Source organism: Exobacillus caeni (assembly GCF_005747095.1).
GTDB lineage: Bacteria > Bacillota > Bacilli > Bacillales > Guptibacillaceae > Exobacillus > Exobacillus caeni.
This window is the reverse complement of the sequence record NZ_SWLG01000015.1, coordinates 1-55,317: the sequence shown is the minus strand read 5'-3', so window position 1 is coordinate 55,317 and position 55,317 is coordinate 1. Positions and strand designations below refer to the sequence as shown.

General features: G+C 40.4%; 66 protein-coding genes, 1 rRNA gene and 3 pseudogenes (1 of these 70 only partly in view). 58 read left to right on the top strand and 12 right to left on the bottom strand.

Annotation, left to right across the window (positions count from 1 at the left end; genetic code table 11):
* The 9 genes from FCL54_RS18100 to FCL54_RS18060 form a co-directional block, all read left to right on the top strand.
* A protein-coding gene (locus FCL54_RS18100; protein WP_138128336.1) for a ReoY family proteolytic degradation factor crosses the window boundary here: on the top strand, positions 1–57 show its final stretch. Its footprint begins 480 nt before the window's first position; only the last 57 of its 537 coding nucleotides appear in the window; its start codon lies off the left edge, out of view; it ends in the stop codon at positions 55–57.
* 76 nt (positions 58–133) lie between these two features.
* Positions 134–1,009 carry a GNAT family N-acetyltransferase gene (locus FCL54_RS18095; RefSeq protein WP_171016914.1) on the top strand — a complete coding sequence of 292 codons (876 nt, stop codon included), beginning with the start codon at positions 134–136 and terminating at the stop codon, positions 1,007–1,009.
* Entirely contained in the window at positions 990–1,457 is a 468-nt protein-coding gene (locus tag FCL54_RS18090; protein ID WP_138128334.1) for a DUF2487 family protein, read from the top strand. The genes FCL54_RS18095 and FCL54_RS18090 overlap by 20 nt, the downstream gene beginning before the upstream one ends.
* Before the next feature lie 135 nt (positions 1,458–1,592).
* Positions 1,593–2,090 (top strand): ubiquinol-cytochrome c reductase iron-sulfur subunit, encoded by a 498-nt coding sequence (locus tag FCL54_RS18085; RefSeq protein ID WP_138128333.1) that lies wholly within the window; start codon positions 1,593–1,595, stop codon positions 2,088–2,090.
* A 14-nt stretch (positions 2,091–2,104) separates the two neighbouring features.
* A complete protein-coding gene (gene qcrB / locus FCL54_RS18080; RefSeq protein WP_138128332.1) occupies positions 2,105–2,776 on the top strand; it encodes a menaquinol-cytochrome c reductase cytochrome b subunit in 672 nt (223 codons plus the stop codon).
* A 75-nt stretch (positions 2,777–2,851) separates the two neighbouring features.
* Positions 2,852–3,622 carry a menaquinol-cytochrome c reductase cytochrome b/c subunit gene (locus FCL54_RS18075; RefSeq protein WP_138128331.1) on the top strand — a complete coding sequence of 257 codons (771 nt, stop codon included), beginning with the start codon at positions 2,852–2,854 and terminating at the stop codon, positions 3,620–3,622.
* A 72-nt stretch (positions 3,623–3,694) separates the two neighbouring features.
* Positions 3,695–4,291, top strand: a complete 597-nt coding sequence (gene lhaT / locus FCL54_RS18070; RefSeq protein WP_138128330.1) for a lipoprotein heptaprenylglyceryl N-acetyltransferase LhaT — start codon at positions 3,695–3,697, stop codon at positions 4,289–4,291.
* A gap of 586 nt (positions 4,292–4,877) precedes the next feature.
* Positions 4,878–5,669, top strand: coding sequence for a sporulation protein YpjB (ypjB, locus tag FCL54_RS18065; protein WP_138128329.1), 792 nt, complete (start codon positions 4,878–4,880; stop codon positions 5,667–5,669).
* A gap of 103 nt (positions 5,670–5,772) precedes the next feature.
* Positions 5,773–6,459 (top strand): zinc metallopeptidase, encoded by a 687-nt coding sequence (locus FCL54_RS18060; RefSeq protein ID WP_171016913.1) that lies wholly within the window; start codon positions 5,773–5,775, stop codon positions 6,457–6,459.
* Positions 6,460–6,491: 32 nt separating this feature from the next.
* Here FCL54_RS18060 and FCL54_RS18055 read toward each other — a convergent pair whose 3' ends face one another.
* Positions 6,492–7,361: a YitT family protein gene (locus FCL54_RS18055; RefSeq protein WP_138128379.1), complete on the bottom strand. Its 870-nt coding sequence runs from the start codon at positions 7,359–7,361 to the stop codon at positions 6,492–6,494.
* A gap of 351 nt (positions 7,362–7,712) precedes the next feature.
* Here FCL54_RS18055 and FCL54_RS18050 point away from each other — a divergent pair, with 351 nt between their 5' ends.
* From FCL54_RS18050 to FCL54_RS17965, 20 genes are all read left to right on the top strand, one after another.
* Positions 7,713–8,039: a nucleotide pyrophosphohydrolase gene (locus FCL54_RS18050; protein ID WP_138128378.1), complete on the top strand. Its 327-nt coding sequence runs from the start codon at positions 7,713–7,715 to the stop codon at positions 8,037–8,039.
* Entirely contained in the window at positions 8,032–8,835 is an 804-nt protein-coding gene (gene dapB / locus FCL54_RS18045) for a 4-hydroxy-tetrahydrodipicolinate reductase (RefSeq protein WP_281281394.1), read from the top strand. The genes FCL54_RS18050 and dapB overlap by 8 nt, the downstream gene beginning before the upstream one ends.
* A gap of 9 nt (positions 8,836–8,844) precedes the next feature.
* On the top strand, positions 8,845–9,249 hold the full coding sequence (gene mgsA, locus FCL54_RS24245; protein WP_181954887.1) for a methylglyoxal synthase: 405 nt from the start codon (positions 8,845–8,847) through the stop codon (positions 9,247–9,249).
* A complete protein-coding gene (bshB1, locus tag FCL54_RS18040; RefSeq protein WP_138128328.1) occupies positions 9,236–9,952 on the top strand; it encodes a bacillithiol biosynthesis deacetylase BshB1 in 717 nt (238 codons plus the stop codon). The genes mgsA and bshB1 overlap by 14 nt, the downstream gene beginning before the upstream one ends.
* Complete coding sequence (gene bshA / locus FCL54_RS18035; RefSeq protein ID WP_138128327.1) at positions 9,949–11,094, top strand: N-acetyl-alpha-D-glucosaminyl L-malate synthase BshA; 1,146 nt, start codon at positions 9,949–9,951, stop codon at positions 11,092–11,094. The genes bshB1 and bshA overlap by 4 nt, the downstream gene beginning before the upstream one ends.
* The gene (locus FCL54_RS18030) at positions 11,087–12,271 is read left to right on the top strand and encodes a CCA tRNA nucleotidyltransferase (RefSeq protein ID WP_138128326.1); all 1,185 of its coding nucleotides are present in this window, start codon (positions 11,087–11,089) and stop codon (positions 12,269–12,271) included. The genes bshA and FCL54_RS18030 overlap by 8 nt, the downstream gene beginning before the upstream one ends.
* Positions 12,253–13,236 carry a biotin--[acetyl-CoA-carboxylase] ligase gene (locus tag FCL54_RS18025; RefSeq protein WP_138128325.1) on the top strand — a complete coding sequence of 328 codons (984 nt, stop codon included), beginning with the start codon at positions 12,253–12,255 and terminating at the stop codon, positions 13,234–13,236. The genes FCL54_RS18030 and FCL54_RS18025 overlap by 19 nt, the downstream gene beginning before the upstream one ends.
* 296 nt (positions 13,237–13,532) lie before the next feature.
* Positions 13,533–14,369, top strand: coding sequence for a 3-methyl-2-oxobutanoate hydroxymethyltransferase (panB, locus tag FCL54_RS18020; protein ID WP_138128324.1), 837 nt, complete (start codon positions 13,533–13,535; stop codon positions 14,367–14,369).
* A gap of 2 nt (positions 14,370–14,371) precedes the next feature.
* Positions 14,372–15,217 carry a pantoate--beta-alanine ligase gene (gene panC / locus FCL54_RS18015; RefSeq protein WP_138128323.1) on the top strand — a complete coding sequence of 282 codons (846 nt, stop codon included), beginning with the start codon at positions 14,372–14,374 and terminating at the stop codon, positions 15,215–15,217.
* 34 nt (positions 15,218–15,251) lie between these two features.
* Complete coding sequence (gene panD / locus FCL54_RS18010; protein ID WP_138128322.1) at positions 15,252–15,635, top strand: aspartate 1-decarboxylase; 384 nt, start codon at positions 15,252–15,254, stop codon at positions 15,633–15,635.
* 278 nt (positions 15,636–15,913) lie between these two features.
* Positions 15,914–18,724, top strand: a complete 2,811-nt coding sequence (gene dinG / locus FCL54_RS18005) for an ATP-dependent DNA helicase DinG (RefSeq protein ID WP_425467147.1) — start codon at positions 15,914–15,916, stop codon at positions 18,722–18,724.
* A 54-nt stretch (positions 18,725–18,778) separates the two neighbouring features.
* The gene (locus FCL54_RS18000; protein WP_138128320.1) at positions 18,779–19,630 is read left to right on the top strand and encodes a ComEC/Rec2 family competence protein; all 852 of its coding nucleotides are present in this window, start codon (positions 18,779–18,781) and stop codon (positions 19,628–19,630) included.
* Between the two features lie 331 nt (positions 19,631–19,961).
* Positions 19,962–20,132 (top strand): YpmA family protein, encoded by a 171-nt coding sequence (locus FCL54_RS17995; protein ID WP_138128319.1) that lies wholly within the window; start codon positions 19,962–19,964, stop codon positions 20,130–20,132.
* 11 nt (positions 20,133–20,143) lie between these two features.
* Positions 20,144–20,638 (top strand): cell wall elongation regulator TseB-like domain-containing protein, encoded by a 495-nt coding sequence (locus FCL54_RS17990; protein WP_138128318.1) that lies wholly within the window; start codon positions 20,144–20,146, stop codon positions 20,636–20,638.
* Between the two features lie 17 nt (positions 20,639–20,655).
* The gene (locus FCL54_RS17985) at positions 20,656–21,843 is read left to right on the top strand and encodes a pyridoxal phosphate-dependent aminotransferase (protein WP_138128317.1); all 1,188 of its coding nucleotides are present in this window, start codon (positions 20,656–20,658) and stop codon (positions 21,841–21,843) included.
* 129 nt (positions 21,844–21,972) lie between these two features.
* Positions 21,973–23,265 (top strand): asparagine--tRNA ligase, encoded by a 1,293-nt coding sequence (gene asnS / locus FCL54_RS17980; protein ID WP_138128316.1) that lies wholly within the window; start codon positions 21,973–21,975, stop codon positions 23,263–23,265.
* 215 nt (positions 23,266–23,480) lie between these two features.
* Complete coding sequence (locus FCL54_RS17975) at positions 23,481–24,194, top strand: DnaD domain-containing protein (RefSeq protein WP_138128315.1); 714 nt, start codon at positions 23,481–23,483, stop codon at positions 24,192–24,194.
* Between the two features lie 110 nt (positions 24,195–24,304).
* Entirely contained in the window at positions 24,305–24,472 is a 168-nt protein-coding gene (locus FCL54_RS24120) for a hypothetical protein (RefSeq protein WP_171016911.1), read from the top strand.
* Positions 24,473–24,532: 60 nt separating this feature from the next.
* Positions 24,533–25,183: an endonuclease III gene (gene nth / locus FCL54_RS17970; protein ID WP_138128314.1), complete on the top strand. Its 651-nt coding sequence runs from the start codon at positions 24,533–24,535 to the stop codon at positions 25,181–25,183.
* A gap of 1 nt (position 25,184) precedes the next feature.
* Positions 25,185–25,697 (top strand): YpoC family protein, encoded by a 513-nt coding sequence (locus tag FCL54_RS17965; RefSeq protein ID WP_138128313.1) that lies wholly within the window; start codon positions 25,185–25,187, stop codon positions 25,695–25,697.
* 28 nt (positions 25,698–25,725) lie between these two features.
* Here FCL54_RS17965 and FCL54_RS17960 read toward each other — a convergent pair whose 3' ends face one another.
* A complete protein-coding gene (locus tag FCL54_RS17960) occupies positions 25,726–28,371 on the bottom strand; it encodes a PBP1A family penicillin-binding protein (protein ID WP_138128312.1) in 2,646 nt (881 codons plus the stop codon).
* A gap of 101 nt (positions 28,372–28,472) precedes the next feature.
* Positions 28,473–29,090 carry a Holliday junction resolvase RecU gene (gene recU, locus FCL54_RS17955; RefSeq protein ID WP_138128311.1) on the bottom strand — a complete coding sequence of 206 codons (618 nt, stop codon included), beginning with the start codon at positions 29,088–29,090 and terminating at the stop codon, positions 28,473–28,475.
* 112 nt (positions 29,091–29,202) lie between these two features.
* Between recU and FCL54_RS17950 the strand changes: the two genes are divergently transcribed.
* Entirely contained in the window at positions 29,203–30,177 is a 975-nt protein-coding gene (locus FCL54_RS17950) for a DUF2515 domain-containing protein (RefSeq protein WP_138128310.1), read from the top strand.
* Positions 30,178–30,263: 86 nt separating this feature from the next.
* Here FCL54_RS17950 and FCL54_RS24675 read toward each other — a convergent pair whose 3' ends face one another.
* On the bottom strand, positions 30,264–30,389 hold the full coding sequence (locus FCL54_RS24675) for a hypothetical protein (RefSeq protein ID WP_281281393.1): 126 nt from the start codon (positions 30,387–30,389) through the stop codon (positions 30,264–30,266).
* Positions 30,390–30,584: 195 nt separating this feature from the next.
* Here FCL54_RS24675 and FCL54_RS17945 point away from each other — a divergent pair, with 195 nt between their 5' ends.
* From FCL54_RS17945 to FCL54_RS17920, 7 genes are all read left to right on the top strand, one after another.
* Positions 30,585–31,094 (top strand): MerR family transcriptional regulator, encoded by a 510-nt coding sequence (locus FCL54_RS17945; RefSeq protein ID WP_138128309.1) that lies wholly within the window; start codon positions 30,585–30,587, stop codon positions 31,092–31,094.
* A 72-nt stretch (positions 31,095–31,166) separates the two neighbouring features.
* Positions 31,167–31,541 (top strand): YppE family protein, encoded by a 375-nt coding sequence (locus FCL54_RS17940; protein WP_425467146.1) that lies wholly within the window; start codon positions 31,167–31,169, stop codon positions 31,539–31,541.
* Between the two features lie 177 nt (positions 31,542–31,718).
* Positions 31,719–31,973, top strand: a complete 255-nt coding sequence (locus tag FCL54_RS17935; protein ID WP_138128308.1) for a DNA alkylation repair protein — start codon at positions 31,719–31,721, stop codon at positions 31,971–31,973.
* 108 nt (positions 31,974–32,081) lie between these two features.
* Complete coding sequence (locus FCL54_RS17930) at positions 32,082–32,600, top strand: hypothetical protein (protein ID WP_138128307.1); 519 nt, start codon at positions 32,082–32,084, stop codon at positions 32,598–32,600.
* Positions 32,601–32,720: 120 nt separating this feature from the next.
* Entirely contained in the window at positions 32,721–32,852 is a 132-nt protein-coding gene (locus tag FCL54_RS17925) for a small, acid-soluble spore protein L (RefSeq protein ID WP_138128306.1), read from the top strand.
* Between the two features lie 119 nt (positions 32,853–32,971).
* The gene (locus FCL54_RS24115; protein ID WP_171016910.1) at positions 32,972–33,133 is read left to right on the top strand and encodes a hypothetical protein; all 162 of its coding nucleotides are present in this window, start codon (positions 32,972–32,974) and stop codon (positions 33,131–33,133) included.
* Between the two features lie 214 nt (positions 33,134–33,347).
* Positions 33,348–34,511 carry a D-alanyl-D-alanine carboxypeptidase family protein gene (locus tag FCL54_RS17920; protein ID WP_138128305.1) on the top strand — a complete coding sequence of 388 codons (1,164 nt, stop codon included), beginning with the start codon at positions 33,348–33,350 and terminating at the stop codon, positions 34,509–34,511.
* 195 nt (positions 34,512–34,706) lie between these two features.
* On the opposite strand, the gene FCL54_RS17915 is transcribed toward FCL54_RS17920, so the two are convergent.
* The 5 genes and pseudogenes from FCL54_RS17915 to budC all read right to left on the bottom strand — a co-directional run bounded on the left by FCL54_RS17915 (position 34,707) and on the right by budC (position 37,718).
* Positions 34,707–35,651: an NAD(P)/FAD-dependent oxidoreductase gene (locus FCL54_RS17915; RefSeq protein WP_138128304.1), complete on the bottom strand. Its 945-nt coding sequence runs from the start codon at positions 35,649–35,651 to the stop codon at positions 34,707–34,709.
* A gap of 10 nt (positions 35,652–35,661) precedes the next feature.
* Positions 35,662–36,198, bottom strand: a complete 537-nt coding sequence (locus FCL54_RS17910) for a 5' nucleotidase, NT5C type (protein ID WP_138128303.1) — start codon at positions 36,196–36,198, stop codon at positions 35,662–35,664.
* A 126-nt stretch (positions 36,199–36,324) separates the two neighbouring features.
* Positions 36,325–36,408: pseudogene (locus tag FCL54_RS24850) on the bottom strand (YjcZ family sporulation protein); the annotation flags it as partial.
* A gap of 201 nt (positions 36,409–36,609) precedes the next feature.
* Positions 36,610–36,864, bottom strand: a complete 255-nt coding sequence (locus FCL54_RS17900) for a sporulation protein (RefSeq protein WP_138128301.1) — start codon at positions 36,862–36,864, stop codon at positions 36,610–36,612.
* A 110-nt stretch (positions 36,865–36,974) separates the two neighbouring features.
* On the bottom strand, positions 36,975–37,718 hold the full coding sequence (budC, locus tag FCL54_RS17895) for a meso-2,3-butanediol dehydrogenase (protein ID WP_138128300.1): 744 nt from the start codon (positions 37,716–37,718) through the stop codon (positions 36,975–36,977).
* Between the two features lie 223 nt (positions 37,719–37,941).
* On the opposite strand from budC, the gene FCL54_RS17890 reads away from it, so the two are divergent.
* The 7 genes from FCL54_RS17890 to FCL54_RS17860 all read left to right on the top strand — a co-directional run bounded on the left by FCL54_RS17890 (position 37,942) and on the right by FCL54_RS17860 (position 44,255).
* Positions 37,942–38,148, top strand: coding sequence for a DUF1657 domain-containing protein (locus FCL54_RS17890; RefSeq protein WP_138128299.1), 207 nt, complete (start codon positions 37,942–37,944; stop codon positions 38,146–38,148).
* 299 nt (positions 38,149–38,447) lie between these two features.
* A complete protein-coding gene (locus tag FCL54_RS17885) occupies positions 38,448–38,948 on the top strand; it encodes a PTS sugar transporter subunit IIA (protein WP_138128298.1) in 501 nt (166 codons plus the stop codon).
* Positions 38,949–38,978: 30 nt separating this feature from the next.
* Positions 38,979–40,388, top strand: a complete 1,410-nt coding sequence (gene treP, locus FCL54_RS17880; RefSeq protein ID WP_138128297.1) for a PTS system trehalose-specific EIIBC component — start codon at positions 38,979–38,981, stop codon at positions 40,386–40,388.
* Between the two features lie 101 nt (positions 40,389–40,489).
* The gene (gene treC / locus FCL54_RS17875) at positions 40,490–42,172 is read left to right on the top strand and encodes an alpha,alpha-phosphotrehalase (protein ID WP_138128296.1); all 1,683 of its coding nucleotides are present in this window, start codon (positions 40,490–40,492) and stop codon (positions 42,170–42,172) included.
* A 26-nt stretch (positions 42,173–42,198) separates the two neighbouring features.
* Positions 42,199–42,915, top strand: coding sequence for a trehalose operon repressor (treR, locus tag FCL54_RS17870; RefSeq protein WP_138128295.1), 717 nt, complete (start codon positions 42,199–42,201; stop codon positions 42,913–42,915).
* 184 nt (positions 42,916–43,099) lie between these two features.
* Positions 43,100–43,294 carry a hypothetical protein gene (locus FCL54_RS17865; RefSeq protein WP_138128294.1) on the top strand — a complete coding sequence of 65 codons (195 nt, stop codon included), beginning with the start codon at positions 43,100–43,102 and terminating at the stop codon, positions 43,292–43,294.
* Between the two features lie 124 nt (positions 43,295–43,418).
* Positions 43,419–44,255, top strand: coding sequence for a DUF4037 domain-containing protein (locus tag FCL54_RS17860; protein ID WP_138128293.1), 837 nt, complete (start codon positions 43,419–43,421; stop codon positions 44,253–44,255).
* Between the two features lie 152 nt (positions 44,256–44,407).
* On the opposite strand, the gene FCL54_RS17855 is transcribed toward FCL54_RS17860, so the two are convergent.
* Positions 44,408–44,848 carry a hypothetical protein gene (locus FCL54_RS17855; protein ID WP_138128292.1) on the bottom strand — a complete coding sequence of 147 codons (441 nt, stop codon included), beginning with the start codon at positions 44,846–44,848 and terminating at the stop codon, positions 44,408–44,410.
* A 566-nt stretch (positions 44,849–45,414) separates the two neighbouring features.
* On the opposite strand from FCL54_RS17855, the gene FCL54_RS24110 reads away from it, so the two are divergent.
* Together FCL54_RS24110 and FCL54_RS17850 are read left to right on the top strand one after the other, a co-directional pair.
* Entirely contained in the window at positions 45,415–45,582 is a 168-nt protein-coding gene (locus tag FCL54_RS24110; protein ID WP_171016909.1) for a hypothetical protein, read from the top strand.
* Positions 45,583–45,791: 209 nt separating this feature from the next.
* Entirely contained in the window at positions 45,792–46,145 is a 354-nt protein-coding gene (locus tag FCL54_RS17850; RefSeq protein ID WP_138128291.1) for a DNA replication initiation control protein YabA, read from the top strand.
* A 110-nt stretch (positions 46,146–46,255) separates the two neighbouring features.
* Here the strand turns inward: FCL54_RS17850 and cspD are convergent, their stop codons facing one another.
* Positions 46,256–46,456 carry a cold-shock protein CspD gene (gene cspD / locus FCL54_RS17845; RefSeq protein WP_138128290.1) on the bottom strand — a complete coding sequence of 67 codons (201 nt, stop codon included), beginning with the start codon at positions 46,454–46,456 and terminating at the stop codon, positions 46,256–46,258.
* Positions 46,457–47,191: 735 nt separating this feature from the next.
* Between cspD and FCL54_RS17840 the strand changes: the two genes are divergently transcribed.
* From FCL54_RS17840 to FCL54_RS24845, 7 genes and pseudogenes are all read left to right on the top strand, one after another.
* Positions 47,192–48,643 (top strand): nicotinate phosphoribosyltransferase, encoded by a 1,452-nt coding sequence (locus tag FCL54_RS17840; RefSeq protein ID WP_138128289.1) that lies wholly within the window; start codon positions 47,192–47,194, stop codon positions 48,641–48,643.
* Positions 48,644–48,821: 178 nt separating this feature from the next.
* A complete protein-coding gene (locus FCL54_RS17835; protein WP_138128288.1) occupies positions 48,822–49,127 on the top strand; it encodes a rhodanese-like domain-containing protein in 306 nt (101 codons plus the stop codon).
* Positions 49,128–49,140: 13 nt separating this feature from the next.
* Complete coding sequence (locus FCL54_RS17830; protein WP_138128287.1) at positions 49,141–49,713, top strand: sulfurtransferase TusA family protein; 573 nt, start codon at positions 49,141–49,143, stop codon at positions 49,711–49,713.
* A 16-nt stretch (positions 49,714–49,729) separates the two neighbouring features.
* Entirely contained in the window at positions 49,730–50,122 is a 393-nt protein-coding gene (locus tag FCL54_RS17825; protein WP_138128286.1) for a DsrE/DsrF/DrsH-like family protein, read from the top strand.
* Positions 50,123–50,162: 40 nt separating this feature from the next.
* The gene (locus FCL54_RS17820; RefSeq protein ID WP_138128285.1) at positions 50,163–51,281 is read left to right on the top strand and encodes an MBL fold metallo-hydrolase; all 1,119 of its coding nucleotides are present in this window, start codon (positions 50,163–50,165) and stop codon (positions 51,279–51,281) included.
* Positions 51,282–51,299: 18 nt separating this feature from the next.
* The gene (locus tag FCL54_RS17815) at positions 51,300–51,533 is read left to right on the top strand and encodes a sulfurtransferase TusA family protein (protein ID WP_138128284.1); all 234 of its coding nucleotides are present in this window, start codon (positions 51,300–51,302) and stop codon (positions 51,531–51,533) included.
* 64 nt (positions 51,534–51,597) lie between these two features.
* Positions 51,598–51,726, top strand: a pseudogene (locus tag FCL54_RS24845) (sulfite exporter TauE/SafE family protein); the annotation flags it as partial.
* Here the strand turns inward: FCL54_RS24845 and FCL54_RS24465 are convergent.
* Positions 51,727–51,831 (bottom strand): annotated as a pseudogene (locus FCL54_RS24465) (sulfite exporter TauE/SafE family protein); the annotation flags it as partial.
* Between the two features lie 327 nt (positions 51,832–52,158).
* Here FCL54_RS24465 and FCL54_RS17800 point away from each other — a divergent pair.
* The 5 genes from FCL54_RS17800 to FCL54_RS17780 form a co-directional block, all read left to right on the top strand.
* Positions 52,159–52,455 (top strand): rhodanese-like domain-containing protein, encoded by a 297-nt coding sequence (locus FCL54_RS17800; protein ID WP_138128283.1) that lies wholly within the window; start codon positions 52,159–52,161, stop codon positions 52,453–52,455.
* A gap of 38 nt (positions 52,456–52,493) precedes the next feature.
* The gene (locus tag FCL54_RS17795; protein ID WP_138128282.1) at positions 52,494–53,630 is read left to right on the top strand and encodes an MBL fold metallo-hydrolase; all 1,137 of its coding nucleotides are present in this window, start codon (positions 52,494–52,496) and stop codon (positions 53,628–53,630) included.
* Positions 53,631–53,720: 90 nt separating this feature from the next.
* Positions 53,721–54,068, top strand: a complete 348-nt coding sequence (locus FCL54_RS17790) for a DsrE/DsrF/DrsH-like family protein (RefSeq protein WP_138128281.1) — start codon at positions 53,721–53,723, stop codon at positions 54,066–54,068.
* A 15-nt stretch (positions 54,069–54,083) separates the two neighbouring features.
* Entirely contained in the window at positions 54,084–54,464 is a 381-nt protein-coding gene (locus FCL54_RS17785) for a peroxiredoxin family protein (RefSeq protein ID WP_138128280.1), read from the top strand.
* A gap of 757 nt (positions 54,465–55,221) precedes the next feature.
* Positions 55,222–55,317 (top strand): 16S ribosomal RNA (locus FCL54_RS17780); the annotation flags it as partial.

The window sequence follows — 55,317 nt, the reverse complement described above, 5'->3', positions numbered from 1 at the left end:
GATGAAAAAAATCAAGAGGTTTTCTTAAGGCTCTCTGAGCAGTTAAATGAGCTTTAACCCTTGAAGTTATTCAAGGGTTTTTTTATGCTTGAAAAGGATGGAAAAGTTGCTAGATGGGGATGGAGTGGAACGAATGGATTTACATATGAGGCGGCTCGGCCTTGGGGATGCCGAACAATTCCGTCAGATGGAAACGGGAATCGAAAACGATTATGTAGTAAGGATTTTTGATAAGCTGGTACAGGAAGATCTTCTATATGGCGCTTTTTATGAAAATGAACTGATTGGAATCGCTGGAATTACAGTTTATGAAATACAATATGCTATTTTGGGAAGGCTCAGGACCAGGGTCCATGACCGGGGGAAAGGCGTTGCAAGAAAGCTATTTCGTTTTTTGGTAAGCCAGCTTAGACAGAACCCGCACATTAAGTGGATTGGTTATGCGACAGAAGAATCTAACATACCTGCGAACAGTATCGCATCTCATTTATCAATGGATTGTATCGCGAAGATTTACTCTTCAAAGTTGAACCGTACAGGAAGCGGTCATTTTGCATCGCTGGATAGCGACACTGATGATTGGCAGGAGATTAAGGGATGTAAAGAGAAAAAACTGTTGTTTAAGCAGGCGATGGAAGAATCGGGGATGAATTTTTTCCCGTATGCTGTTTATTATCCGCTTCCTGCTTATCCCGAAGATATTTCAGATGATTATTTGAGTGGGTGCCGAATGTGGGCAAGGAACGGGCGCTTTTTCTGTTTAATGCCAGAAGAAAAGGGAGAAAGCTATTTCCATTTGAAATATTTTTGGAATGATATTTTCGAACAGACAGGACTCTGGAAAAAAGCGATAAGGCTTGCAGAAAGAGAAGATAGAGTAATCTGGTTCGATATGTCGGAGAGCATGTTTCGTTCGCTCCCTGAAAAGCAATGGTTTGAGACAACTGCATGGCACCTGATCGGGGAGCCGTTAAAGGAGGAGAAAATTGATGAAGTGGATTGCGTCTGATATAGAAACGTATGCGAAAGAAAAAGAATATGTAGACACTATTGTCGTCCCTTTAATTCCGTTTGGACTGGAAAACAATTTGAAAGGAACTGTCTCTGCAGGTGAGTATATTTCGATTATTTCACATGAACTCGAACGCCAGTTAAGAGGCAGGTTGCTGCTTCTTCCCCCGTTCACCTATTTAAATTCTGAACCGATGGAAGAAAAGGTCAAAAGACTTGCAGAATGGCACAATGAGGTAATTGGCAACGGTGCATCCTACGTGGTGTACCTGACTTCGGACGTGGAGTGGAAGAATGCAGAGGACAGGCTGGAGGATACCCTTGTCTGGCTACCTTCGATACCGCTCGAACATATGGACAATGAATATAAGATGGAAACGGTTTCGACACAGGTCAAACAGGTTTTGCAAATTGTAACAAAAAAATGGCAAAACAGCCCAAAATAAGGAATGGATTCTTGGTTTTAGCAAATGATATTATTGACACTGTTTACTGACTACGCTATCATAGGTATGTCCTAGTTATATGTGTGTAAAAATTCTGTCCGGTTGGACTTACTTCATAGGATAGGGGGGAAACCAATGGCGAAGAAAAACGAGGTTACTAGACGCCAATTTCTAAACTATACCCTTACAGGTGTCGGTGGATTTATGGCAGCCGGAATGTTGATGCCGATGGTTCGGTTTGCGATTGATCCGGTTTTAAAAGAAGGTACTGAGCAAGAGATGGTGCCGGTGATGGACGTTAGTGAAATTACGAAAGAACCTCAACGGAAAAAATTCAAAGTGGATCAGGTTGACGGTTGGTATGAATCTGAGGTTGAGCAATCTGCCTGGGTTTATAAAGATGAAAAGGATGAAATCGTCGCCCTTTCTCCGGTTTGTAAGCATCTGGGTTGTACTGTTGACTGGTCTTCAAATGCGGCTTATCCGGATCAGTTCTATTGCCCATGTCACGGCGGTCGATATACGAAGGACGGGGTAAACGTTCCTGGAACACCGCCGTTAGCACCGTTAGATGTATACAAGATGAAAGTTGAAAAAGGAAAACTTTATCTTGGAAAACCAGAACCACGATAGGAGGGGCAAAACCGATGTTACAACGGATCTACGACTGGGTCGATGAGCGCTTGGACATAACTCCATTGTGGCGCGATATCGCAGACCACGAAGTGCCTGAGCACGTTAACCCGGCTCATCATTTTTCAGCATTTGTATATTGCTTTGGTGGGCTAACATTCTTTATTGTAGTTATTCAAATTCTTTCTGGTATGTTCTTAACTATGTATTATGTTCCAGACATCGTCAATGCCTGGGAATCTGTTTACTATCTTCAAAATGAGGTAGCATTTGGCGTCATCGTCAGGGGTATGCACCATTGGGGTGCGAGCCTGGTAATCGTCATGATGTTCCTACATACTTTACGTGTTTTCTTCCAGGGTGCTTACAAAAAACCTCGTGAACTAAACTGGGTAGTAGGAGTTTTAATCTTCTTTGTAATGCTTGGTCTTGGTTTTACCGGTTACCTGTTGCCATGGGACATGAAAGCGTTATTCGCTACAAAAGTAGGACTTCAGATTGCTGTTACGATTCCAGTGATCGGAGAAATGGCAAAAACATTGCTTGCAGGTGGAGAAATTATCGGTGCACAAACACTTGCCCGTTTCTTTGCTATCCATGTTTTCTTCTTGCCAGGAGCATTGCTTGCATTAATGGGTGCTCACTTTATTATGATCCGCAAGCAAGGTATTTCTGGTCCACTGTAAGATCCAGTTATTAGATTTGACTTTGATGTTGCATTTTAAAGCGTTGAAAACAGCTACAGAGAAGGAGGGGGAAGAATGCACCGCGGTAAGGGAATGAAATTTGTGGGCGACTCAAGGGTACCCGCCCAGAAGAAGCCGAACATTCCGAAAGACTATTCTGAATATCCAGGCAAAACAGAGGCGTTTTGGCCAAACTTCTTGTTAAAAGAGTGGATGGTAGGTGCAGTCTTTTTAATCGGATACTTATTATTAACAATTGCGCATCCATCGCCTTTAGAGCGTGTTGCCGATCCAACAGATGCGACTTATACACCGCTTCCGGACTGGTATTTCTTATTTTTATATCAATTGCTTAAGTACAAGTACGCTGCTGGTGACTATACTTTGATTGGTACAATGATTATTCCGGGAATCGCGTTTGGATCACTTTTACTTGCTCCATGGTTGGATCCAGGCCCTGAGCGCCGTCCAAGCAAGCGCCCGATCGCAGTAGGAATGATGCTTTTAGCTGTTATTTCTACGATCTTCCTAACTTGGGAATCAGTCGTAACGCACGACTGGGAAAAGCAAGCAAAACAGGGTGAGATTGTTGAAGCCAATGTTGATAAAGATGCAGAGGGCTACCAGATTTACTCTGGACAATCCTGTATCGGATGTCATGGAGACAGCTTACAGGGTGCTACAGGTCCATCATTGCTTGAGACTGAAAAATCAGCAGAAGAAATTATGGGCATCGCAAAAAACGGTATTCCGCCAGCGATGCCGGCGAACGCATTCGAAGGTTCTGATGAGGAACTTCAAAAGCTTGCTCAATTCATCGTTGAAACTGCTGAAGCGAATAAATAACGAAAAGCTGACTTTTAAGTCAGCTTTTTTTTGCAACCGAGTAGAAATTACCAGAGAGGAAATGGTAATAAGATGGAAAAGTACATATTTTATTTGAAAACGAAGCCGTTTCTGATCATGCTTCTTGTTATTAACGTCCTTGGAACAATATATGGCTATTATTGGTATCAATGGCAGCTTGTTGAAACACCGCTAAAGTTTCTGATTTTTGTTCCAGACAGTCCAACGGCAAGCCTTTTCTTTGTAATTGTACTGGTCGCTTTTATAATGAAAAAAAATGTTCCGCTTATAGAAGCGCTTGCAGCTGTTACGCTTTTCAAGTACGGAGTATGGGCGGTTGTAATGAATGTCTGGGGAATTCAAGTCAGTGGACAGGTCTACTGGGAGAATTACTTATTGATTTTTTCACATGCTGGGATGGCTCTTCAGGGGCTGCTTTATGCACCATATTATAAGATAAAAGCCTGGCATCTTGTCGTCGTAGCAATCTGGACCCTTCATAACGATGTCATCGATTATGTATTCGGGCAGATGCCTCGTTATCCGGTCCTTGCAGATTACTTCCAGCAAATCGGTTATTTTACCTTCTGGTTAAGTATTTTTTCACTTGCATTGATTTATGTTTTAGCTGTAAGAAAAGGCCATTATACTTTATCTATCAAAATATAACCTCTGTTAAATAGGCCGCAAAAGTATTTTAGCCACATGAAGATCCGAACTGTGATTCAAATTTCTTTATTCAGAATTTGAATCAGTTCGGATTTTTCTTTCAGAGCAAGCTTTATTATTCATTATATTTCGGCTACCCATTAACTTTAAAACGATACTTTGGTGCCTGGATTCGCTATGGAAATACACTTCGCTTTCCACGAGTGGCTGGTGGGTCACGTCATGCTAACGTACTGTCTGCTCTGGCTCACAGAGACTAGTGGATTTACCTCACCTCCTTGCCGACGATTAGGAAATATCGACTCTCTTTCATACATCGGTTTTTCTTTTTCACACGCCTCAGTCCAATCCATACATCCCTGGGCGTTAGCCTCCGCCATTGATACACCCGGGTCTCACCGATGCCTTTGATACTTGTTTACCATAATCATCCTTTTTAGACTTAAGCGCCTTCTTTATGCAACTGGGAAATATAGTGGCTGGCCAAACATCTACTCACCTTCGAGCGTTAGATTTTGAATAAAGAAACTGGTCTACTCTTGTCCCCTTTTTCATAGAATGAAGCAGAACCAAAGGGGGGACAAGTATGGGGAGGATTATCGTCCTGTTACTGTTGATTTTTTCTTTTGCCTTTTCAGCACCCGCTTTTGCAAACCATAATGAAGAGCATTCTAAACAAGAGCTAACTAATGCTGTGGACCAGGCATTAAGATTTGCAAAAGAAGAGAAGTTTGAAGAGTCAAAAAAAATGCTGACTTATTTTTCTAAAATGTTTTTGGAAGAAACCAAGCATAAGGATTCTTTTACAATGACGGAGCTTCGTGTGATCACGACAAGCCATGACAAAGCAACCGAGGCTGTAACGAGTGTGTCCATGAGCCTGGAGGACCGAGTAAGCGCCTTAACGGAATTTCGCCTTGCAGTGGACGCCCTTTATTCTGACCAGCAGCCACTGTGGAAAGAAACAAAACCAATAATGGAAAGCAGGTTTTCTGGAATTGAGAAAGCAATCCAGATGAAGGATGAAGAACAGCTCCAGACAGCAGTGAACAGGCTATTTTCGACTTATGAAATGATTCGCCCCGCACTGGCGATCGACCTTTCAGCAGAACTGCAGCAACGGCTTGATTCCCATATCCACTTCCTTGAACGGTACCGCAGCCACCTTCTGGAGGACAGAGGGAAAACAGAACAACTAAAAATTATGAAAAATGATTTTGAAACCGTTTATACAGGGAATACACATGATGAAGCCGATCCTTCCCTTGTTTGGGTAATCTTATCTGTCGGGGGCATGATCATTCTTACATTATTTTATGTAGGTTGGAAAAAATACAGAGGCGAGAAAGCGGAGCAAAAGCAAAAACAACAGTTGTAAGCATACTCCGGCAGGTTTCTAAGAGCAATATATATTGACTTTGCGGTCATATTTGACTAAAATTGACTATAATAACATCTACAGTTTATATGGAGGAATGTAAATGGGTATTGGTGCATATTTGCTCTATTTCGCCTTATTAATGCTTATTCCGCTTTGGGCGCAGAGCAGAGTGAAAAGTGCTTACAAAAAGTATTCAAAAGTACCGAACTCTTCGGGCATGTCCGGAGCTGAAGTAGCAAGAAGGATATTAGACCAAAACGGTTTATATAATGTTAGCGTTGAGGAAGTACGTGGACGTTTAACAGACCATTACGACCCTCGTTCAAAAGTAATTCGCTTATCGTCCGAGAACTATCATGGCCATTCTGTTGCCGGTGCTGCTGTTGCAGCCCATGAGGTTGGACACGCGATTCAGGATCAGCAAAGTTATGCTCCATTGCGTTTCCGCCATGCGCTTGTCCCTATCGCAAGCCTGGGATCTAACCTTTCCTACATTTTGATCTTCATTGGCTTTCTTTTAGGGGCCTTGAATTTAGCTTTACTTGGTATTATCTTTATGTCAGCTGCCGTGTTGTTCCAGCTTGTGACCCTGCCTGTTGAATTTAACGCGAGCAGCAGAGCGATGGATCAGATTATCTCAGTAGGCGCCATCAGAAATGATGAAGAACGCGAAACAAAAAAAGTGCTGAATGCAGCTGCTTTAACTTATGTTGCCGCTGCCTTTGTAGCTGTTCTCGAACTATTGCGTTTTGTTCTTATGTTTGCAGGATTAAATCAAGAAGACTAAAAAACTCGCCGTTCATACGGCGAGTTTTTGTGTTAATGTTCGATTGGCTTTTTGTTTTCATCTAATGTAAAACCTTCTCCAAGTACATCATGCACATCGCTTACAGCAACAAATGCATGCGGGTCCACGGTTTTGACAATCGTTTTCAACCTGGTAAGCTCGTTACGTGGCACGACACAATATAAAACTTCCCGTTGAAGGCCGGAGAAGCTCCCCTTACCGTTTAAAGCTGTTACACCACGGTCCATTTTTGCCATAATTGTATCCGCGATATCTTTGTTTTGGTCAGAGATAATCATGGCGGATTTGGCTGCATAAGACCCTTGCTGAATAAAGTCGATCACCCTGGCAGCAACAAATACGGCGAGTAGTGTGTACATCGCCTCACGATAGTTAAGATAAACAAGGGAAACGGTAATAACACAGGCATCAAAAATAAACATCGTCCGGCCCATTCCCCATCCCATATATTTTAATCCTAATCTCGCAATTATATCGACACCGCCCGTTGTTCCTCCATAACGAAAAATTATTCCGAGGCCGATCCCGATGAATGCGCCGGCAAATAATGCAGCAAGAGTCATGTCATCATGCAGCGGAATCGAAACGAAGGTAATCCTTTGAAAAATCCAAAGGAACACCGAAAGTCCAACGGTACCGATAATAGTATAATAAAACGCATTTCTGCCTAGCATTTTCCAGCCAAGGAAAAAGAGCGGTATATTTAAGACCAGATTAGAAATAGACGGATCGATCTTAAATAAGAAAAATAAAAGAAGTGTGATTCCTGTAAAGCCGCCTTCTGCAAGATTATTTTCCATATTAAAATGAACGAGTCCAAAAGCGAATACAGCGGCTCCAAACAGGATGAAAAGGATGTTTTTTAATCGAAGCGAGAATATCAAGTTGTGTCCCTCCTACATTGTCTAATCGCGCCTCTCATTATAAGCAATTATAAAATAAGAGGCAATCGGTATTTTAATGCGGTATCCAGCTATATCGTAACATGGTTATTTGTTAGGGAATAAAACAATCGCTTTTATTTCTTTATATTTGTCAAAAGCTGATCTTTTAGCTAACATAAAACGTGATATCTATTCAATTTTAGAAGCTTATTTTTGTTTTATATGTTGCGATTCAGGCTAAAAGGAACAAGATGCGGGAAGATTTTGTTCTTAGTTGAAAGAGAATAGGAAAGAAAGTATCTTTTATTAGGTGGGGGATTGAAATTGGGAACAAAGGCCATTAAAGAGATGCAGCAGGAAGTTGATCAATACATAAGCCAGTTTAAGGAAGGCTACTTTAGCCCTCTTGCTATGCTTGCACGAATGACCGAAGAACTTGGTGAGCTTGCTCGCGAAGTGAATCATTTTTACGGTGAAAAACCAAAGAAAACAACAGAGAAAGAAAGAACGGTTGAAGAAGAACTGGGAGATATGCTTTTTGTTCTGACTTGCTTTGCAAATTCTCTTGATATCGATATGGAGGAAGCATTTTCACTTGTAATGCAAAAATTCAACGAACGAGATAAAGACAGATGGACGAAAAAGGAAGAAAAGGATGATGAAGCAAATGAGTAATAAGACTAGGATTGTTGTTGCAGGACCTCGAGGCAGAATGGGAAGCGAAGCAGTGAACTTAGTGGATCGAACCGAAAACTTTGAACTAGTTGCCGTTGTAGATTCACGGAATGAAGGAAAAAGGGTCAAGGATATTGAGGGGCTTCCTTCTTTGGAAGCACCGGTATACGAAGACATCGACCGATGTTTTCGTGAAGTGGAATGCGACGTACTGATCGACCTTACGACACCAGCTGTAGGAAGGAAGCATATGGAATCCGCTTTTCATCATGGGGTTCGTCCTGTTGTAGGAACAACAGGATTTACAGATGATGATATCGCCGAGTTATCTTCCGTTGCTGAGGAAAAACAGCTTGGCGCTATTATCGCTCCAAACTTTGCGATCGGGGCGGTGCTGATGATGAAGTTTTCCCAGATGGCTGCAAAATACTTTCCTGATGTTGAGATTATAGAGCAGCATCACGATCAAAAGCTGGACGCGCCTTCTGGAACGGCAGTCAAAACCGCACAAATGATTGCAGATGTTAGAGAATCAAAACAGCAGGGGCATGAAAATGAAAAAGAAGAGCTAAAGGGTGCACGAGGGGCAAACATGGATGGGATGAGAATCCACAGTGTCAGGCTGCCAGGCCTTGTTGCCCATCAAGAAGTGTTGTTTGGCGGAGAAGGGCAAACATTGAAAATCCGCCATGATTCCATTAACAGGACTTCTTTTATGCCGGGTGTGAAGCTTGCAGTTGAAACGGTGTTGAAAATGGACCAGCTCGTCTACGGACTGGAAAACATTATGGAATAGGTGATGGAATTGAAGATTGCATTAATTGCACACGATAAAAAGAAAGATGATATTGTTCGCTTTGCGATCGCTTATACCAGTGTATTGCAGAAGCATGACTTATTTGCGACCGGTACAACTGGCAAAAGGATTGCAGAAGAAACCGGATTATCGCTTCACCGGTTTCAGTCTGGCCCCCTCGGTGGCGACCAGCAAATTGGCGCGATGATCGCCCAAAATGATCTGGATGCTGTTATCTTTTTCAGGGACCCCCTTACAGCACAGCCGCATGAACCGGATGTCTCTGCACTTGTTCGGTTATGCGACGTTTATTCCATCCCTCTTGCGACAAATATGGCAAGTGCAGAAATCTTAATGCACGCCTTATCAAGGGGAGATTTTGATTGGAGAAAGATTGTTCATGGGAAAAATTGATTTAGATATTCTAGCTTTTGGTGCGCATGCTGATGACGTGGAGATCGGCATGGGCGGTACGCTTGCTAAGATGGCAAAGTCGGGCTATAAAACTGCAATATGTGATTTAACTCAGGCAGAGCTTTCCTCAAACGGAACAGTGGAAACAAGAAAGATGGAAGCAGAAAAAGCAGGCGAAATTCTTGGGGTGACCCAGCGGTTTAATCTAATGTTTCCTGATAGGGGCCTATCGGTAAAAGACGAGTTCATAGAAGCGATTGTACGTGTTATCAGAAGTTTAAGGCCGACATACATTTTTGTTCCTTATAAAGAAGATCGTCATCCAGACCATGGGCGCTGTGCAGATCTGGTAGAAGAAGCAGCATTCTCGGCGGGTATAAGGAAATATGCATCGCAGCAAAACCTTGAGCCGCACAGATCGAAGAACCTGTTTTATTATTTTATTAACGGTTTTCATAAACCGGATTTTGCCGTTGATATATCCAATGAGATGAATTTAAAAAAGCAATCACTTGAAGCTTACAGGAGCCAGTTCATAAAAGGGGAAGGAACGGTGGATACCCCCCTGACGAATGGGTATATCGAAACAGTTGAAAGCAGAGAATGTATGTATGGAAAAGATGCTGGTGTTACATACGCCGAAGGGTTTAAGGCAAAGCAGACATTGCTCCTCAATCAAATTCCGTTAGGAGAATATGTATGAAAAAGTTAAAAATTGGCATAACATGTTACCCAACAGTTGGCGGCTCCGGCGTTGTCGCTACGGAACTTGGGAAAATGCTAGCTGAAAAAGGACATGAAATCCATTTCATCGCAACAAGCATTCCTTTTCGTTTGGATAGATGGGATCCTAATATTTATTACCATGAGGTGGAAGTTAATCAGTATCCAGTATTTAAGTATCCCCCGTATGACCTCACGCTTGCCAGCAAAATGGCAGAAGTAGCAAAACGGGAAAAGTTAGATTTGCTTCATGTTCATTATGCTGTACCACATGCGATATGTGCATACCTGGCAAAGCAAATGGTTGGGGAAGATCAATTGAAAATCGTTACTACTTTACATGGGACTGATATTACTGTTCTTGGTTATGATCCTTCTTTAAGCGAATTAATCAGGTTTGGCATTGAAAAGTCGGATTCCGTCACTGCCGTATCGGATGATTTGATCCGCCAGACGAATACACTGGTCGAAACGAACAAAGAGATTCAAACAGTCTACAACTTTGTGGATCAAAGGATCTATTACAGAAGAGACAACGAATATTTGAAAGACCAATATAACATTAGGCCGGATGAAAAAGTTATTGTACATATCTCAAATTTCAGGGCTGTCAAACGCGTTCCGGATGTGGTGAGGGCTTTTGCAAAAATCAAGAAGCAAGTTCCTGCCAAACTGTTGCTGATAGGGGACGGACCGGAGTTAACTGTTGCATGCCGCCTTGCTAAGGATCTGGGAATAGTAGACGATGTCCGCTTTCTCGGGAAACAGGATAATGTAGCGGAAATTCTCTCGATCAGCGATCTGAAAATGCTGTTATCAGAAAAAGAGAGTTTTGGGTTAGTCCTGCTAGAAGCGATGGCCTGTGGGGTTCCGGTGATCGGTACTAATATTGGCGGCATACCAGAAGTGATCAAAGATGGGGTCAACGGGTACCTTTGCCAGATAGGAGAAATTGAAAGCATAGCTAATAAGGCTATTCGAATCTTAACAGATGATGAACTTAGAGCACGGATGGCAGAAGAAGCAGTGCTCACGGTTAAAAATGATTTTAATGCACAAAGAGTACTCTCGCAGTATGAAGACATTTACTATAAAACCCTAAACGGTGTCGCTAATGGATAAAATCTTTTTGGAAGCTGCTGAACTGTTGGAATGTTTGAACCAGAACGGTTTTGAAGCATATTTTGTCGGGGGTTCAGTAAGGGATAACCTTTTGCAAAAGCCTATTCACGATGTCGATATCGCTACATCAGCTCTTCCCGATGAGACGATGGAGCTTTTCGAGCATACGATTCCTGTTGGGATTGAGCATGGGACAGTAATTGTAAGGCATAAAGGAAAATCCTATGAAGTGACGACGTTTCGCAAAGAAGAGGATTATCAAGATTTCCGAAGGCCGTCTGCGGTATCTTTTATTTCTAGCATTGAAGAAGATCTTGCGAGAAGAGACTTTACGATAAACGCTATCGCGATGGATAAAACCGGTACTCTTGTTGATCCGTTTAATGGGCGGGAAGACTTAAAAAAGGGCATTATCCGTACTGTGAGGAAACCACAGGACCGTTTTAAAGAAGATCCATTAAGGATTATGCGGGCAATCCGCTTTGTGAGCCAGCTTTCGTTTGAACTGGAATCTTCTACAAGAAAAGCCTTCGAGGATTATGCTCCTTTCTTAAAAGAAATAGCCGTTGAGAGAATCTCGGTTGAATTTCAAAAAATGATGACCGGCCCTTCCGTAAAAAATGCAATCAGGCTGCTGCTCGAAAGCGAATTGCATCAATATCTGCCAGGTTTAAAAACGAAAAAAGCCGGACTTGAAAAGCTGCTTAAACTGGACATGGATTATTTAGTGGAAGATAAGGAGCACTGGGGAATCCTAACTTACGTGACTGCAGAGAACCCCTTAGAATTCTTGAAAAGGTGGAAACAGCCTTCAAAGCTAATAAAGGAAGTGGATTCCATCCTGAGTGGCGTGAAGGTTGTGCTGGAGGATGGCTGGTCGGCCGCTGAGTTATATAATTACAGTGCCAGCTACCGATCCATTGAACGGATCGCCGCTGTGATAACCGGAAGAAAGCCCATTCACGCCACGCTGGAGCAACGCATTGAACTGCTCCCTATTTTAAAAAGGAACGAAATAGCGGTTAATGGCAACGATATTTTAAAATGGAGCCGAAAAAAGCCGGGGCCATGGGTTGGAGAATTTTTTGAACAGCTTGAAAAAGAGATCTTAAACGGTACTATTAAAAATGAGAAAAACGATATTAAAAGGTGGCTTGAATGGTGGCAACTTCAATGAAGCAAAAGATGCTTGAGATGTTAAATGGACAAGAGGGGCAGTTTGTGTCTGGACAAAAAATCAGTGAGGAGCTGGGATGTTCAAGAACTGCGATCTGGAAACATATTTCTGAGCTTAGAAAAGAAGGCTATGAAGTTGAAGCCGTTCAAAAGAAAGGCTACAGGATAACGAGTACACCGAACCATATTACTGCAAATGAAGTGAAATTAGGGCTTAACACTAAACATCTAGGCCAGAATATAGTCTATCAAGAAAGCGTTACTTCCACTCAGGAAATCGCACACCGTCTCGCATATGACGATGTACCAGAAGGCACGATCGTAACGGCGGAAGAACAGACAGCAGGAAAAGGAAGGCTCGGGCGGAACTGGCATTCACCAAAGACAAACGGCATCTGGGTAAGCCTTATTCTTCGTCCGAAAATTCCTCCCCAGCAGGCACCCCAGCTTACTCTGCTTGCTGCTGTAGGTGTGGTTAAGGCGATTCAAAAAGAAACAGGTGTGCTCGCAGAAATCAAGTGGCCGAACGATGTGTTGGTCAATGGGAAAAAAGTGGTAGGTATTCTAACAGAGCTGCAGGCAGAATCCGATCAGATTAAATCGGTGATAATCGGCATGGGAATCAATGTTAATACTTCCGCGGCCGAATTTCCTGATGACATTAAAGAAAAAGCAACCTCGCTGAGAATAGAAGCAGGAAAAGAATTGAACCGGGCCTCCCTTTTGAGGAGGATATTAGAAGAGACGGAAACATTATACGAAGAATATTTACAGAATGGTTTTCAGGTTGTTAAACTCCTCTGGGAAAGCTATGCTGTCAGCCTGGGGAAACATATTAAAGCCAGAACGCTTACCGGTGTAAAAGAGGGTATTGCCCGGGGCATTACCAATGATGGGGTACTATTGTTAGAAGACGACACAGGTGAAATTCATCAAATATATTCCGCCGATATTGAAATTTGTTAAAAAAAGACCCGCATTTCATATTTTTTTGTTATACTACAAATTGAAATGGGCGGTATCCACTAATGGAACTGCACCTTTTAAAGCCATTTAAAAATAGTCTGCCTTGATCCAATACGGACTGGGACAGAGGGATGAATACCGAAAAAGTAAAACACCCGTCCTTCTTCCTTCAACAGGAAGCAAGCCTGAAGATGTTATGGTTTTTGAATCTTTAACATTTTCTTTGAGCTGCTTCATAATTGGAAAGAAGGATTTTTTATTCGGTTTCATGTTCCTCTAACAAAAGGAGGAGAAAGATGAAAACGACAAAAGATTTTTTGAAAATGAAACAAGCCAAAGAAAAAATAGCGATGATGACAGCGTATGATTTTCCTGCCTCAAAACTTGCAGAACAGGCTGGGATCGATTTGATCCTTGTAGGAGACTCTGTTGGCATGGTAGCGCTTGGATACGATTCTACCGTTCCTGTTACGCTGGAGGATATGATTCTCCACACAAAAGCAGTTCGTAGAGGGGCACATGATACGTTTGTTGTTACAGATATGCCATTTATGACTTACCATATATCAGATGAAGACACCCTTGCCAATGCTGCGAGACTAATACAGGAAGCTGGCGCTCACGCAGTAAAAGTAGAAGGTGCGGGAGATGTTATCAACCGGATTTCCAGGCTGACAGCATCGGGAGTTCCGGTGATGGGCCATCTTGGGTTGACTCCTCAGTCGGTCGGTGTCCTAGGAGGCTATAAAGTACAGGGCAAAGATTCTGCTGCCGCAGAACAACTGATAAAGGATGCCAAAAAGGTAGAAGAAGCCGGTGCTTTTTCACTAGTGCTGGAATGTATTCCGAAACAATTGACAGAAATAGTAGCAGCAGAACTCTCTATCCCAGTTATCGGTATCGGTGCTGGAAATGCTGCAGATGGCCAGGTCCTTGTATACCATGATTTAATCGGTTACGGGGTTGACCGGGTTCCTAAGTTTGTTAAACAGTATGCAAGTATTTCGAGCGAGATTACCGAAGCGATAGGCCAGTATGTTTCGGAAGTGAAGGCGGTTCAATTTCCTGGAGATGAACATTCTTTTACAATGAAGGAAGAACAGCTTGCGGGAGTGTATGGAGGCAAAGAATAGAAATGAACGTGATCAGCACCATAAAAGAAATGCAAAAAAAGAGGAAGGACCTATTCATCGATGGCAAGTCAGTCGGATTTGTTCCTACTATGGGGTATCTTCATGAAGGGCATATTTCTTTAATAGAACAGGCAAAACAAGAAAATGATGTAGTCGTGGTCAGCATTTTTGTAAATCCGCTGCAGTTTGGGCCAAACGAGGATTTTGACAGTTATCCACGCGATCTTGAGCGTGATGAGAAGGTTGCAAAAGAACATGGAGCCGACTTTCTGTTTTACCCTTCTGTGGAAGAAATGTATCCGCAAGAAAGGACAACAACGTTAACAGTGATGAACAGGGTTGACGTTTTATGCGGTGCATCAAGACCTGGCCATTTTGATGGTGTTGCTACCGTTGTCATGAAGCTACTTCAAATTGTAGGACCAGACCGGATTTACTTCGGATTAAAAGATGCTCAGCAGGTGGCAGTTGTCGATGGCCTCGTATCAGACTTCAACGTTCCGGTAGAAATCATCCCCTGTGCGACTGTAAGGGAATCTGACGGCCTTGCCAAAAGTTCAAGGAACGTCTATCTATCCGAGCAGGAAAGGGCAGAGGCACCAGCCCTTTTTGAGAGTCTGAAAACTGCAGAATCAATGATTGAAGACGGAGAGCGGAATCCTGAGCCGGTACTTGGCAAAGTGAAAGAAATATTAAGCCAACAAACCTCTGGAGAAATCGATTATATTGAAATTTTATCTTATCCGGGGCTAAAGCCTGTTGCAAAGCTCGAAAATAAAATCATTATCGCCATCGCGGTAAAGTTTAATAAGGCAAGATTGATTGATAACTTGATTTTAACGGTTTAAATAGATTGCATGTAGAACGTAAGGAGTGAGTATAATGTTCCGAACTATGATGAAAGGCAAAATCCATCGTGCCCGTGTTACCGGGGCTAACCTTAACTATGTTGGTAGCATTACAATCGATGAAGATATTATCGATGCAGTAAATATGCTGCCGAATGAAAAAGTACAAATTGTAAATAACAATAACGGCGCCCGCCTTGAAACCTATATCATTCCTGGCAGAAGAGGAAGCGGAGAGGTTTGCCTTAATGGAGCAGCAGCCCGTCTGGTCCAGGAAGGGGATGTTGTCATCATTGTTTCTTATGCAATGATGAGTGATGAAGAAGCTCGCGTACATGTTCCAAAGGTTGCTATTATGAATGAGGACAATCAAATTGTAGAGATGCTAGGAACCGAACCGGCGGCAACAGTTTATTAAATTCTTCTTGGATCTCCCGCTTTTGTAAAGCAGGGGGATCTTTTTTGCCATAAAGGAAAATCTTTTTAAGAAGCAAAAATGGAATTCCAACCTTCTGAAGAGTTTTTTTCTTAAAGAAAAAATGATAAAGTAAAAAAGCGAGTTGCAACATGAATGATAGAAAAAAAACGGTAAAGCTAATGGGTAGGAGAAAACATGATACGTATATTTAAGCAATTTATATACATACATGGTTTACACCGTTTGCCAGAACCTAACGAAATGGGTTTTAAGCTGAGGTGAACAATTTGAAAAATCGTTATGTCATATTAGATTTAGAAGCGACCGGCAATTCTCCCAAAAACGGAGATAGAATTATTCAAGTTGGCGCTGTTGTGGTGGAAGAAAACAAGATAATCGACCGATATTCCAGTTTTGTTAATGCTGCTGCCCCGATCCCTTTGTTCGTTGAACAGTTAACCGGGATTAGCGAAGAAGTGCTTGATGATGCTCCGGACTTTTTAGAAGTAGCACCTGAACTATTAAAGAGGCTTGATGGTGCGTATCTTGTCGCGCATAATGTCCGCTTCGATCTGGCTTTTTTAAACTTTGAACTAGAACGATGCGGTTATGAAGCGTTCATGGGGCCGGTGATCGATACGGTAGAGCTGTCAAGGATGCTTTTGCCCCGGGCAGACGCGTATAAATTAAATCAGCTGGCAGATTATCTTTCCATCGATCATGCCAATCCGCATCAAGCTGACAGCGATGCAGAAGTAACTGCACAGATTTTTATTTACTTGATGAAAAAGATGGAAGCATTGCCGCTGTTAACCCTTCAAAATCTCGAACCTCTTGTAAAGAGGTTTCATAGTGATGTCGAGCATATTATCACTGCTCTTATAAGAAAAAAGCTGACCTCCCTTCAACAAGATGAAGAGGAAATCGATGTTTTTAGGCAGCTTGCTCTAAAATGGTACGAAGAAAAAGAAGATAAAGGAGATAGACTGGAGGTCGATTTCACCGCCTCAAGAGAAGAAATGATGAAAGAGCTTTCCACTGTGATGCAGGGTTTCGAACTGCGTGAAGGCCAGACAGAAATGATGAAAGCTATAAATGAAGCACAGGAAGAAAAAAGGCATGCCATTATTGAAGCCGGTACAGGAATCGGAAAGTCTCTTGCATACTTGCTTCCAAGTATTTATCTTGCCAAAAAGACAGGAAAGCCAGTTGTAATTAGTACTCATACTATACAGCTCCAGCAACAGCTCCTGGATCGGGATATTCCTTTGTTAAAAGAAATACTTCCATTTGACATCAATGCAGCGTTATTAAAGGGAAGAAATAATTATATTGATTTGCGTAGGTTTGAACAGCAACTATTCCAAACAGAAGAAAATAACTACGACACGGTATTATCAAAAGCGCAGATCTTAATCTGGCTCCTAGAAACAGATTATGGGGATGTGGATGAGCTAAATTTGCCTTCTGGTGGAAAAATTTTCTGGCATCAGATAAAAAGTGACGTAAATGTGTCGCTGACACAGAAATCACCGTGGTTTTCCAGATGCTTTTATCAAAGAAGGAGAAGGGAAGCGCAGCAGGCGGATATCATCATAACGAACCATGCCCTTTTGTTCACAGACCTTGTTGCCAACCACCAGCTCCTCCCTGCATATGACAATGTGATTGTGGATGAAGCTCATCACCTTGAGGATATAGTAGGGGATTATTTTGGCGTACGAACCGATTATTTTTCTTTGCTTCAACAGTTCGACAGGATCGGACTAAAAGATGGCAGCGGGTTAAACGTAAAAATAAAAGATCTGTTGGAGGAAAAAGGCCTATTCCGTGAATTAGAGCAATTGAACGTAACAGAAGACCAAACCAGGGTTGTTCTTTCCGATATTGATGAAACCTTCCGCATGCTTCATAGTTATGCCGCAAGGAAAGTGTCAGGGTCGAATGAGATCGGAAGGCTTTCTTACCGGTTGACAGATGAAGAAGGGGAGTACTGGGAAGCGATCACAGAAGCAGCAAACCGAGTTGTGTTTGGGACAAGAGATATTCTTAAACAGTTAAAAGGAATTGTAAAAGCACTTGAGGAAAAGCAAGAGCATCTATCTATGGATGAAAAAGGAATTGTTGCAGATTTTCAAAGTATGGTGAACGCACTTGGTGAAGAAGGCGAAAAGATAAACTACTTGATGTTGGAACATCATGCCAACGAAGTTAAGTGGATCGAAGTTGATCCGAAAGGCCCTATTAATTCGGCATTTCTTTTCAGCAAGCCTGTTGAGGTCGGAGAACTGCTTGCAGACCAGTTTTTTGAGAAAAAAGACAGCGTTGTGTTAACATCTGCAACCTTATCTGTTAAAAATTCTTTTTCATATATCTTGGAAAGGCTCGGATTGGAGGCTTTTGATCCCATAACAAAGCAACTCGAATCTCCTTTCGATTATGAAGAACAGGCAAGGTTGATGGTTCCTGTTGATCTTCCTTTGATTAAAGATGTTTCTTCCGATGTATATGTACAGGCTATTTCTGCAGCGATAGTCAGTATTGCCCGGGTTACAAGGGGCAGGATGCTCGTTTTGTTTACCTCATACGACATGCTGAAAAAGACTCATTTTGTTGTCAAAAACTTGCTTGAAGAAGATGATATTTCCTTGATTAGCCAGGGAGTAGACAGCGGGAGCAGGATGAAGTTAACAAAGAACTTCAAGCAAACGGATGAAGCCATTTTATTCGGCACAAGTAGCTTTTGGGAAGGAGTAGATCTTCCCGGAGAAGATTTAAGCTGCCTCATTATCGTCAGGTTGCCGTTTTCCCCGCCCGATAACCCGCTGTTTGAATCCAGGTCTGAAGTGATAAAAAAGGAAGGCGGCAATCCGTTTATGGATTTGTCACTTCCACAGGCGATTATTCGTTTTAAGCAGGGATTCGGCCGCCTTGTGCGGACCCAGAAAGATCGCGGCGTAGTTTTTGTGTTCGACAGACGAATCATTTCGACCCGATATGGGAAATTATTCATCCAGTCGCTTCCACCAGTGCCTGTTTTAAAAGCGCCGACAGAAGACCTTCTTAATGAATTGGATATTTGGCTGTGATAACTTTAGCGATTCTCCGTAAACTATCTTTATGAAGTTTTTGGAGGGATAACGATGCCAAGAGCGATCTTGTTGTTCAGCTTACTGCTGTTAACCGTTTTTATCGGTGTTAACCAAGTACTTGCCAGGGAGGCTGATGTGGAGAACATTAACCTCAACCTGAATAAAAACGAAATAGCAATTACCTTTTTTGATCTTAGTGACGGAGAGGCAACCCTGCTGCAAAATCAAACAGGGGAAACGGTCTTGATCAACACAGGGGCTCCGTCAGCCGGGGAAGAGCTAATAAGCAGGCTAAAAATGTACGGTATCAAGAAAGTTGATTGGCTCCTCTTCAGCAATTTCGACCCCCTTTATACTGGCAACATTAAAAGGATTATTGAGCAATTCTCTGTTGGTACGTTATTAGGGCCTGAACATTTAAAAAAGCAGCTTCGATCTTATTCACCCGAGCCTGAAACAAAAATAGCGACTTTTGAGGTAAAAAAGCCTTTTGACCTGTTTCCCGGTTTAAAAGCCAGCAGTTTCTATGTTTCTGAAAATGGCCAATCTGTATTATCATTTCAATACGGAAAACACCGGATGCTTTATATGGGTTTTGCAGACAAAATAGTCGAGGAAAAGCTAAAAGATGAAGAGAATATAAAATCAGCTCTACTTAAGGTAGCGGACTTTGGAAGCGGCTCTGGAACGACCCAGCCATTTTTGGAAGCAGTCGATCCTCAGGTGGCGATTATTTTTAAGAAGAAAAAAGAAATGCCGAACGATCAAGTTATGGAAAGGCTGCTTGAAAGCTGGACAGACGTTTACAACACCTATAGGATGGGAAGCGTAACCATAAAAATGGATGAAGAAACGTACAAGGTTTTTACAGTGCCGACAAAAAGAAAAAGAGTTTATCCGTAACACCCCAGCATTTTGCCAGGTGTTTGTTATCTTTTTCTTCTTTTATCCAGTTGCGAATTTTTCTTAATTATTTAAAATTAAAGTTAGTGTTTAAAATGAATACCTGTATCCGGAAAGGGATACAGGTATGTGTTGGAAGTGGGGAAGTTTTTTTACCTGCGGACACGGGGATGGCCCCGCTGTTGCGGTATTTCTATTTTGTCCTAATCATGCAGGAGTATGTTTAGCAAAATTTTGCGTAGAAGGAAGTACTTCTATTAAAAAGGGGCGTATATCCTGGAAAAGGACATCGTGGAATAGCAGAAACCGAGAACTAAAGGAGTGTGGAGAAATGGATAGCAAAATCGAGGTCTTATCCACTGTAAAAGTACAAAAATCATTAGATATTTATAAAATTGTGGATTCACTTAATAGGACTTTAAAAGAACAGGATTTAATGTTTGGGCTTGCGCTAGATGAAGAAGATGACGAAACGATGGTATTTACTATTTATAGAACATAGGGGAAAATAATATGCGTTGGTTTGGTATCGCTGCTGTTGTTTTCATCGGGCTCATAATCTGGCAGGGGTATGTCCTATATGCTGAGATTCTTGATAAACCGTCAATGGAAACGGAGCAGGCAATTAAAACTGCAAGAAGCGAAGCACATATCGTATCGGTTGAAGAGGTTTACCATTTTCATGGCGATTTAGCTTACACCGTTATTCTCGGCAAAGACCGGGATGATTCCGAAAAATATGTATGGGTGCCTGAAAAAGAAGGAAAAGAGATAACGATTCGTGAAAAAAGCAGCGGAGCTTCAAAACAAGAGATTAGAACTAAAATTAAACAAGAAGAACAACCGAAAGAAATTAAAGCCATTAAGCCAGGCATTAAAACAAATGAAGACGGCAAAGACAAGCTGGTCTGGGAAGCCACCTACATTGATAAAGACAACCGCTATGTAATTAGCTATCATAATTTCAGCAATGGAGAATACTGGAGGAAACACAGTTTGAAACAATAGGATAGGGAGGAATTAACGTGGTTCAACTTTCAAAAAGGGTAGAAGCGTTAACACCATCAACAACACTTGCGATCACAGCAAAAGCAAAAGAATTAAAGCAGGAAGGTCATGATGTGATCGGGCTGGGGGCAGGCGAGCCGGATTTTAATACTCCTCAGCATATTATTGATGCTGCGGTTAAGTCAATGAACGAGGGTTTTACAAAATATACTCCTTCAGGTGGTTTACTTGAATTAAAACAAAGCATCGCAAGGAAATTTGAAAGGGACCAGAGCCTTACATATTCACCTGAAGAAATCATCGTATGCACAGGTGCAAAACATGCGCTATATACGCTGTTTCAAGTCCTGTTAGATGAAGAAGATGAAGTGATCGTTCCAACCCCATACTGGGTGAGTTATCCAGAACAGGTTAAGCTTGCCGGAGGAAAACCCGTTTATATTGATGGTGAAGAAGAAAACCGGTTTAAAATCACACCTGAGCAAGTTGAAAAGGCAGTTACGCAAAAAACAAAAGCAATCATTCTCAACTCTCCAAGCAATCCTACGGGTTCTATTTATACCAGAGAGGAACTGCAGGCAATCGGTGAAGTTTGTTTGAAGCATGGCCTTTTAATTGTTTCGGATGAAATTTATGAAAAGCTTGTCTACGGTGATGCTACCTTTACTTCGATCGCTCAACTTTCTGAAAAGCTGAAAAAACAGACGGTTATTATTAATGGTGTTTCAAAGTCCCACAGTATGACAGGCTGGAGAATTGGCTATGCTGCCGGAGACAAACGCATTATAAAAGCGATGACGAACCTGGCAAGCCATTCGACTTCTAATCCTACTTCTATCGCACAATACGGGGCAATCGCCGCGTATGATGGTACTCAAGATCCTGTTGAAGAGATGCGCCAGGCATTTGAAGAACGCTTAAATAAAGTATACGACCGGCTGGTACAAATACCTGGTCTGTCATGTGTAAAGCCAAGCGGAGCTTTCTATTTATTCCCAAATGCAAAAAAAGCAGCAGAAATGACTGGCTATGATTCAGTGGACGATTTTGTTAAAGCTTTACTGGAAGAAGAAAAGGTTGCGATCGTTCCCGGCTCCGGGTTTGGTTCACCGGAAAATGTACGTCTTTCCTATGCAACCTCACTGGATACGATATTAGAAGCGCTTGAACGAATCGATCAGTTCATCGCTAAAAAGTCATCTTAAAAACGCTCTGTTTACAAGCGCAGTCTAAAACAACCGGAGAAACAAGGAAGTAGTCTCTCCGGTTGTTGCAAAAACAAAAGAAATGTATAATGAAATCCATACATAAGTGTAAAGTTGGAGGGAAGCACGTTGAAAACTACAATTTCTAAATTAAATGAACATGTTGGCCAGACTGTTAAAATCGGAGCCTGGTTAAACAATAAAAGATCAAGCGGAAAAATCCAATTTTTGCAGTTGCGTGACGGAACTGGATTTGTTCAAGGAGTAGCAGTAAAAAAAGAAGTGTCTGAAGAAACATGGGAAACTGCTAAGGGTTTGACGCAAGAATCCTCTGTTTATGTAACTGGAGTGGTTCGAGAAGATGACCGGTCCCAGACGGGGGTTGAGCTAACCGTTACGGATGTTGAACTGATCCATCAGGCTGTTGATTACCCGATCACTCCTAAAGAACATGGAACAGAATTCTTGATGGATAATCGCCATCTTTGGCTGCGCTCAAAAAGACAGCATGCAGTGATGAGGGTCAGAAACGAAATTATCCGTGCAACATATGAGTTCTTTAATGATAACGGGTTTGTTAAGATTGACCCGCCTATTTTAACTGGCAGCTCTGCAGAAGGTACTACCGATTTGTTCCATACTAAATATTTTGATGAAGATGCATACTTATCTCAAAGTGGACAACTTTATATGGAAGCAGCTGCTATGGCTTTTGGAAGAGTTTTTTCTTTCGGTCCGACTTTCCGCGCTGAAAAGTCAAAAACCCGCCGCCATCTGATCGAATTCTGGATGATCGAGCCTGAGATGGCTTTTGTGGAGCATGAAGAAAGCCTTGAGATTCAAGAAAACTATGTTTCTTATATTGTTCAATCCGTACTTAATAACTGTAAAACCGAATTACAGACATTGGATCGAGATGTCTCAAAACTAGAAAAAATCCAGGCGCCGTTCCCTCGGATAAGCTATGACGAGGCGATCGACTTACTGAAAGAAAAAGGTTTTGATGATATCGAGTGGGGAGAAGATTTCGGGGCGCCACATGAGACCGCAATTGCTGAAAGCTTTGATAAGCCTGTATTTATTACCAATTATCCAAAAGATATCAAAGCGTTTTACATGAAGCCCCATCCAGAGCGCGATGAAGTTGTCCTATGTGCTGACTTGATCGCTCCGGAAGGCTATGGAGAAATTATCGGAGGAAGCCAGAGAATCGACGACCTGGAGCTAATGAAACAGCGATACGAAGAACATAATTTAACAGATGAAGCTTACAAGTGGTATTTAGAGCTTCGCCAGTACGGTTCGGTCCCTCACTCAGGGTTCGGCCTTGGTCTGGAGCGTACGGTAGCCTGGCTCTCAGGTGTGGAGCACGTTCGTGAAACGATTCCATTCCCGCGTTTGCTAAACCGTTTATACCCATGATAAATGGATGATTATAGGAAAGAAACGTGCTCTTTCAGCTGGAAGGGGCGTTTCTTTTTTTTCCATAGGAATGTATTAGTTTAGGCAACTACGCTTCTGGCTTCCCCAGAAGTTTCGCCTGCTGGGGAGTTTGCTTAATCGAAATGGAACAATATCTGCTCGAAAATCATCTTAAACTGCAGCTTACCGTGATATAATGAAATAGAGGTGGGGACATGAAGAAAGAAAATATCATTCGTTGGCTGACAGAAGGCCAGGTTGCTGTACCTAAACTGCTTTTACAGCATTACAAACATATAGGTTTAAATGAAGAAGAATGTTTGTTTCTTATACAATTACATACGTTCTTAGAAGCCGGGAATCCGTTTCCCACTCCTGAGGAAATTGCTTCAAACATGACATATACAGCTCAGAATTGCATGGAAATGATTCGAACGCTGATGAAGAAAAACGTGTTGGCCATTGAAGATCACCAGGATACTGAAAAAGGTTATTATTCGGAATCCTATTCCATTTATCCACTATGGGAAAAGATCCTTGTTTATCTTGAACAGGAAGAAAAACAAGAACAACTAGAACGCAGCCAGGATGAGGAAAGCAATCTTTATTCTATTTTTGAAAACGAATTTGCACGCCCTCTGTCTCCGATTGAGTGTGAAACGCTGGCAATGTGGATCGATGTAGATGGACATCCTCCTCATTTAATAAAGGCATCATTAAAAGAAGCGGTTCTAGCTGGAAAGCTAAATTTCCGGTATATTGACAGGATTTTATTCGAATGGAAGCGAAACGGTATTAAAACACTCGAACAGGCCCGCGCTTACGGGGAAAAGTTTCGTAAGTATAACCAGGACCGCCGTCCGGGAAAGAAAACAAAAGAGAAGGAAGAAGTATCTTACCCGTTTTATAACTGGTTGGAACAATCATGAGGCGAGAGCGAACTCTCGTCTTTTGTTTTCTATAAAATTAAAACGCTCTTTTCGTATACTTTGTTGCTTTGAAAGCTTTTCAATGAGAGGAACGGAGACGTAACGGATGGATGACCGCTAAGGAAAGCGAACTGCCCGGAGCGGAAATCAATGCTGTAATTGCATGGCAGTTTATCTTTACTGTGCAAAATCTTTTATGGAGCGGAAATCAACCACTCCTGTTAGCTTGCGACAAAGGTTATGAAAGCAAAGGAAGAGAGCTAAATCTTTTGCGATAGCAAAATCGTTATATTATGATAATTAATTAGTAGCAGTGAAATAGAAAGGAAATGAGTTCTATGCTGACAAAAGCCCAGGTTCGATATGTATTGGATGAAATATACCAGATGTTTCCGGAGGCGCATTGTGAATTAAACCATTCGAATCCTTTTGAACTTGCGATTTCGGTCGTGTTGTCTGCACAGTGCACGGATGCGCTTGTAAATAAGGTAACACCAGCTTTGTTCCAAAAATATAAGTCTCCGGAGGATTATCTGGAAGTGCCGCTCGAAGAACTTCAAGAAGATATCCGTTCGATCGGTTTGTTTCGCAATAAGGCTAAAAACATTAAAAAGTTAAGCAGGATGGTCATCGAGGAATACGGTGGCAGTCTTCCGGAAGATCGAGATGAGTTGATGAAATTGCCGGGGGTTGGCAGAAAAACCGCCAACGTGATCGCTTCAGTAGCTTTTGGAGTACCTGCTATTGCGGTGGATACCCATGTCGAGAGGGTATCGAAACGGCTTGGAATATGCCGCTGGAAGGACTCTGTACTTGAAGTAGAAAAAACATTGATGAGGAAGATTCCTCAAGACGAATGGTCCCAGGCTCATCACAGCTTTATTTTCTTTGGGAGATACCATTGTAAAGCCCAGTCTCCACAATGTGAGATATGCCCGGTACTTGATGTGTGCCGCGAAGGACAAAAGCGAATGAAGAAGAGAGCATAAGATGGAAGGAAAAGTAACCTTAAATATTCCTATACATTGGCAGCAACGGCCTTTTTTTCACGGGACAAAGCTTACTTGCAGGGTAGGTGAAGAGGAGAGAATTCCTTTTTACCACGAGATTTGCCTTGAAAACGGCTTACAATATGGCTTTCCCTGGAATGATGAAGAGAGCATAAACAAATTCTTTTTACAGTGGAATAACGCGGAAAAAGAAATCAGCAGCTGTTTTAAAAAACGTGACCGAAAAAACGCAGGGCCCTTAATGGTCAATCAAATAGGTTATTTTATCGAAGCACTGTTCTGGGGAAACGGAAAGCCGGTCAGGAACTTGATTGCCTTAAAACAGGAATTGGCCAATCTTGAGATCAAGCCTGTTAATCTTGAAGAAAGGTTAGAGTATCTGATCGATCAGCCTGACCTTTACATTTCCTTCGTACAGTTAAAGGAACTGGCCAGTGAGTACAAAAAAAAGATTCTTAAACATTATGCGTTACAAAAAACAAACAAAAAATAAAAACGCCGGTGTATACACCGGCGTTTAATCATTCGTTCGTATTATTCTGCGGGTTACTTTGAGTGGAACCGTCCTGATTGTTACCGCCACTTCCACCAGAATCGTTACCAGTATCATTACCAGTATCTCCAGTATCGCCATTTCCTGTTCCATCGTTGCCGGTATCTCCAGTATCCCCACTGTCACCATTTCCTGTTCCATCGTTACCATTCCCGGAATCACCACCGTTGTTTCCGGTTCCATTATCATTTCCCGAACCTTCACCATCGGTGCCACCGTCTTGGTCCCCATTATCATCGTCTTCTAATGGATCAGGAACTTTGTCATCTTCTTTCTTCGGGACTGAAATGGAGGTTTCAGCAGGATCACTAGAAACGTTCGTTTCCTTGTCGGTCGCAACGACCCTGAATGTTAGGTTAGAACCTGGCTCAATATCCCCGATGATTTGTTCAGTTGCGTCTGTTGTCGTTAAACTCTGGAATTCTCCGCCGTCAGCAGACATAGACAACTCATAGGTGACATCGTCTTTTCCACCAGGCTTCCAGGAGAGTTTGATTTCATTTGTTTCTTCGTTATATTCAGCCTTTAATCCAGTAGGTGCATCCGTTTTATCATATTTCTTGGATACTTTATCTGGTGTATGGCCTTTTACAAACAGTTCATGCACAATCTGGTCTTCAGGTGTATAGTCACTCGGTAATAATCCAGTGTCTTTTTCAATTGCCAGCTCAACTACAGAATCAGGCTTCTGGAAGTCTTTTGGATTGTTAGAAAGCTGTGACATTATATCCTTAAACAAATATTGTGGAATCTTTGTATCTTGATTCTCAAGATAATGTGGGTTTCCGTCTTTATCAACAATAGAGTTGAACCCGGTCCAGAGAGCTGCAGTATATTCTGTCGTATATCCAGAGAACCATGCATCCTTCGTTTTTCCTGAAGGGATCCCATATTTTTCTCTTGTACCTTTGTCAAAGTTGGTTGTCCCTGTTTTTCCTGCCATGTGAAGGCCTGGAATATTAGCTTTTGTTCCTGTGCCTCTGTCCACGACAGTTTTAAGCATATCCGTGATCATATAAGCGGTATAGTCACTCATCGCTGCAGCTGATTCAGGCTTTGTATCGAGCTCACGGTTGTCTGGATAGACAATTTTTCGTACCGAATAAGGCTTGGTATAGATTCCTTCGTTGCCAAATGCAGCATAAGCACCTGCAATTTTCAGAGGAGAAGTACCATGTGTGAATCCTCCGATCGCGTTTACAGGATAAGTTTTATCCATATCCATGCCCAGACCGTTCGCAAAATCGTTCGCTTTTTCAGGGCCGATATCAAGATACGTATTCACAGCCGGAACGTTCCAGGACTGCCTGAGCGCTTCTCTCATCGAAACATGCCCTCGGTAATTACCATCCCAGTTTCGAATGTTCGTACCATCGATCACAAGCTTCTGGTCTTTGATCTGGTGTCCTGTAGACCATTTTTCATACTCGATTGCCGGGCCATAATCGAGGATCGGTTTTATCGTTGATCCTGGTTGGCCGGGAGAACCTGTAGCATAGTGGATGATCTTATCGTCTTTTCTTGTGTCTGCAATCGCCCTGATTGCTCCTGATTGAGTATCGAGCAGCACCATGCCTGTTCGTATAAGCTCATCTCTATATTCATAATTGTTAACCGCATTTTCAGCAATATCCTGCGCTTTTGGGTCAAGGGTCGTATAGATTTTTATGCCGCCCTGATAGATATCTTTTTCCGTCAATCCTTCGATATCAAGCAATTCATCGATTACCTGTTCAATGAAGACCTGGTACTTGTCTTCGTCTTCTTTCTTAGGTGCAAGCATATCTTGCACTTTAACTTTTTTGTACTTGGCTGCTTCCTCATCTGTTATGACATTGTGTTTTGCCATAAGTCCCAGCACGACATTTCGTCGTTCTGCAGCTTTATCGGGGTTTTTATACGGATTATAATAGCTGGGTGCCTTCGGTAGCCCGGCTAGCAGTGCTGCTTCACCCGGATTTAAATCCTTTAATTCTTTCCCATAGTAAATGTCTGCTGCCGCCGCGACACCATAAGCCCGGTTTCCAAAGAATATTTTATTTAAATACATTTCAAGGATCTGGTCTTTTGAGTATTGCTGTTCAAGCTTAACGGACAGATATGCTTCTTGAACTTTTCTTTTTAAAGATTTTTCAGGAGACAGGAAGGAGTTTTTAATAACCTGTTGTGTGATCGTACTTGCTCCTTCTGCGCCAAATCCTTCTTTAAAGTTTGCGAGCACAGCTCCTCCGATTCTTCTGACATCAATGCCGAAATGTTCCCTGAAGCGAACATCCTCCGTTGAAATAAAGGCGTTTTGCACTAACTCAGGTATCTCGCTTATTTTCTTTCTATCGCGCACCCATCCAACGGAAACGTTCTGAATCTCTTCATCATTTTTATCATATATGACGGACGTTTGGGCATCTTTTAGCAATTTAGGATCTAGCTCTGGCGCATCAGCTATAAAAGTAACAGCTGCAACACCTCCAGCAATGCCTCCTATCAGTAATACAATAAAGAAGATTAATAAAAACTTTTTAATGAAACCTTTTGATGAGGTCTTTTTGGCTGTTGAAGCCTTTTTCTTACTCATTTGATTTTTGCGTTCTTGACGAGATTTATAATCACTCATAAACAATTCCTGCCTTTCAGACTGAAAACCAATGAAACTGATATTAATTTTTTGTAACACTCACATATTCCTTTCGGGCCATCTTCTCAATTTACGACGATTTATAGCGAGGAATGACGGTTGAAGTAAATTTTATCAATTATTTTGATATAGTCAATCCTCGGCCGAAAACTAATTGGGATAAGATGGCCATGTTGTTCAATATCTTTTTTTGGAATGGACTTTCTTTCCCCCTGTAACATGTCATCCCATGCTTTAAATAAATGTTCGCTCTCAAGCAGATAAATTTCATCCGTTGCTGAAAAGCGGAGGATAACAAAACAGATTCCGCCCTGTGCTTTTACTTGTTTCATGTGATTGATCTGATGCTCATGAAAGTTACTCAATGGAAAGGAGGTTTTATTTCTCGTTTCCTTTGCTTCAAAATCAATGTACCTGCTTCTATAGACCCCATTGTAATCCGTGGTGGAAGCCTGCTTAAAATAAGCTTCTTTAATCACCGCAGCACTCCGCCTGGGATAATCGACATTAACGATTTGTACGGGTGTAGGTTTTTTATGAATAACGGCAATCGAATTGGTCACATAATAATGGTTGGACTGATTGAGATCTTCTTCAAGTGTCATCCCCCGGTTACTGTAGTTCTGGCTCTTTTGCCGGGTGTTTTGAGGTTGGGGTTTCTGTGTGTACGGTTTTCCGTTCGGGTAGTTAATCTCCAACAGAATCACCTTCCTTATTTTAGCTGCACCTAATCATTTTACTCTAATTATAACGATACAATCGACCAAAATGTTTCATCTCAATGAAAATTTAAAGGCGGTGGGTGGATTAATGGGCTTTAAAACGAGCCTTAATTCCTATTCCAAAAGGGAAAGAGCTATAATCCAGGCGATTATAGCACAAACAGAAAGAGGAAATGTGGACAATATTTCAAGAACGGCATATTACCAGGCGTTTTATAAAAGGAATCCGGAGATAATGTGGGCATTTTTAGCGAGTATGGTCTCAAGAAATGCTGGCTGGAGTATGACAGACTTACAAGGAAAATGGTTTCCAAGAATACTTCCCCCTGAAAAGAGACAGCAGCTATTTTTCACCTATGAACGTGCTAATTGGCTCATTTTTAGCGATGCATTTCCTCAATTGCTGTTATATGAAAAAAGTAAACACGACAAAAAAGGGCTATTTCATTTGTTATCGGCACTTTCGGTTTCAACGTTTATGCATCGGGAGTGGGAGTTATTCTGGAATGAAGGGAACAGGGAAAGGCTATGTACGTCATTGATTATAAACGAACAAAATATCATCCAGAAGCCAGTACTTGAACATGCGATTTATGAAGGACAGGTTTTTCGTTCGATCCCTTTTCGTTTGCAGGATATCTTTCATTTTAGTACGGTTATTTTTCCAACGGTTGATGGGGAGCTTTACGGTTTTTCAGTTTCAAACTTTCGCAAGCTATCGAGTAGAATTGAACTTGGAAGAAAACTATCGTGGTTATTGTTTCACCCTAACTATGTAGGTAGCTTTCACACGTTTGCATATCAAAATGTTCATACGGGCTCTAGATTTGACTATGAAAGATATTTAGGGAAGTCAAGGGAAAGTCCATTTTTACGGATGGAATACCCGGTTGTCACTCATACCCGCTTGGACAGGGAGGATTGGTTTAAGATAGAGAAGCAGGTGATACGCCACTATAAGCCACTCTCGGTCACCGTTCCGACGCATTTGACTGATTGGTATAAAACGAAGCAAAAGCAGATAAAGGCTGGTATCCTGTTAAAAGAAATAATCTCGGACTAACGTTACGAAGCAGTTGAATTCGAAGTGAGTCTTGTTAATGGTGGGAGTTTGAAAAACAAGAAGCAGGGAGCTTGCCCTGCTTCTGTTTATGTTGCTGGAAAATCAGGACCTTCTAATTTTTTGTTTCCATACCCAGGTTTCTTTTCTTCCTGTTGTTTCACATTGTTTTTCTTCTGGTTGATATATTCTTGTTCATTTCTTTTTTCAGTCATTTACAGGACACCTCCTATAAAAATAGTTTAGGCAAAAAAGTTTGTTTCATCCGTTCGAAATTGCTGTCGAAAGCCGTATTATTGGCAAGTGCCCACTTTCTTTGGCGAATTAATTCTAGTTTTGTCAGGCATGAAGGGTAAGGGCAGAGGAGGGCGAAATACGTAACAACAGCAAAAATGAAGGGATGGATTTGAATGGCTTTAAAAACAAAGAAAGTGTCCGAAGAGCTAGGCGTCAATCCTACAACAGTCCAGCGTTGGGTTAAATACTTTGATCTTCCGTGTGAAAAAAATGAGCTCGGGCATTATCTGTTCGAGCAAAAAGATATCCTTCTGCTAAAAAATGTTAAGGATCAGCTAAGCGACGGACGTTCAATGGAAGAAGTAGTCCTACCTGGACTCCCGAAAGAGAAACCCAATAAGAAACAACCTTCCATTGTTTCGACTGAGAAAATGGAACAGAGGCTGGACCGATTTTCGCTAAGGCTTGAACAGCTCGAGAGACAGATTGAAGAAAAAGCAAATGAAGTAATCACAGTCCAAATCCTTCAGCATCGTACTGAAATAGATGAGTTAGTAAAAAAGATTTCTCACCTCGAGGAGAAGTTAGAGATGATTGAGACCCATACAGTGAAAGAAGAGCCCGATGTTAACTCGATCGAAAAAGCAAAACGGTCCTGGATCATGAGCTTATTCAGCTTCTAGACTAAGTATAAAAATAAGAAGTGTGCGGCACCCTGTCTTTTCTGGTAGGATAAAAAGACGGAGGTGATTCCGTTGAACAAACTGGAACAGCGTTTATTCGAACTGACAGGGCAACTTCTGGCTTTTAATGAAGAAGCATACGGGCAATTTGTTGATATAACGAACGCTGAGGACTATGAAGTAGACTTCTATGGAGAGGTTAAGCCATTTGCTGACCGGGTGAAGAAGGCAGCAGATGAATGGGAGCCTCTTGCTCGTGACTGGGTGATGGAAAATAAACCAAAATACCTTTATCCCATTCAAATTAAAAATACGTTTGAAAACATTGAGATGACGTCTGTGATCGCCTGGCAAAAGGATACAAAGCCAAAACGTTTTAAAGAACGCATAAAGTCGATCGAGTATGTCCTTGCATATCTTCTGGAACAGCTAAATGGATCTCACTAATCATAGTCAGGTTTCTCCGTAGCATGTTGGCTTATTCGGCCGGAGAGATCTGGCTTTTTTTGGTTGTATACCGAATTAAAATTTCATTTACCGAAATAGAAGGGTTTTATTCATATCGTTCGAAAAAAAGGGCAAACTAGTGATGGGAGTATATTTTAACAAAGGAGGATGAGGTAAATGAAGCCTTACTTATGTCCAAATTGCAAAACAAACAGAAGTAGGTTTAATAAAATTGAACAGACTGCTACCTCTATGAAACTTGACCCCGGAACGGGTGAACTGATTGAGCAATTCGATGCCTCAGAAGAAGGAAATCCTTTTCATATTGCTTATAAAGGCCCTTCCTATCTGATACAATGCGGCGTATGCAGTTTGATCGGCGAGGAAAGCCAGTTTGCAAAATACGCAGAAAGTCATCCACGCCGAATATAACGATTCATCGGATTATCTCCGATGAATCGTTTTTCTGTATTACTAAGACCAAATCGGTTTCACATGGTAAAATACAGTCAATAGGATTTATAAAGGCAGGGGAAGGTATTGTTTGATCCAACGATTTTCGAAAACCTTAAAGTAGTTCTTGAAGGCTCTGTTTATGATCTCGATCTGGATGGTGTTATACTCGTTACGAATCGTAAGGACCTGGTTGACCTGGCAACGATGTCGCGCAGTTATATGCTTGAGTTTCATTCAGCCGGGGATGACATTGGCAGGGTGAGCATCGAGCTCTCATCTAAAATGGCAAACCTGGGTGCAGAAATAATGAATTCTGCTGAGGAGCCGGGATGTGAACTTAATTTGCGTTTTTTTACAACAGTGAACGAAGTACATAGAACTTGCTCCAGGATTCATGAATCGCTAAATCGGGTGTGGGATGGAAGGCCGACGATCAGTCAAACTCTTTCTTTTCTTTTTACAGAAGAAGCCCCTGTATACGAAAATGATATAAGACTTCAGTTTGGACGAAAGATAACTGAGGACCAGATCGATGACTTTCCGTTTGTGATCGAACTTGCATTATCGTCGCTTGAAGAAATCGCAAAAATCGTGTCCCGATAGCTCTTTTAAATTATGGATGGCCTGACTTAGATTAATGCCAACACAAAAAACAACTGGAAAATTAGCTGCTCATAAATTAAAAATTGCTTGCTTGGAATACTAGGGATGGAGGTGTGCAGTATGGCTGAAAAAAATGAAAGTCCAATCCATACCAGTGTTAATCCTCAGGGAACCAGTCCTGATAAGCAATCGGACACCGAACCAAAGTCCCGGCTCGAGCAACGTGCTAAAAAACGCAATACAAAGATTTGACATTAAAAAGCGCCAGTGAAGCAATGGCGCTTTTTTGATTAAAAATTCTGAAAATAAAAAGGATTTTCCTATAAAAGGTAGAATTAGTTCATAATTTCTCATTTTAATAGGAGGATACCATGGAGCGATTTATTACGAAAAGCGGGATTTATCAAAACCTCGATAAAAGAAGGTGGGAATATTGGCTTGTTTTGTCAAAGGAACGGAAAGTTCTTGTTTCATGGTTGTGCTGGAATGCGCCCAAGGATGTTTATGATAATTGGGTAGGCTCTTATAGTTAAAAATTACGTTGTTGAAGCCCTCCAGTTGTTTATGGGGGCTTTTTTATTTTGGATCTGGAAGATCATCAAAAAAATAAATTCTCCAGCTCACCAAATGAGGTGAATTTGTTTCAGCAAAAAAATTAGTTTAACTTACCAGCTTTTCGTTGTATATAAACATAGAAGGCTTTACGAAAAATGTATTTGGATAAAAAGTTCAGAAACGAGGGATTAAATGCACAGACTTGGCCTATGGTTCTTATCTGTTGTGTTGGCTTTTGTTGCCTTTCCTTTTCAGGAGGTATTTGCTTCCTCAGATCCGGAGATGGAAAGTGAGTCTGCGATTCTGATTGATGGTACGACTGGTCAGGTTCTATTTGAGAAAAAAAGTAGAAATAAAATGTATCCTGCGAGTATTACAAAGATTCTCACCGCGATCATTGCTATTGAGGAAGCAGATTTATCTGAAACTGTAACTGTAAGCAAAAAAGCAACGGAAGTAGAAGGAACAACTGTTTATTTGATGGAAAACGAAGAAATAAAGCTGCAAAGATTGGTCCAGGGCATGTTGATCAATTCGGGCAACGATGCAGCAATAGCCATAGCAGAGCATATGGATGGAAATGTTGGTCGTTTTGCAGATCATATGAATCGTTTCTTAAAAAAGAAGATAGGGGCAAAGGATTCCCATTTTGTTAATCCACACGGTCTGTTTGACGAAAATCACTATACAACCGCATATGACATGGCGCTGATAACAAGATATGCGATGAAGAACAAAACTTTTGGGGAGATTTTTGGCACAAAAGAACTGAAATGGAAAGGGGAAGGCTGGGACACGATACTGAAGAACCATAATTTGATGCTCCATCGGTATGATTTTGTTACGGGTGGGAAAAACGGTTATGTTGATAAGGCTGGACACACTCTGGTCACAACAGCAAAGAAAGGGAAAACAGAGCTTATAGCCGTGATTATGAATGCAAAATCGTCCAGAATTGCATACAAGGATACAACCAAATTATTTGATTTTGGCTTTTCCAGTTTTAATAAAAAACAGTTAACAACGGGTGGAGAATTTTATTCTGATACTGGGCAAAAGTTCAAGTTAACTGAAACCCTTTTCTATTTAGAAAGAAAAGGAGAAGAAATCAGGACAAGGATTACAAACGATGGTCTACTTTTACTAAAAGATAAAAACAATAAGGTAGTACTAAAAAAATCATTAACGGCAATAAAGCCAGAAAAGAAAGAAGAGGCACTGGCTTCCGATTATGAAAGAAAAGATGCCAATAAAGGTGATGAAAAGAACTTTTCGTATTTTTGGCTTATATTCACCAGTTTCATTGCTTTTTTGACTTTGGGAATTATTAGATGGAACAGGTCTAGAGCTAGCTGAATCAGGAATGACTTCGCCAATAGACAATAAAATGCCCCGGGTACAGAAAAAGACGTGCCCGGGTATAAACGTAACCAAAGTAAATTTCAATTACCGTATGAAAACTTTTTAACAAGAAACTACTCTCTGCATAAGAGAGTATGATTAAATTCAACACTATATTTCAAAAAATTCTGTCCCCAGTTCATGCTCTGGCTAAGTCAATTGTTTTTTGCTTCCTTCCAATAACAGGGAGATTTGCTTTGCAGCAGTCATTCCCTGTCCTACGGAAGAAGCGATGCTAGAGTATATTGGACGGGTTGTAACATCGCCGATTGCAAATATAGATGGGATCTTTGACTGCCCAACATTATTAACCAATATGTATCCGTCTTTATCAACAGGAACATTGCCGGGGAGTGCTTTAATATTTGGTTCCACCCCTATTCTTATAAAAACGGCTTCAACCGCAATATTAATTATGCTGCCGTGCTGAAGTAGATCTATTCCATTAACATGAGTAGTACCATGGATTCTTTGAACAGTTGCATTTTTTAAGACAGTTATGTTTGGGTGTTTAAATGCAGGGATAAGGTACTCCTGGCGAGCACGAAACTGCTCTGAGCGGTGAATAAGATATACATTTGCTCCTTTTTCGGCAAGAAGAAGAGATCCTTCAAGAGCTCGGTCGCCACCGCCAATAACAGCAACCTGTTTATCTTTGAATTTATCGCTGTCTCTTGAAGCAGAATATACTTCATTTCTTTTAATCATTTCTTTTTCGCCGGCAATATTCAATTTCCTTGAAGATGCACCAGATGCAAAGATTAAGAACTTAAAACCAATTTCTTCTGTACTTTCTGAAACTGATCGGATCAGAACAGATTTTTTCTCAGTATTGATATTTATTACTTTCGTTTCGAGCAAGAACGTACAATTAAGATGATGCAGATGTTTTCTAAACTGCTTTTTCAAATCCTTGCTTTTACCTGCAAACCCGGGGTAGTCCAAAATATCATTATAAATGTTCTGTAGTTGGCCGCCTAAAGAAGGAGCAGCTTCTATCAATAGATGCTTCAAACCCAGGCGTGAGCACCAGATGGCTGCAGAAATTCCTGCAGGGCCACCGCCGATTATCAATACATCTGTGTTATCGATCAATTCTTTTCCCTCACTTTCCTATTGTTGAGAGCAATTCTTCGAATTGAAGCCAGTTATTTACCCGGGGTACCTGGATATCTCTGTTATAAGGGTAGTCCATCGCTACGGCTGTTCTGCCCGTTTTTTTAAAAGCACGCAGGTTATGGGGAGCATCGTCAAAAAGTAAATCCCCCTGTATCATCTCTTTCCGATGGGAAAAAATCAAATTTTGTTTTCCGATAAAGGGAAGGTGCTTTTCAACCCACTTTTCTTTCTCTGTATAAGCATATGTTCTACTGCTAGTAACGATTAAAATGTCATACTTTTTATGAAGGCGCTCTAAAACTTCAATGGCATGAGGGTAAGGTTCCAGCGTTAAGAATAATCCAGGTTCATCAAGATAATCGTAAATTTTGCTGCCGCATTCAGGTTTAACGTATTTTTCTGAATCCCAGCATGAAAGACGTTCCACGGAAAGATCATCGTCAAAATCTTTATTGTATCTCCGATGCCATTCGGTCATCAGGTCACATATGACAGAATCCATATCAATTAATAAAGTTTTCAAATGCAATCACTCTTTCATTCATTTCCATAACCTTATAGTAATTGCTGTTCCAAAACATTTCAAACTTATAAAAAGTTTGCGAAAAACAAAAACGCCTGAAGCAGGCGCTTTTGTTAAAAGTTTAGTTTAGTATACCCATGCAGCCCCGACGATGATCAAAAGAATAAACAGAACAACTATTAAGGCAAAGCCTCTTCCTGCTCCATATCCATATCCTGGACCGCAGTAACCGTATCCTGGACCTGGAGCATAAGCCCCAGCTACAGGTGCTTCATTACCAAAAGGTGCGTTGTTTGCATACATCGTGTTATTCCTCCCTTAAGATGTGGTACAATAACACATTATGTATTTAACCAAAAAAATCTTGGGCAAAGGCGGAAAGATCTTAAAATTAGGTGGATGCCCGGCTTTTTACGTTAATAATTCGTAAATGTTCATTAATTCTCGTTTTCGAATCGAATCATGCTGGTCATCAGCATATTTCACTTCATTTTCAAGAATCCTCGTTAAAAATCCTGCTTCTTCCTCAGATAAATCCTCCAAAAATGTTACTTCATTTTTATAGTGGTTATTTTCCAGTTTGGAATTTATGCTTTCAACGATGATCTCTTCTGACTTTGTCCAGTTAGAAAGCGATTCCCGTAAATAAGCTAATGTTTTGTCCATTGAAATTCTCCTTAGGTTTTTAAGTTATTCTGATGTTAGGATAACCGTAAAAGGGGAAGTTCATGAATAGTATAAAAAATACCCGAAAAAAAGCCGGGCACTCATATAATTTATTGGGCTGTATAGCCACCGTCAACAAGAAGGTTTGCTCCTGTGACGAAGCTTGCGTCTTCTGATGCAAGGAATGTTACAGCCTTAGCGATTTCCTCCGGTTTTCCAAGCCTTCCCATCGGGTGGAGGGAAATAAGATGATTTTTCATTGCCTCATCAAGCTCGTTCAACAATGGTGTTTCAATATAACCAGGGCAGACAGCGTTCACACGAATGTTTTCTTTCGCATACTCAACAGCAAGTGCGCGAGTCAAATTAACGACTCCACCTTTTGCTGCCGTATAAGAAGCTGTAGCAGCCTGACCAACATGGCCCAGAATGGAAGCACAGTTGATCACACTGCCGCCACCGGATTGCTGCATTGCTTTGATCGCATGCTTCGCACAGAGGAAAACGCCATCAAGATTGATAGAAATTACCTTTTTCCATTCTTCATAAGGAAGGTCTGTCGTTGGAGACATTGCTCCTATTCCAGCGTTGCTGAAAATAATATCCAATTTCCCGAATTCATTAACTGCCCTGTTAACCATTGCTTCAATATCCTGCTCGTTGGAAACATCCACATGCTGGTAAATTACGTTTGTTTGTTCTGTATTTAATTCCGCAGCAAGCTTTTCTCCCATTTCATCATTGATGTCAGCAATTAAAACATTAGCTCCTTCTTTAACCATATCACGAACAGTATACTCGCCTATTCCACTGGCTCCACCTGTAATGATTGCTGATTTCCCTTTTAAACGCATAAATACCATCCTCCTTAATAGTAAGCTTGAAATAATTATAACTCGGGACACAAAACAAATATGTGATGCTTGTTACACTCTTTAATTATACTTTTTAAAGACTGTTTCCTTCCTATACAGTCAATTATTTTAAAATATGAGGTTGAATCAGTTTTCTTTTGGTAAGAATTGCAGAGATAATTTATTCATTAGTGAACATCCTAATTTGTAGGGGGTGAGTTTGATGACTGTAGGTACACAAATGCAGCAAACCATTGCGAGTGCACAGAGTGTTCTCGCCAACTTAAACACTTTTTCTCTAGAAACACAGGATAAAACGGCAAAACAAATGTTCCAGAACCTGGCAAATCAGCAGCAGCAAATTTTAGACAACTTAAACGCAAGGTTCCAGTATATTCAATCTCAAGAACCACAATATAATGATCAATAAATAAAAAGGCGCTTCCCTGTAGAAGCGCCTTTTTATTGATTAAAATCAACTATTACCCCGTTCAAATTTGTTTTCAACAGAAAATCTTCATGGAGTATAAAAATTAGGCAACAAGGAGTATAAACCTGTATATCGGGAACAGAAGGAATGTATTGTTACAGCTAATTTCTAAAAAGTTAAAAAAGAAAAGGACTTTTTTATTGACGAACATGTATATACAAGATAAACTATGTCTTGAACTTGTATATACAAGATTAATTTGAAGAATGTAAGCGATTTTATAATAAGAGGTGAATAAGATGCTAAAAAAATTGTTCGGAAAAAAGGAAGTTCCAAGTGAGGAAACAATTTTTGCTCCTTTAAATGGGAAAGCGGTAAAAATTGAAGAAGTACCAGATCCGACTTTCTCCCAGAAAATGATGGGGGATGGTATTGCGATCGAGCCGGCGGACGGTAACGTTGTGTCGCCTGTGGATGGAACAGTTATTCAATTGTTTCATACAAAGCATGCAATAGGTATTAAATCACAGTCAGGCCTAGAACTTCTTATCCATATTGGGCTGGAAACAGTCATGATGAACGGAGAAGGTTTTGAAGCGCACGTAAAAGAAGGGGATAAGGTGAAAACAGGAGATAAGTTGATCACTTTTGACATGGATCTTATCCGTGAAAAAGCGGCAAGTACAATAACACCTTTAGTCATTACGAACGTGGATACCGTGGAAAACATAGAGAAACAATATGAAGAGAATGCAGTTGGCGGAAAGACACAAGTGATGGATGTTAAGACAAAGTCTTAATAAGCTTCATGGTAAACAGGAGGAAACAAAATGGCAGATATCAGCAGACAATCAGTAGAAGAAATCGTTGAAGCCGTCGGGGGAAAAGAAAACATCTCTGCAGCGACACACTGTGTGACAAGACTTCGCTTTGCCTTAAAGGATGAAGGGAAAGTAGATAAAGAAAAATTAGAAAACCATGATCTTGTAAGAGGCTCTTTCTCTTCAAACGGCCAATTTCAAGTCGTTATCGGACAGGGCACGGTAGATAAAGTGTATAACGTATTAGTCGATGTGGCGGACCTTGAAAGATCCTCAAAGCAAGACATCAAAGATGAAGCTGAAAAAAATCTTAATCCGATTCAGCGTGCAGTAAAAATATTGGCAGACATCTTTATTCCGATACTTCCAGCAATTGTTACAGCCGGTTTATTGATGGGTATAAACAATCTGCTTACAGGACCAGGGATTTTTTATGAAAAATCATTTGTAGAAGTTAATCCAGCATGGGCAGATTTAGCAGGTATTATCAACCTTATCGCGAATACCGCGTTCGTATTCCTTCCGGGATTGATCGGATGGTCGGCAGCTAAAAAATTCGGAGGCAATCCGTTACTTGGAATCGTACTTGGTCTCATGTTAGTCCACCCGGATTTGTTAAATGCATGGGCTTATGGAGAGGCGCAAAGAGAAGGATCGATTCCTGTATGGAACTTATTCGGCCTTGAAATTGAGAAAGTCGGATATCAAGGACAAGTTCTTCCGGTTCTCTTCTCAGCTTATATCCTTGCTAAAATCGAAATCTTTTTAAACAAAAGAGTTCCTGATGCATTCAAAATGTTAGTAGTTGCACCAATCGCACTTCTTGTTACAGGATTTATCGCGTTTATCGCAATAGGCCCGATCACTTTCTGGATTGGAAACGGTTTAACTGATGGCTTAGTAGCTATCTTTGATGCTGCGCCATGGCTAGGGGGTCTTATTTATGGACTTATCTATGCACCGCTAGTAATTACTGGAATGCACCACACCTTCCTGGCAGTCGATTTGCAACTGATTGCAAGTACAGGTGGAACTTTCTTATGGCCGATGCTTGCTTTATCAAATATTGCCCAGGGAGCTGCTGCATTAGGTATGATGTTTATAGCGAAAGACGAAAAAGTGAAGGGTCTTTCATTCACTTCTGCAGTATCAGCTTTCCTTGGCATTACAGAGCCAGCTTTATTTGGTGTAAATCTCCGTTTTAAATTTCCATTTATCGCAGCGATAATTTCTTCAGCGATTGCGGGAATGATTATTACGATGGCAGGAGTTAAGGCTGCATCAATCGGAGTAGGTGGCTTACCAGGATTCTTATCGATTTTCCCTCAATACTGGGGTGTGTTCTTTATCGGAATGGCAATCGTTTTAATTCTGCCAATCGTACTTACCTTTGTATTTGGAAAGCTTAAAAGGTCATAAAAAGGTTATAAATAGGTTTTAAATGCCGTTGGTGTAAAAAGCTGGCGGCATTATTTCTTGAATGGGTAATTATAAAATAAGAAAAAAAGTGGTGATCAAAAATGAAACAGCCATGGTGGAAAAAGTCAGTAGTTTATCAAATTTACCCGAAAAGTTTCAATGATACAACAGGAAATGGAGTCGGAGATCTGCCGGGGATTATTGAAAAGCTAGATTACTTGAATAAACTCGGGATTGATGTAATCTGGCTAACTCCGATCTACAAATCCCCGCAGCGCGATAACGGATATGATATCAGCGATTATTTTGAAATTTATGAAGAATACGGAACGATGGAGGACTTTGACAGATTAATCAACGAAGCCCATAAGCGGGATATTAAACTGATCATGGATATTGTCGTAAACCACACATCAACAGAACATGAGTGGTTTGTAGAATCAAGAAAATCAAAGGATAATCCATATCGAGACTTTTATATCTGGAAAGATGGAAAAGAAGGAGATCCTCCAACAAACTGGCAGTCAAAGTTTGGCGGGAATGCATGGCAGTATGATGAAGAGACAGGCCAATATTATCTTCACCTGTTTGATGTAACGCAAGCTGACCTGAACTGGGAAAATGAAGAAGTCCGGAGAAAAGTTTATGACATGATGTCTTTCTGGTTTGAAAAAGGCGTGGACGGATTCAGGCTGGATGTGATCAACCTTATTTCAAAAGACCAGCGTTTTCCGGATGATGATGGTTCTGTACCTCCTGGGGACGGGAGAAAATTTTACACAGATGGGCCAAGGGTCCATGAATTTATGCATGAAATGAACGGAGAAGTTTTTTCTAAATATGACATCATGACAGTGGGAGAAATGTCATCTACAACCATCGAGGACTGCATTAAATACTCAAACCCAGAACGAGAAGAACTCAGCATGACATTTAACTTCCATCATTTAAAAGTAGATTATCCGAACGGTGAAAAATGGGCGGTTGCTGACTTTGATTTTATAGGTTTAAAAGAAATCCTTTCCACCTGGCAATCGGAGATGTATGAAGGAGGTGGCTGGAATGCATTGTTCTGGTGTAACCATGACCAGCCAAGAATCGTTTCCAGGTACGGAAATGATGCTGAGTATCGGATAGAGTCAGCAAAGATGCTGGCAACAACGATTCATTTGATGCAGGGAACCCCTTATATTTATCAAGGAGAAGAAATCGGAATGACAAACCCTAAATTCGATGACATCTCTGATTACCGTGATGTTGAATCATTGAACATTTTTAATATTTTAAAAGAAGAGGGAAAATCGGAAGACGAAATTCTGGAAATATTGAAGCATAAATCAAGAGACAATTCCCGGACTCCTGTACAATGGAACGGTGAAAACCATGCGGGCTTTACATCAGGAACACCGTGGATCAACGTTGCGAAAAACTATAAAGATATAAATGTTGAACAGGCGCTACAAGACGAGGATTCTGTATTTTATCACTACCAAAAGCTGATAAAATTACGTAAGGACCTTGATATTATTACGTATGGGGATTACCAGTTGTTGTTAAGGGAGGATCCATCAATATTTGCATATGTACGCAATGGCAACGATGAAAAGTTGCTGGTCGTAAATAACTTTTACAGCAGTGAGGTAACCTTTACTTTGCCAAAAGAGATAGAGACGGAAAATTATAGCAGCAAAATCGTTCTTTCAAATTACAAAAGTTCACCAGAAGATTACGAGAAAATTATCCTAAGGCCGTATGAATCCGTCGTTTATCATCTTACGAAATAGTGGTAAAATAATGCAGGTGATTAACAATGAAAAATAATAAATACATGATTGTTTATAATGAACTTGCAGAGCAAATCAAAAACGGGAAGTTGAAACCGGGTATTAAACTCCCGTCTGAACATGAACTTTCTAGTGAATACCATACTTCCAGAGAAACGATCCGCAAAGCACTTACTCTTTTGTCACAAAATGGCTTTATACAGAAGATCAAAGGTAAAGGCTCGGTTGTGCTGGATGTGACGAAGTACGACTTTCCTGTTTCCGGCCTGGTTAGCTTTAAAGAAATTTCACAACGAATGAACATGGAATATAAAACGCATGTCGAAGAACTTGAATTAATCGTACCGGATGAATACATCCGAGACCAATTGGATTTGTCAAAGAAGGACAAAGTATGGAAGGTAGTCAGAGTAAGGGAAATCAATAAGGAGCGAATCATCCTGGATAAGGATTATTTTAATAAGAAGTTCGTTCCATCCTTGACGAAAGATATATGTGAGGATTCGATTTATAACTATCTGGAAAATGAGCTGAAAGTAAACATAAGTTTTGCAAAAAAAGAAATTGTTGTAGAAGAAGCAACAGATGAAGACCGTCAATTAATGGACTTAAATGACTACGAGCATATCGTGGTAGTCCGTAATTACGTTTACCTTAAAGATACCAGCCTGTTGGAATATACTGAGTCAAGACATCGGCTTGATAAATTTAAGTTTGTTGATTTTGCCAGGAGAGAAAAATGAAGAGGAAGCATCTCTCTAAATGGGGGTGCTTCTTTTTGCTTAGTACGCGATGTTGAGTAGTTGTGGATAAATGAAGGGAGTGTAGAACCAACAATGAGAAAAGGTGATGGAAACGAGGTATGTTTCTCCTCCTATCCCGGAGAAAATAGTTGAGAGCAAAACTTTTAAAGGAGATGATCAGTAGATGGTCAGAAAATCACTGGGGGAATGTTACCTGTTAATAAATTTGAAAAATTATTATGGAGATGGATCAAAAAAACACGATGATCTTGAAAAGAAAATCAAGTTGACAGAAGAAGAAGCCCAACTTTTGTTTGAAACCATACAAAACGGCCGCGAAGAACAAATTGACGAAGATATTGAAGAGATTTTTTCATGAAATCAGCCGTTTTGTAGATCAGAGACGCCTTTCTCTGGTTTTTCTTATGGAAAATTAAAGGGTTTGTCTTACGGTCAGCCGAATTTTTGTATGGAAAAGTAACCAACGCGTCAGGGGAGATTATATGGATTTGTATAGTAAAGCGGTAGAGATGGCTAAAAAATACAAACAAAACAATAAAGTAGAAGCGATTCTGTTAGCCGGATCAGTCTCAAGGGGTTGGCAGGATCAGCACTCTGATATCGAGCTTCACATATTATGGAAAGAACCCCCTTCTGAAATCGAAAGAAAGAATCCGATTGATAAATCAGGTGGAAATATTCTTGACTTTTATCCGTATGAGGATGAAGAATGGTCAGAAACTTTTCTTGTAGAGGGCGTAAAGTTTGAAATCAGCAATTTTTTAACAGAGACTGTCGCTCGTTTTGTAAGGCAGGTTGTAGATCATCATCAAACTGACTATGATTTGCAGTGTATTGCCGCCTCGGTATTTTACGGAAAGTGCTTACATGGAGAAAGCGTTATTAACCAACTGAAAAGCAAAGTAATGATATATCCACAGAAATTATCTGAAAATATGATACTAGAACATCTTGAGCTAAGCGGGAGGTGGAATAACCGCTTAGCCCTCGTGGACCGCAAAGATTGGTTGATGCTATATGAAATTGTTTGTGATACACAAAGAAAAGTGTTGGGGGCATTGTTCGGAATAAACAAAATGTATGTCCATCATCCGGCTTTTAAATGGCTCGATCATGTCGTTCAATGTATGGAAGTGAAGCCTAGAGATTTATATAATCGGTTATCAGGCGTACTTCTAGACGGTGACCCGAAAAAAGGAATTTTAGAATTGGAAGAGATAATACAAGAAGTGTTTGAACTGGCTGAAGAGAAATTCCCTTCGCTTAATATAGATGAATTGAAAAAAAGAGCGGACTTTGTCAGACCTGAACATTGTTAATAGGTGAAAGAAACAAAACGCCCCATCCTGGAGATAAGGGCGCTTTTTTCTTGTTTTTATTTAATTGAAAGACAATAAAGACCGCTATACTTAATAAGTTTCCTTTTATACACTATAAGAACCTGGCCATATACAAAAGATCAGGTTTGATATTAGGATTGAGCTAGCTTGTCTTTAAATGCAACAAGCTTTTTTTCCGTATCTTTTACGAGTTGTTTTAACTTATCAAGATCAGGTTCTGTTTCTTTTGACACATCTATTAACGGATAAAGGCTTGCTTCAATATTTTTGTAATCAGCCGGAAACCGCTTTTCTACCTGGTCCTCAATGCGATCCCAGTTAGCTTCGATTTCTTTTCCTAACCGGTTTACTTCCTTAATTTCTATCTCAGCACTTTCAAGTTGTACGTTTAATTTTTCAACTGAAGAAATGACTGTTTCGATCCCTGAGATCATGTCGTTGTTTTGAAAAACACTGATATCCAGAGGTGATTCTCCATTTAGTTTGTTGTTCTCAGGAGAAGAATCAGAGCTGCATCCCGCTCCAATTACTCCAATCAAAAATAATGTTAAAGCTAGAAGGGTTTTTTTCATTATGTTTCTCTCCTTTGTAAAATATTGTCTTTTTGGTGGAATTTAGAAGTTTTCCACTCCTATTCTAGCCCTTATTGTTTTTTCTTAACCGCTAATCAAATATTTTTTGGTACGTTTGCAGTGTTTTTATAGGGAGCTGTTTTACGTCGGTGAAGATGGGGAACCGTCAAAGTGCATAGACTAAGAAAAGACAAACAAAGGGTGGTAAGCATCTATGTTCTGGTCGTACATAATTGTCATAATGATGTTTCTGATAGCTTTTCTGGCCATTTCTATAATTGTGAAAACAATAAAGGAATTATAACAGCCTTAACCCGCAAAAAGGGTTAAGGCTGTAACTCTGATGTTTGGAATGTCGTAGCAGGCAAAAAAACTGATCAAACAAATAATTAATATCGGTGATGGTAGTGTGAATCTATCAGACAAAAACATATTTTTATAAAACTGATATATTCTACTAGAACCAATAGATTTCGTTTTACATAGCCTGTCTAATATAAGGAGATTGATAGTCTTCTTATAAAAGACTTCCTTTTAATAGAATTATAGAAAGGAGGAATAAGTTTATGGCATGTACAACTACTGGTCTTGCTGAAATTGTCGCTGTTCTTCTTTTGGCCCTTACTCTTGTACTGTATTTAATTTTGGCTCCAATTTTAAGTGGAGGAGTTTGTCAGGATCTTTCAGATTGTATAACTAACTGTATTCTAATTGCTGTTGGCCAAACTCCTTAAAGAGGATAAAAATTGAAGCGAATTGGCGCTCTCTTAGCTTTGTCTAAGAGGGTCCTTTTTCATGATGAACCAGTAAGATCATATGTCGGTTTTATATGAAGGAACTTTTCTCATTTAATTCAAATAACCAATCAAAAAGAATTTACAAGCATAGGATAAAAAGAAAAAGGAATCTATTAAAAACTTTTTAATAGAGAGGTGGTAAAATAATGGAAATAGATCGGGATAAGCTTCAAGAACAAGTAAAGAAGCTAACTGAAAATAATTCCTCAATCGACATGAATGGTCTGTTTAAAATAGCATCAAATCTTTTAAAAGACGAGAAGATTAGAAACACTGTTACGGGTATCTCTTCCCAGTTGAATCATTCGAACACGTCATCTAACAAAGAGGTGAAAGAAAACGGAAATAAAATTCTCGATAGTATGCAACAACATTCCGAAGAAATGAACAAGCAGATGGCAGAATTAAAAGAGGAACTTGCTGAGCTTAAAATCCAGAATTCAGAATTGAAGCAGCAAGTAAAAGAATTCGCAGAGAAAAAGAAAAAGTGGTGGAACTAAAGTTCAACAAGCATTCAAAACGGAAAGATGAAGAGTCTTTGCCTGACTTTGCTTATATGGTAAAACAAAAAGGAGAAGGGGATCCCCCTTCTCCTTGTATGTTTCAAGCGTTACGCTTTAGTTACGTTAGCAGCTTGAGGTCCACGGTTACCTTCAACGATTTCAAAAGTAACTTCTTGACCTTCTTCTAGAGTTTTGAAGCCTTCGCCTTGAATAGCAGAGAAGTGTACGAATACATCGTCTTGACCTTCTACTTCGATGAATCCAAAACCTTTTTCTGAGTTAAACCATTTTACTTTACCGTTTTGCATTGAAAAATCCTCCTATTATGTACAAACATGTACATATAAAAAATATTGACCATCTTACAAGAAATGAAAAGAGAATATAAAAACTGTAACTTCGAGAGGTTTAAATATTTGCCATCCTCCCATGAAGTTACAGCCTTATTTAAATCCCTATTATTAAAAGTAAAATGGTTTAAAGTAATAATATCACTTTAAAAACTTAAATGCAAGCCAGAATAAAAAATGGATGAATTGTACTGTTGCAAAAGAGAAGACTTGGATTATAAGCATACCAAAATTAGAGGAGTTTTTACCCTTTAAAAGAATTAGTATTACCATAAACCTCTTTCTGTCATATAAGTAGAGGTTTTTTTATATGCTATGTGAATAATAATGTTCTAATAACTAATAAAATGGAGTTCCAAAACGATCCAGTAAGCAGACTCTTATAGGTTCCCAGGGGTTTATGCTTAAATGCAAGTAATCGGGAACCCGTAAGAGACGCCGAAAGAGCAAAGATAAATAAAGATCAGCAATGCTCGCTAGCAGAGCCGTATTAAAAAGGCATGGTTTTCTGGCCTACACATGATTTATTTGCTTCTGTAACAGACTGGATAGAAAAAATGAGTTCGAATAATGTGCAAATAGATAAACGTTTAATCGAATAGTACTCTTTGGACTTAAACCATAACAAAATAGGGTATAACAAGGAAAGAAAGCAAAAATACGTACCAGTTGGATTTGAAAGGAGCTGGAAACATGCAAAATAATCGACTTACCCTTCATACCGACAAATATCAAATCAACATGATCTACGCCCACTGGAAGTTAAACAGGCATAATAACATTAGAGTTTTTGATGCGTACTATCGTAAAAATCCATTTGGGAACGGTTACGCCGTGTTTGCAGGGCTTGAACGTATTATTGATTATATTAACGGTCTAACCTTTACCGAAGAGGATATTTCCTATTTAAAAGAACAACCCGAAGACTATGATGAAGGGTTTTTACAAGAGTTAAAAGAGTTCCGTTTTACAGGAAATATTGATGCAGTCCCTGAAGGAACGCTAATATTCCCGAATGAACCTGTAATACGAGTAAAGGCCCGAATTTTTGAAGCACAGCTTATTGAGACGGCAGTGCTAAACTTCTTTAACTATCAGACATTGATTGCTACGAAAGCATCTCGAATACGCCAGGTGGCACCGGAAGATCAATTAATGGAGTTTGGAACAAGACGTGCTCAGGAAGCGGATGCAGCGATATGGGGGACACGTGCTGCATTCATCGGGGGTTTTGACGGTACAAGCAACATGGAGGCAGGAAGGTTATTCGGAATTCCTTCTGTCGGGACCCATGCTCACTCCTGGGTGATGGACTTTGAAACTGAGCTCGATGCATTTATGGCATACGCTGAGGTACATCCTGATAATACTGTTCTGCTCGTTGATACATACGATACATTGAAGAGTGGTGTTCCAAACGCTATTAAAGTAGGAAAGTGGTTAGAAGAAAAAGGGTACAGATTGAAAGGAATCCGCCTTGATAGCGGCGATCTTTCTTATTTATCAAAAAATGCCAGAAAGATGCTGGATGAAGCGGGCCTTGATTATGTGAAGATTATTGCAAGCAACGATTTAGACGAGAACGTCATATTCAACTTGAAAGCACAGGGGGCAAGAATTGATAGCTGGGGTGTAGGTACCCAACTGATCACCGCCGCTGACAATCCTGCATTAGGAGGAGTCTATAAACTTGTGGCAAAACAAGAGGACGGCGATTTCACCCCTGTTATAAAGCTGTCGGGGAATCCAGAAAAAGTTACTACGCCAGGATACAAAACAGTCTACCGCATAATTAGTAAAAACAACGGAAAAGCAGAAGGGGATTATATTGCTTTTAATGATGAAAAAGTGAAGGACCAGGAAAGGATTAAACTTTTCGATCCCGTCCATACGTACCTCCATAAATATGTGACTGATTTCAATGCAGTCGAACTATTAATGCCTGTTTTTAGGGTTGGAGAGCAGGTGTACAGCCTTCCAACACTTGAAGAAATAAAAGGATACCATCAAAAACAGCTTTCCTTATTCTGGGATGAATACTTAAGAAAATTGAATCCTGAACGCTATCCTGTCGATCTTAGTGAAAGCGTCTGGAATCAAAAGATGGAACTAATGTCAAAGTTTAAACAAAAAAATAACGGTTAGTAGGCGAAAGGACTAATTTTTAAAATTAGTCTTTTTTCACGTTTGATTCCATACCCCTGAAGGTATAGAAAAGAATGTAAGTATTTTTGAATTAAGGTTTATTAATGCTGCCTTATAAAAAATGGGAACAAGCGCAAAATACTGATATTAAATTAGAAACGAGCAAAGGAGAAGTAAAATGGTTAAAGAAATTTCCCCGCAAGAAGTAGCAAAGCGTGTTAGAGAAGGAAAAGACGTTAGTATCATCGATGTTCGCGAAGATGAGGAAGTGGCCCAGGGGAAAGTCCCGGGAGCTCGCCATATTCCATTAGGCGAATTGGAAGACCGTTACAGTGAAATCGATAAGTCACGGGAACATGTTATGGTATGTCGCTCAGGAGGAAGAAGCGGAAGAGCGTGTGACTTTTTAGCCGGAAAAGGGTTTAACGTACGCAATATGACCGGCGGAATGCTGGATTGGAAGGACGAAATAGAAAAAGGATAAGGAGGAATTCACAGTGGAAGTAACCGTTAATAAGGTTTTGGATGCGAAAGGACTTGCATGCCCGATGCCTATTGTGAAGACAAAGAAGCAAATGACAGAGCTTGAGCCCGGGCAGGTCATAGAAGTTCAGGCAACAGATAAAGGATCTACCGCTGACATTAAAGCATGGGCGGAGAGCACAGGGAATCAATATCTCGGAACAGTAGAAGAAGAAGGAACTTTAAAGCATTATCTGCGTAAAGCGACACCAGAGGAGGAAAAAGCAGAAACTAAGCATCCGCACGTTACCAGTTTAGATGAGCTGTCGAGTAAAGTGGATGGGGATGAAAAGTTCACTATTCTCGATGTGCGGGAACCTGCTGAATTTGCATTCGGGCACATCCCGGGAGCGAAAAATATCCCGCTTGGGGAGCTGGAGCAAAGATTTGAAGAACTTGATCAAAACGGTGAGATCCATGTGATTTGTAGAACAGGGAACAGAAGTGATTTAGCAGCACAAAAGCTAACAGAAAAAGGTTTTAATAATGTGAAGAATGTTGTTCCAGGAATGAAAGAATGGTCAGGAAAGACAAATAATAACCAATAACAGGAGGTTTTTAGAAATGAAAAAAGTGGCGATTATCGCAGCGAACGGTGGTCTCTTTGATGCCTACAAAGTATTTAATATAGCTACAGCTGCAGCGGCGACAGATGCGGAAGTAGGGATTTTTTTCACATTTGAAGGATTAAATTTGATTCATAAAGAAGGGCATAAAAATTTAGAGGTACCTGCCGGGAAAGAGCATTTTCAGGAAGGATTTAAAAAAGCAAACGTTCCTCCGATCGATGAACTATTGGGCATGGCACAGGAAATGGGCGTTAAACTTATCGCATGCCAGATGACGATGGATGTGATGAGTCTTGAAAAAGAACATTTTGTGGAAGGAATCGATGTTGGCGGTGCGGCAACATTCTTGAACTTTGCCTCTGATGCAGACGTAACATTAACATTTTAATCACCCTACAGGAGATCATGAACAATAGGAGGTAATACAGATGAGTGACGCAATATCGGTTAAAGAACTAACAAAAAAGATAATAAACGGCGACAGTGTGTTTATTTTAGACGTTCGAAACACTGGAGATTTTGATGACTGGAAAATTGAAGGAGAAAACGTCGAAGTGATCAACCAGCCTTATTTTGATCTTTTAGAGGGAATCGATCCAGTAATGGATAAACTGCCAAAGGATCAACCGATCTATGTTGTTTGTGCTAAAGGCGGGTCTTCAGAATTTGTCGCTGACCAGATCAACGAAGAAGGTTATGAAAATGTTTATTCCATCGAAGGTGGAATGAAAGCCTGGAGTGAGCATCTAGAACCAGTCAAGATCGGTGAAGTAGCAGGAGGTTCCATTTATCAGTTTGTCCGTATCGGAAAAGGCTGCCTATCCTATTTTATCGAATCAAACGGAGAAGCAGCAATGGTCGATGTTAACAGGATGATTGAACAATATGAAGACTTTTTGAATGAAAAAGACGCAAAGATCACCCATGTATTTGATACACACTTGCATGCCGATCACATTTCCGGAGGGAAAAAGCTAGCTGAACAAAAAAATGCGGCTTATTACCTGCCGCCTAAAGATGCAGAAGAAGTACAGTTTGAATATGAAAAAGTCCGGGATGGGGATGAGTATAAAATAGGAGAGACTACGATTAAAGCACTATATTCACCTGGACATACTATAGGAAGCACTTCGTATATTGTGGATGATAAATATCTTTTAACCGGTGATATTCTTTTCATCGATTCGATCGGCCGTCCTGACTTAGCAGGAAAAGCTGCAGATTGGGTTGCTGATTTGAGGGAAACGCTTTATCAGCGATATAAAGAGTTGACAGATGACCTTATTGTACTTCCGGCTCATTACATGACGATTAAAGAGATGAATGATGACGGAAGTGTATCGGCCAAGCTTGGGGTTTTATACAAAGAAAATCATGGTTTGAACATTAGTGATGAAGATGAATTCCGCAAGACTGTTTCGGAAAACCTGCCACCGCAACCAAATTCTTATCAAGAAATCCGCGAAACAAATATGGGCAAAGTTTCCCCTGAGGAAGAAGAGCAAAGGGAAATGGAAATCGGTCCGAACCGGTGTGCAGTTCGATAAATACTGGAGGTGTAAGATATGTCTGTTCATTCGGATAAAGTGTTAGATTGCAAAGGCGATGCTTGTCCAATGCCAATTGTTAAGACGAAGAAAGCCATGGATGGACTAAATTCAGGAGAAGTATTGGAAGTACAAGCAACCGATAAAGGAGCTAAAAGTGATATGACCGCATGGGCCAATTCAAGCGGCCATGAGCTAGTACAAAGTGCAGAGGAAGACGGTGTATTAAAATTTTGGATTAAGAAAAGCTGAAGGGTACCATTAAAGGTACCCTCTGTTTGTTCCTGTAAGGAGTTGAACATAAGGATGGGAACCGATTTTCAGTTTTCTCATAACAATTTTCCTGATTGGCTCTATAGGATCTTTTATATCGGGAATGGTTGGGATCGGAGGCTCTATCATAAAGTATCCTATGCTTTTATACATACCGTCGCTTGTTGGCTTTCGTTTTATTAAGATAACCACCTTTTCGGTAAGCCCAGACACCGCCTATCATTGCGAACAAAACTTGAACTGCGCTTATCCCGGATACCTGATGAGCCGTAAACGCTTATCATTTACTTTTTGCATAAAGGAAATACACGTAGATTCCTCGAAAATGTATCATCTTTGTTGTTTTTCATTCCTCATAAACAACAGTTGATTGCAGTGAAGGGCAGTCGACTCTGGCGAGAAAAGCAACAATCCTTTAGAAAACAGCATTTAATTTATATAGTTGACAATATACCTCTATGGGTATATTATAAAGACAGAAAACTGTTAATGGCAGTTTTAATTTTTTGTTGACTATATACCCCAAGGGGTATATAGTGGTAATATAAGTTAAAGAGAGAGTGAATGGATAAAAAAGATTGGTAGTGGAAGGAGGTATTCACAAATGAAGCAAATAACACCAAACCAGGTTAACGATAAATTGCTTTCTGGAGAAACTCTGAATATCATCGATGTACGTGAAGTGGATGAAGTGAAAGAAGGAAGAATCCCAACAGCTTTAAACATTCCACTGGGGCTTCTGGAATTCCGTATTCAAGAATTAGATAAATCTAAAGAGTATATCATGGTTTGCCGCTCTGGAGGAAGAAGCGGACGCGCTGCGAGTTTTCTCGAAGGTCGTGGGTTTAAGGTAATCAACATGTCCGGAGGAATGCTTGAATGGGCAGGAAGAGTTGAATAATTTTTTTAAGTAAATTAATACTATTGGGGGTATTAGTAATGACTGTGAAAGAAATGACAGCAAAAAATTTGACGGAAAGAGTACTCAACAAGAATGAAGTTTTTATTCTCGATGTTCGTAACGAAAGTGATTTTAATGATTGGAAAGTTGAAGGAGAAAACTTTGAGTATTTGAACGTTCCTTATTTTGAGTTGATCGATGGGATCGAGCCAATCGTTGATAAGATTCCAAAAGACAAAGAAGTTGTCGTCATCTGTGCAAAAGGTGGCTCTTCCATTTTTGTCGCAGAGCAACTTGTTGAAGCAGGTTTCGATAACATTTATTCACTGACTGATGGAATGAAGGCTTGGAGTGAGCATTTATATCAAGCAAAAGTATACGAAGACGAAGAAGTTAAAGTATTCCAATTCGTTCGTGTTGGTAAAGGTTGTCTGTCTTATATGGTCGTTTCAGAAGGGGAAGCGCTAATCGTAGACCCGGCTCGTTTTGTGGACAAATATAAGGATGCAGCAAAAGAAGAAGGTGCTACCATTACTCATATCGTAGATTCTCATCTGCATGCTGATCACATTTCAGGTGGTAAAATGCTTGCTGATCAAACTGGAGCTAACTACTACCTTATGAAGAGTGAAGGTGCGACCTTCGAATTCAAAGCATTGGAAAACCATGAAAAGATCGAATTTAATAAAGTCCAACTAGAAGTTCTTGCTGTAAAGACACCTGGACATACTCCAGGAAGTGTATCTTTCTTTGTTAATAATAAGCTTCTTTTCTCCGGAGATACTATTTTCGTAAGCGGACTCGGACGCCCTGACCTTGGTAATAAGGTAAGAGAATGGGCAAACGATCTTTATAATACTGTTCATGACAAAGTATCGGATATTGCAGACGAGGTTATCGTTTTGCCAGGACACTATGCTGATTTTGATAGTGAAATAAATAAGGATGGCTATATCGGAGATACACTCGGAAACATCCGTAAACGAAATGAAAAAATGTTTAATACTCCAAAGGAAGAGTTTTTAAATAACGTCGAAAAATCTGCAAGCTCCGTAAAACCTCCAAATTTTGAGGAGATTGTATCCATTAACCGTGGTATGGAGAGTGCTGATATTGAGAAAATGCAAGAATTGGAGATCGGACCGAACCGTTGTGCGGTTCACCATACAGAATAAGAACAATAACGGGAGAGGGAGCCTTCAAAGGTTTCCCTCTTCCAATAAATTTTCTGAGAGCGTTTACTTTTCTATAAAGGAGTTTCTGCTATGGGCAATAAAAAGTTCATCTATTTTGTTACTCTGAGCTCTAATGTACCTTTTGTATTAAAAGATGCTTTGGAAAGAACTTCACGTAACGATAAAGTTATGGTCTTTTTTGATCTTGATGGTGCACGGGCATTAGATAAACGTTATTTAAAAAAGATTGATAGGACACACGGGACAGATCTCTCCTTGCTTTTCAAGAAAGCTATTGAGTCAGGAATCGGACTTTATGGTTGCCAGCTAAATGTACTTCTTGCAGATGGAATGAAATTGATTGAAGGAGTTGAATTGGCCGGAGTAGCTACGTTTCTCGATATGGCTTATGATGCAGATGCGGTATTGAGTTACTGAAAGGGGATAGTTAAAATGGAAAAAAGAAAAGTTGTTGTATTAGCATTCCACGATGAATTAGAATCTGCATACCCTCCTTTGAATATCGCTGTAGGATCAGCTTCAACAGGTGCTGATGTAACGCTTGCCTTTTCAAGAAGAGGGGTAAATATGCTAGACAAAAAATATTTCCCCAAACCTTCCCACGGTATCGAATACCTTGCAAATGCTTTAAATGACTTTAATGCTCCTTCAATTCAAGGTCTTTTAGAGATAGCGGTGGAGGCCGGGGTTAAACTGTTTGTAGTAGATATGGACTATAAGGAAGAGATAGATTTTAGCTATCCTGTGGAACAGGTTCCCCTTAAATGGATTCTAAACGAAGCGGTTTCTGCGGATCTATTCGTTCATTTTTAAGCAAAAGTATCTATGTTTATATATTTCATTTTTATGAGGTGAAAGTTTATGGATAGAAAAAACAATTGCGGAAACGGGACTTGAGGAATTAAGGGAAATAAACCCCGAAGAAAATTAGTCCCGCCAATATGACCCGGGGTTTTAGTTTGGCTCCTGGTAGGAGTCATCATGCTGCTACAAAAGCTATTCTAGAAAAGGCAATAAAAACACTTGCAGGATTTATGCAAGTGTTTTTATATAATATAAAAGAATGAAGAAATAACGAGTTTTAATTAACCAAAAATTAAACTTCTGCGAACAAATAATGTGAAGTTTATTATTGTTCCATTCTAGATTTTCGGCTTTCAAAAACAAATTTCAAAAACAGATTGACTTCTTTTGTTGGACTTGCTATAATTTCTATTGCTGCTTCGAGGCAGTGGAAACGGATTTGTTTTACAGATCAAGAAAAGGTTTAGAGGTCTTCCGTTTTCTTTTTAGAACTCATTTTTTAAAAAAATATTGACTTCCACGAACCGAAATGTTAAACTTGTTTTTGTTGCTGACACAACGGCAATAAGCAAAAGAGTAAAAAAACGTCTTAAAAAACGATGTTGACTTCTGCGAATTTAGATGATATACTTAATCTTGTCGCCGAAAACGACAACGCGCATGAAGGATTAATGGCTGAAGGCCATCACATCCCGTGCGTCGTAGTTCTTTGAAAACTGAACAAAACGCCAAGCGAATTAAGCTTTAAAGCTAGATTGAACTTATCTTATCGGAGAGTTTGATCCTGGCTCAGGACGAACGCTGGCGGCGTGCCTAATACATGCAAGTCGAGCGAAGAGATGGGAGCTTGCTCCCTGATCTT

What these genes read in the sequence shown, in the direction of transcription:
- FCL54_RS18095 (WP_171016914.1), top strand. Translation starts at nt 134, where the DNA reads ATGGATTTACATATGAGGCGGCTCGGCCTTGGGGATGCCGAACAATTC.
- FCL54_RS18090 (WP_138128334.1), top strand. Translation starts at nt 990, where the DNA reads ATGAAGTGGATTGCGTCTGATATAGAAACGTATGCGAAAGAAAAAGAA.
- FCL54_RS18085 (WP_138128333.1), top strand. Translation starts at nt 1,593, where the DNA reads ATGGCGAAGAAAAACGAGGTTACTAGACGCCAATTTCTAAACTATACC.
- qcrB (WP_138128332.1), top strand. Translation starts at nt 2,105, where the DNA reads ATGTTACAACGGATCTACGACTGGGTCGATGAGCGCTTGGACATAACT.
- FCL54_RS18075 (WP_138128331.1), top strand. Translation starts at nt 2,852, where the DNA reads ATGCACCGCGGTAAGGGAATGAAATTTGTGGGCGACTCAAGGGTACCC.
- lhaT (WP_138128330.1), top strand. Translation starts at nt 3,695, where the DNA reads ATGGAAAAGTACATATTTTATTTGAAAACGAAGCCGTTTCTGATCATG.
- ypjB (WP_138128329.1), top strand. Translation starts at nt 4,878, where the DNA reads ATGGGGAGGATTATCGTCCTGTTACTGTTGATTTTTTCTTTTGCCTTT.
- FCL54_RS18060 (WP_171016913.1), top strand. Translation starts at nt 5,773, where the DNA reads ATGGGTATTGGTGCATATTTGCTCTATTTCGCCTTATTAATGCTTATT.
- FCL54_RS18050 (WP_138128378.1), top strand. Translation starts at nt 7,713, where the DNA reads ATGCAGCAGGAAGTTGATCAATACATAAGCCAGTTTAAGGAAGGCTAC.
- dapB (WP_281281394.1), top strand. Translation starts at nt 8,032, where the DNA reads ATGAGTAATAAGACTAGGATTGTTGTTGCAGGACCTCGAGGCAGAATG.
- bshB1 (WP_138128328.1), top strand. Translation starts at nt 9,236, where the DNA reads ATGGGAAAAATTGATTTAGATATTCTAGCTTTTGGTGCGCATGCTGAT.
- bshA (WP_138128327.1), top strand. Translation starts at nt 9,949, where the DNA reads ATGAAAAAGTTAAAAATTGGCATAACATGTTACCCAACAGTTGGCGGC.
- FCL54_RS18030 (WP_138128326.1), top strand. Translation starts at nt 11,087, where the DNA reads ATGGATAAAATCTTTTTGGAAGCTGCTGAACTGTTGGAATGTTTGAAC.
- FCL54_RS18025 (WP_138128325.1), top strand. Translation starts at nt 12,253, where the DNA reads ATGGTGGCAACTTCAATGAAGCAAAAGATGCTTGAGATGTTAAATGGA.
- panB (WP_138128324.1), top strand. Translation starts at nt 13,533, where the DNA reads ATGAAAACGACAAAAGATTTTTTGAAAATGAAACAAGCCAAAGAAAAA.
- panC (WP_138128323.1), top strand. Translation starts at nt 14,372, where the DNA reads ATGAACGTGATCAGCACCATAAAAGAAATGCAAAAAAAGAGGAAGGAC.
- panD (WP_138128322.1), top strand. Translation starts at nt 15,252, where the DNA reads ATGTTCCGAACTATGATGAAAGGCAAAATCCATCGTGCCCGTGTTACC.
- FCL54_RS18000 (WP_138128320.1), top strand. Translation starts at nt 18,779, where the DNA reads ATGCCAAGAGCGATCTTGTTGTTCAGCTTACTGCTGTTAACCGTTTTT.
- FCL54_RS17995 (WP_138128319.1), top strand. Translation starts at nt 19,962, where the DNA reads ATGGATAGCAAAATCGAGGTCTTATCCACTGTAAAAGTACAAAAATCA.
- FCL54_RS17990 (WP_138128318.1), top strand. Translation starts at nt 20,144, where the DNA reads ATGCGTTGGTTTGGTATCGCTGCTGTTGTTTTCATCGGGCTCATAATC.
- FCL54_RS17975 (WP_138128315.1), top strand. Translation starts at nt 23,481, where the DNA reads ATGAAGAAAGAAAATATCATTCGTTGGCTGACAGAAGGCCAGGTTGCT.
- FCL54_RS24120 (WP_171016911.1), top strand. Translation starts at nt 24,305, where the DNA reads ATGACCGCTAAGGAAAGCGAACTGCCCGGAGCGGAAATCAATGCTGTA.
- nth (WP_138128314.1), top strand. Translation starts at nt 24,533, where the DNA reads ATGCTGACAAAAGCCCAGGTTCGATATGTATTGGATGAAATATACCAG.
- FCL54_RS17965 (WP_138128313.1), top strand. Translation starts at nt 25,185, where the DNA reads ATGGAAGGAAAAGTAACCTTAAATATTCCTATACATTGGCAGCAACGG.
- FCL54_RS17960 (WP_138128312.1), bottom strand. Translation starts at nt 28,371, where the DNA reads ATGAGTGATTATAAATCTCGTCAAGAACGCAAAAATCAAATGAGTAAG.
- FCL54_RS17950 (WP_138128310.1), top strand. Translation starts at nt 29,203, where the DNA reads ATGGGCTTTAAAACGAGCCTTAATTCCTATTCCAAAAGGGAAAGAGCT.
- FCL54_RS24675 (WP_281281393.1), bottom strand. Translation starts at nt 30,389, where the DNA reads ATGACTGAAAAAAGAAATGAACAAGAATATATCAACCAGAAGAAAAAC.
- FCL54_RS17945 (WP_138128309.1), top strand. Translation starts at nt 30,585, where the DNA reads ATGGCTTTAAAAACAAAGAAAGTGTCCGAAGAGCTAGGCGTCAATCCT.
- FCL54_RS17935 (WP_138128308.1), top strand. Translation starts at nt 31,719, where the DNA reads ATGAAGCCTTACTTATGTCCAAATTGCAAAACAAACAGAAGTAGGTTT.
- FCL54_RS17925 (WP_138128306.1), top strand. Translation starts at nt 32,721, where the DNA reads ATGGCTGAAAAAAATGAAAGTCCAATCCATACCAGTGTTAATCCTCAG.
- FCL54_RS24115 (WP_171016910.1), top strand. Translation starts at nt 32,972, where the DNA reads ATGGAGCGATTTATTACGAAAAGCGGGATTTATCAAAACCTCGATAAA.
- FCL54_RS17920 (WP_138128305.1), top strand. Translation starts at nt 33,348, where the DNA reads ATGCACAGACTTGGCCTATGGTTCTTATCTGTTGTGTTGGCTTTTGTT.
- FCL54_RS17900 (WP_138128301.1), bottom strand. Translation starts at nt 36,864, where the DNA reads ATGGACAAAACATTAGCTTATTTACGGGAATCGCTTTCTAACTGGACA.
- budC (WP_138128300.1), bottom strand. Translation starts at nt 37,718, where the DNA reads ATGCGTTTAAAAGGGAAATCAGCAATCATTACAGGTGGAGCCAGTGGA.
- FCL54_RS17890 (WP_138128299.1), top strand. Translation starts at nt 37,942, where the DNA reads ATGACTGTAGGTACACAAATGCAGCAAACCATTGCGAGTGCACAGAGT.
- FCL54_RS17885 (WP_138128298.1), top strand. Translation starts at nt 38,448, where the DNA reads ATGCTAAAAAAATTGTTCGGAAAAAAGGAAGTTCCAAGTGAGGAAACA.
- treP (WP_138128297.1), top strand. Translation starts at nt 38,979, where the DNA reads ATGGCAGATATCAGCAGACAATCAGTAGAAGAAATCGTTGAAGCCGTC.
- treC (WP_138128296.1), top strand. Translation starts at nt 40,490, where the DNA reads ATGAAACAGCCATGGTGGAAAAAGTCAGTAGTTTATCAAATTTACCCG.
- treR (WP_138128295.1), top strand. Translation starts at nt 42,199, where the DNA reads ATGAAAAATAATAAATACATGATTGTTTATAATGAACTTGCAGAGCAA.
- FCL54_RS17865 (WP_138128294.1), top strand. Translation starts at nt 43,100, where the DNA reads ATGGTCAGAAAATCACTGGGGGAATGTTACCTGTTAATAAATTTGAAA.
- FCL54_RS17860 (WP_138128293.1), top strand. Translation starts at nt 43,419, where the DNA reads ATGGATTTGTATAGTAAAGCGGTAGAGATGGCTAAAAAATACAAACAA.
- FCL54_RS17855 (WP_138128292.1), bottom strand. Translation starts at nt 44,848, where the DNA reads ATGAAAAAAACCCTTCTAGCTTTAACATTATTTTTGATTGGAGTAATT.
- FCL54_RS24110 (WP_171016909.1), top strand. Translation starts at nt 45,415, where the DNA reads ATGGCATGTACAACTACTGGTCTTGCTGAAATTGTCGCTGTTCTTCTT.
- FCL54_RS17850 (WP_138128291.1), top strand. Translation starts at nt 45,792, where the DNA reads ATGGAAATAGATCGGGATAAGCTTCAAGAACAAGTAAAGAAGCTAACT.
- cspD (WP_138128290.1), bottom strand. Translation starts at nt 46,456, where the DNA reads ATGCAAAACGGTAAAGTAAAATGGTTTAACTCAGAAAAAGGTTTTGGA.
- FCL54_RS17840 (WP_138128289.1), top strand. Translation starts at nt 47,192, where the DNA reads ATGCAAAATAATCGACTTACCCTTCATACCGACAAATATCAAATCAAC.
- FCL54_RS17835 (WP_138128288.1), top strand. Translation starts at nt 48,822, where the DNA reads ATGGTTAAAGAAATTTCCCCGCAAGAAGTAGCAAAGCGTGTTAGAGAA.
- FCL54_RS17825 (WP_138128286.1), top strand. Translation starts at nt 49,730, where the DNA reads ATGAAAAAAGTGGCGATTATCGCAGCGAACGGTGGTCTCTTTGATGCC.
- FCL54_RS17820 (WP_138128285.1), top strand. Translation starts at nt 50,163, where the DNA reads ATGAGTGACGCAATATCGGTTAAAGAACTAACAAAAAAGATAATAAAC.
- FCL54_RS17815 (WP_138128284.1), top strand. Translation starts at nt 51,300, where the DNA reads ATGTCTGTTCATTCGGATAAAGTGTTAGATTGCAAAGGCGATGCTTGT.
- FCL54_RS17800 (WP_138128283.1), top strand. Translation starts at nt 52,159, where the DNA reads ATGAAGCAAATAACACCAAACCAGGTTAACGATAAATTGCTTTCTGGA.
- FCL54_RS17795 (WP_138128282.1), top strand. Translation starts at nt 52,494, where the DNA reads ATGACTGTGAAAGAAATGACAGCAAAAAATTTGACGGAAAGAGTACTC.
- FCL54_RS17790 (WP_138128281.1), top strand. Translation starts at nt 53,721, where the DNA reads ATGGGCAATAAAAAGTTCATCTATTTTGTTACTCTGAGCTCTAATGTA.
- FCL54_RS17785 (WP_138128280.1), top strand. Translation starts at nt 54,084, where the DNA reads ATGGAAAAAAGAAAAGTTGTTGTATTAGCATTCCACGATGAATTAGAA.